Source organism: Olsenella sp. An293 (assembly GCF_002159495.1).
Classification (GTDB): Bacteria; Actinomycetota; Coriobacteriia; order Coriobacteriales; family Atopobiaceae; genus Thermophilibacter.
The window spans coordinates 1-55,398 of record NZ_NFIT01000010.1 but is presented as its reverse complement, the minus strand read 5'-3'; the positions used below and the strand labels follow the sequence as shown (position 1 = coordinate 55,398).

At 69.5% G+C, this 55,398-nt stretch carries 54 protein-coding genes, 1 tRNA gene and 1 pseudogene (1 of these 56 only partly in view); 4 read left to right on the top strand and 52 right to left on the bottom strand.

Features of this window, described 5'->3' with window-relative positions:
• From rny to B5F85_RS07540, 22 genes are all read right to left on the bottom strand, one after another.
• Positions 1 to 1,414: the 5' portion of a ribonuclease Y gene (gene rny / locus B5F85_RS07645; protein ID WP_087316004.1), read on the bottom strand. 140 nt of this gene lie to the left of the window's left edge; 1,414 of the gene's 1,554 nt are visible here — the first part of the coding sequence; the start codon lies at positions 1,412 to 1,414; the stop codon falls past the left edge of the window.
• 235 nt (positions 1,415 to 1,649) lie between these two features.
• Positions 1,650 to 2,309 (bottom strand): RecX family transcriptional regulator, encoded by a 660-nt coding sequence (locus B5F85_RS07640; protein WP_087316002.1) that lies wholly within the window; start codon positions 2,307 to 2,309, stop codon positions 1,650 to 1,652.
• Positions 2,309 to 3,412, bottom strand: coding sequence for a recombinase RecA (gene recA / locus B5F85_RS07635; protein WP_087316000.1), 1,104 nt, complete (start codon positions 3,410 to 3,412; stop codon positions 2,309 to 2,311). Before recA ends, B5F85_RS07640 begins: the two co-directional genes overlap by 1 nt.
• A gap of 216 nt (positions 3,413 to 3,628) precedes the next feature.
• Entirely contained in the window at positions 3,629 to 4,153 is a 525-nt protein-coding gene (locus B5F85_RS07630; protein ID WP_087315998.1) for a CinA family protein, read from the bottom strand.
• Between the two features lie 2 nt (positions 4,154 to 4,155).
• Complete coding sequence (gene pgsA, locus B5F85_RS07625; RefSeq protein WP_204204680.1) at positions 4,156 to 4,749, bottom strand: CDP-diacylglycerol--glycerol-3-phosphate 3-phosphatidyltransferase; 594 nt, start codon at positions 4,747 to 4,749, stop codon at positions 4,156 to 4,158.
• 1 nt (position 4,750) lies between these two features.
• Positions 4,751 to 6,013, bottom strand: a complete 1,263-nt coding sequence (rimO, locus tag B5F85_RS07620) for a 30S ribosomal protein S12 methylthiotransferase RimO (RefSeq protein ID WP_239386785.1) — start codon at positions 6,011 to 6,013, stop codon at positions 4,751 to 4,753.
• A gap of 71 nt (positions 6,014 to 6,084) precedes the next feature.
• Positions 6,085 to 6,582 carry a YajQ family cyclic di-GMP-binding protein gene (locus tag B5F85_RS07615; RefSeq protein ID WP_087315994.1) on the bottom strand — a complete coding sequence of 166 codons (498 nt, stop codon included), beginning with the start codon at positions 6,580 to 6,582 and terminating at the stop codon, positions 6,085 to 6,087.
• A gap of 23 nt (positions 6,583 to 6,605) precedes the next feature.
• The gene (locus B5F85_RS07610; protein WP_087315992.1) at positions 6,606 to 8,261 is read right to left on the bottom strand and encodes a RodZ domain-containing protein; all 1,656 of its coding nucleotides are present in this window, start codon (positions 8,259 to 8,261) and stop codon (positions 6,606 to 6,608) included.
• Between the two features lies 1 nt (position 8,262).
• Positions 8,263 to 10,785, bottom strand: a complete 2,523-nt coding sequence (locus tag B5F85_RS07605; protein WP_087315990.1) for a DNA translocase FtsK — start codon at positions 10,783 to 10,785, stop codon at positions 8,263 to 8,265.
• A 4-nt stretch (positions 10,786 to 10,789) separates the two neighbouring features.
• Complete coding sequence (locus B5F85_RS07600; RefSeq protein WP_087315988.1) at positions 10,790 to 12,454, bottom strand: ribonuclease J; 1,665 nt, start codon at positions 12,452 to 12,454, stop codon at positions 10,790 to 10,792.
• A 350-nt stretch (positions 12,455 to 12,804) separates the two neighbouring features.
• The gene (locus tag B5F85_RS07595; RefSeq protein WP_087315986.1) at positions 12,805 to 15,045 is read right to left on the bottom strand and encodes a polyribonucleotide nucleotidyltransferase; all 2,241 of its coding nucleotides are present in this window, start codon (positions 15,043 to 15,045) and stop codon (positions 12,805 to 12,807) included.
• Between the two features lie 132 nt (positions 15,046 to 15,177).
• Entirely contained in the window at positions 15,178 to 15,456 is a 279-nt protein-coding gene (gene rpsO / locus B5F85_RS07590) for a 30S ribosomal protein S15 (protein ID WP_087316075.1), read from the bottom strand.
• Positions 15,457 to 15,784: 328 nt separating this feature from the next.
• Positions 15,785 to 16,507, bottom strand: a complete 723-nt coding sequence (locus B5F85_RS07585; RefSeq protein WP_087315984.1) for a gamma-glutamyl-gamma-aminobutyrate hydrolase family protein — start codon at positions 16,505 to 16,507, stop codon at positions 15,785 to 15,787.
• 261 nt (positions 16,508 to 16,768) lie between these two features.
• On the bottom strand, positions 16,769 to 17,521 hold the full coding sequence (gene recO / locus B5F85_RS07580; RefSeq protein WP_087315982.1) for a DNA repair protein RecO: 753 nt from the start codon (positions 17,519 to 17,521) through the stop codon (positions 16,769 to 16,771).
• A 3-nt stretch (positions 17,522 to 17,524) separates the two neighbouring features.
• Positions 17,525 to 18,454, bottom strand: coding sequence for a GTPase Era (gene era, locus B5F85_RS07575; protein ID WP_087315980.1), 930 nt, complete (start codon positions 18,452 to 18,454; stop codon positions 17,525 to 17,527).
• A 32-nt stretch (positions 18,455 to 18,486) separates the two neighbouring features.
• Positions 18,487 to 18,861 (bottom strand): diacylglycerol kinase family protein, encoded by a 375-nt coding sequence (locus tag B5F85_RS07570; protein WP_087315978.1) that lies wholly within the window; start codon positions 18,859 to 18,861, stop codon positions 18,487 to 18,489.
• Complete coding sequence (gene ybeY, locus B5F85_RS07565; protein WP_087315976.1) at positions 18,858 to 19,385, bottom strand: rRNA maturation RNase YbeY; 528 nt, start codon at positions 19,383 to 19,385, stop codon at positions 18,858 to 18,860. The genes B5F85_RS07570 and ybeY overlap by 4 nt, the downstream gene beginning before the upstream one ends.
• Positions 19,375 to 20,343: a PhoH family protein gene (locus tag B5F85_RS07560; protein ID WP_087315974.1), complete on the bottom strand. Its 969-nt coding sequence runs from the start codon at positions 20,341 to 20,343 to the stop codon at positions 19,375 to 19,377. The genes ybeY and B5F85_RS07560 overlap by 11 nt, the downstream gene beginning before the upstream one ends.
• A gap of 74 nt (positions 20,344 to 20,417) precedes the next feature.
• Complete coding sequence (locus B5F85_RS07555) at positions 20,418 to 21,728, bottom strand: MiaB/RimO family radical SAM methylthiotransferase (protein WP_087315972.1); 1,311 nt, start codon at positions 21,726 to 21,728, stop codon at positions 20,418 to 20,420.
• Positions 21,725 to 22,960 carry a molecular chaperone DnaJ gene (gene dnaJ / locus B5F85_RS07550; protein ID WP_087316073.1) on the bottom strand — a complete coding sequence of 412 codons (1,236 nt, stop codon included), beginning with the start codon at positions 22,958 to 22,960 and terminating at the stop codon, positions 21,725 to 21,727. Before dnaJ ends, B5F85_RS07555 begins: the two co-directional genes overlap by 4 nt.
• Positions 22,961 to 23,459: 499 nt before the next feature.
• Positions 23,460 to 24,563 (bottom strand): DnaJ domain-containing protein, encoded by a 1,104-nt coding sequence (locus B5F85_RS07545; RefSeq protein ID WP_087315970.1) that lies wholly within the window; start codon positions 24,561 to 24,563, stop codon positions 23,460 to 23,462.
• A 152-nt stretch (positions 24,564 to 24,715) separates the two neighbouring features.
• Positions 24,716 to 25,186, bottom strand: coding sequence for a dCMP deaminase family protein (locus B5F85_RS07540; protein ID WP_087315968.1), 471 nt, complete (start codon positions 25,184 to 25,186; stop codon positions 24,716 to 24,718).
• Positions 25,187 to 25,956: 770 nt separating this feature from the next.
• On the opposite strand from B5F85_RS07540, the gene B5F85_RS07530 reads away from it, so the two are divergent.
• Positions 25,957 to 27,246, top strand: a complete 1,290-nt coding sequence (locus B5F85_RS07530) for a type II toxin-antitoxin system HipA family toxin (RefSeq protein WP_087315964.1) — start codon at positions 25,957 to 25,959, stop codon at positions 27,244 to 27,246.
• Positions 27,247 to 27,460: 214 nt separating this feature from the next.
• Here B5F85_RS07530 and B5F85_RS10930 read toward each other — a convergent pair whose 3' ends face one another.
• Positions 27,461 to 27,700 carry an S-layer homology domain-containing protein gene (locus tag B5F85_RS10930; RefSeq protein WP_143786155.1) on the bottom strand — a complete coding sequence of 80 codons (240 nt, stop codon included), beginning with the start codon at positions 27,698 to 27,700 and terminating at the stop codon, positions 27,461 to 27,463.
• A gap of 402 nt (positions 27,701 to 28,102) precedes the next feature.
• Between B5F85_RS10930 and B5F85_RS07520 the strand changes: the two genes are divergently transcribed.
• Positions 28,103 to 29,101 carry a Fic family protein gene (locus B5F85_RS07520; protein ID WP_239386777.1) on the top strand — a complete coding sequence of 333 codons (999 nt, stop codon included), beginning with the start codon at positions 28,103 to 28,105 and terminating at the stop codon, positions 29,099 to 29,101.
• 159 nt (positions 29,102 to 29,260) lie between these two features.
• Here B5F85_RS07520 and B5F85_RS10795 read toward each other — a convergent pair whose 3' ends face one another.
• The 5 genes from B5F85_RS10795 to lepA form a co-directional block, all read right to left on the bottom strand.
• The gene (locus B5F85_RS10795; protein WP_204204678.1) at positions 29,261 to 30,031 is read right to left on the bottom strand and encodes a hypothetical protein; all 771 of its coding nucleotides are present in this window, start codon (positions 30,029 to 30,031) and stop codon (positions 29,261 to 29,263) included.
• An 83-nt stretch (positions 30,032 to 30,114) separates the two neighbouring features.
• Positions 30,115 to 31,290, bottom strand: a complete 1,176-nt coding sequence (gene hemW, locus B5F85_RS07510; RefSeq protein ID WP_087315960.1) for a radical SAM family heme chaperone HemW — start codon at positions 31,288 to 31,290, stop codon at positions 30,115 to 30,117.
• Entirely contained in the window at positions 31,287 to 31,739 is a 453-nt protein-coding gene (locus tag B5F85_RS07505; RefSeq protein WP_087315958.1) for a hypothetical protein, read from the bottom strand. Before B5F85_RS07505 ends, hemW begins: the two co-directional genes overlap by 4 nt.
• Positions 31,740 to 32,125: 386 nt before the next feature.
• Positions 32,126 to 33,157, bottom strand: a complete 1,032-nt coding sequence (locus B5F85_RS07500; protein ID WP_239386775.1) for a tRNA-dihydrouridine synthase — start codon at positions 33,155 to 33,157, stop codon at positions 32,126 to 32,128.
• Positions 33,154 to 34,965 (bottom strand): translation elongation factor 4, encoded by a 1,812-nt coding sequence (gene lepA, locus B5F85_RS07495; RefSeq protein WP_087315956.1) that lies wholly within the window; start codon positions 34,963 to 34,965, stop codon positions 33,154 to 33,156. The genes B5F85_RS07500 and lepA overlap by 4 nt, the downstream gene beginning before the upstream one ends.
• Positions 34,966 to 35,074: 109 nt before the next feature.
• On the opposite strand from lepA, the gene rpsT reads away from it, so the two are divergent.
• A complete protein-coding gene (gene rpsT / locus B5F85_RS07490) occupies positions 35,075 to 35,338 on the top strand; it encodes a 30S ribosomal protein S20 (protein WP_087315954.1) in 264 nt (87 codons plus the stop codon).
• A gap of 146 nt (positions 35,339 to 35,484) precedes the next feature.
• Here rpsT and holA read toward each other — a convergent pair whose 3' ends face one another.
• The 18 genes and pseudogenes from holA to B5F85_RS07405 form a co-directional block, all read right to left on the bottom strand.
• Positions 35,485 to 36,447: a DNA polymerase III subunit delta gene (gene holA / locus B5F85_RS07485; RefSeq protein WP_087315952.1), complete on the bottom strand. Its 963-nt coding sequence runs from the start codon at positions 36,445 to 36,447 to the stop codon at positions 35,485 to 35,487.
• An 18-nt stretch (positions 36,448 to 36,465) separates the two neighbouring features.
• Positions 36,466 to 36,771 (bottom strand): type II toxin-antitoxin system RelE/ParE family toxin, encoded by a 306-nt coding sequence (locus tag B5F85_RS07480; RefSeq protein ID WP_158094582.1) that lies wholly within the window; start codon positions 36,769 to 36,771, stop codon positions 36,466 to 36,468.
• Positions 36,761 to 37,030, bottom strand: a complete 270-nt coding sequence (locus B5F85_RS07475) for a type II toxin-antitoxin system prevent-host-death family antitoxin (RefSeq protein ID WP_158094581.1) — start codon at positions 37,028 to 37,030, stop codon at positions 36,761 to 36,763. Before B5F85_RS07475 ends, B5F85_RS07480 begins: the two co-directional genes overlap by 11 nt.
• A 53-nt stretch (positions 37,031 to 37,083) precedes the next feature.
• The gene (locus B5F85_RS07470) at positions 37,084 to 39,423 is read right to left on the bottom strand and encodes a ComEC/Rec2 family competence protein (RefSeq protein WP_087315946.1); all 2,340 of its coding nucleotides are present in this window, start codon (positions 39,421 to 39,423) and stop codon (positions 37,084 to 37,086) included.
• A complete protein-coding gene (locus B5F85_RS10880) occupies positions 39,416 to 40,120 on the bottom strand; it encodes a ComEA family DNA-binding protein (protein WP_087315945.1) in 705 nt (234 codons plus the stop codon). Before B5F85_RS10880 ends, B5F85_RS07470 begins: the two co-directional genes overlap by 8 nt.
• A 231-nt stretch (positions 40,121 to 40,351) precedes the next feature.
• Positions 40,352 to 41,599: a tRNA uracil 4-sulfurtransferase ThiI gene (thiI, locus tag B5F85_RS07460; protein WP_087315943.1), complete on the bottom strand. Its 1,248-nt coding sequence runs from the start codon at positions 41,597 to 41,599 to the stop codon at positions 40,352 to 40,354.
• A 6-nt stretch (positions 41,600 to 41,605) separates the two neighbouring features.
• Positions 41,606 to 41,890 (bottom strand): DNA-directed RNA polymerase subunit omega, encoded by a 285-nt coding sequence (locus tag B5F85_RS07455; RefSeq protein ID WP_087315941.1) that lies wholly within the window; start codon positions 41,888 to 41,890, stop codon positions 41,606 to 41,608.
• 1 nt (position 41,891) lies between these two features.
• Positions 41,892 to 42,470, bottom strand: a complete 579-nt coding sequence (gene gmk, locus B5F85_RS07450; protein ID WP_087315939.1) for a guanylate kinase — start codon at positions 42,468 to 42,470, stop codon at positions 41,892 to 41,894.
• On the bottom strand, positions 42,471 to 42,779 hold the full coding sequence (gene mihF / locus B5F85_RS07445; protein WP_087315937.1) for an integration host factor, actinobacterial type: 309 nt from the start codon (positions 42,777 to 42,779) through the stop codon (positions 42,471 to 42,473). It lies immediately after the preceding gene.
• Between the two features lie 342 nt (positions 42,780 to 43,121).
• Positions 43,122 to 43,844, bottom strand: coding sequence for an orotidine-5'-phosphate decarboxylase (pyrF, locus tag B5F85_RS07440; protein WP_204204677.1), 723 nt, complete (start codon positions 43,842 to 43,844; stop codon positions 43,122 to 43,124).
• Positions 43,838 to 44,782, bottom strand: a complete 945-nt coding sequence (locus B5F85_RS07435) for a dihydroorotate dehydrogenase (protein WP_239386772.1) — start codon at positions 44,780 to 44,782, stop codon at positions 43,838 to 43,840. The genes pyrF and B5F85_RS07435 overlap by 7 nt, the downstream gene beginning before the upstream one ends.
• Positions 44,782 to 45,570 (bottom strand): dihydroorotate dehydrogenase electron transfer subunit, encoded by a 789-nt coding sequence (locus tag B5F85_RS07430; RefSeq protein WP_087315935.1) that lies wholly within the window; start codon positions 45,568 to 45,570, stop codon positions 44,782 to 44,784. The genes B5F85_RS07435 and B5F85_RS07430 overlap by 1 nt, the downstream gene beginning before the upstream one ends.
• Positions 45,567 to 46,880: a dihydroorotase gene (locus B5F85_RS07425; protein ID WP_087315933.1), complete on the bottom strand. Its 1,314-nt coding sequence runs from the start codon at positions 46,878 to 46,880 to the stop codon at positions 45,567 to 45,569. Before B5F85_RS07425 ends, B5F85_RS07430 begins: the two co-directional genes overlap by 4 nt.
• Positions 46,864 to 47,799 (bottom strand): aspartate carbamoyltransferase catalytic subunit, encoded by a 936-nt coding sequence (locus B5F85_RS07420; protein ID WP_087315931.1) that lies wholly within the window; start codon positions 47,797 to 47,799, stop codon positions 46,864 to 46,866. Before B5F85_RS07420 ends, B5F85_RS07425 begins: the two co-directional genes overlap by 17 nt.
• A 1-nt stretch (position 47,800) precedes the next feature.
• Complete coding sequence (gene pyrR / locus B5F85_RS07415) at positions 47,801 to 48,370, bottom strand: bifunctional pyr operon transcriptional regulator/uracil phosphoribosyltransferase PyrR (protein ID WP_087315929.1); 570 nt, start codon at positions 48,368 to 48,370, stop codon at positions 47,801 to 47,803.
• A gap of 164 nt (positions 48,371 to 48,534) precedes the next feature.
• Positions 48,535 to 49,125, bottom strand: a complete 591-nt coding sequence (locus tag B5F85_RS10875) for an S-layer homology domain-containing protein (protein ID WP_255373647.1) — start codon at positions 49,123 to 49,125, stop codon at positions 48,535 to 48,537.
• 429 nt (positions 49,126 to 49,554) lie between these two features.
• Positions 49,555 to 50,229 (bottom strand): annotated as a pseudogene (locus B5F85_RS10870) (ABC transporter ATP-binding protein); the annotation flags it as partial.
• A gap of 162 nt (positions 50,230 to 50,391) precedes the next feature.
• Complete coding sequence (locus B5F85_RS07405; RefSeq protein ID WP_087315925.1) at positions 50,392 to 51,207, bottom strand: ABC transporter permease; 816 nt, start codon at positions 51,205 to 51,207, stop codon at positions 50,392 to 50,394.
• 528 nt (positions 51,208 to 51,735) lie between these two features.
• On the opposite strand from B5F85_RS07405, the gene B5F85_RS07400 reads away from it, so the two are divergent.
• Positions 51,736 to 51,810: transfer RNA gene (locus B5F85_RS07400), tRNA-Asn, on the top strand.
• A 426-nt stretch (positions 51,811 to 52,236) separates the two neighbouring features.
• Here B5F85_RS07400 and B5F85_RS07395 read toward each other — a convergent pair.
• From B5F85_RS07395 to B5F85_RS07370, 6 genes are all read right to left on the bottom strand, one after another.
• A complete protein-coding gene (locus B5F85_RS07395) occupies positions 52,237 to 53,079 on the bottom strand; it encodes a hypothetical protein (RefSeq protein WP_087315924.1) in 843 nt (280 codons plus the stop codon).
• Entirely contained in the window at positions 53,072 to 53,296 is a 225-nt protein-coding gene (locus B5F85_RS07390) for a phage holin (protein WP_087315921.1), read from the bottom strand. The genes B5F85_RS07395 and B5F85_RS07390 overlap by 8 nt, the downstream gene beginning before the upstream one ends.
• Positions 53,296 to 53,712, bottom strand: a complete 417-nt coding sequence (locus B5F85_RS07385) for a hypothetical protein (RefSeq protein ID WP_087315919.1) — start codon at positions 53,710 to 53,712, stop codon at positions 53,296 to 53,298. The genes B5F85_RS07390 and B5F85_RS07385 overlap by 1 nt, the downstream gene beginning before the upstream one ends.
• A gap of 60 nt (positions 53,713 to 53,772) precedes the next feature.
• A complete protein-coding gene (locus B5F85_RS07380; protein WP_087315917.1) occupies positions 53,773 to 54,540 on the bottom strand; it encodes a hypothetical protein in 768 nt (255 codons plus the stop codon).
• A 24-nt stretch (positions 54,541 to 54,564) separates the two neighbouring features.
• Entirely contained in the window at positions 54,565 to 54,804 is a 240-nt protein-coding gene (locus B5F85_RS07375) for a hypothetical protein (protein ID WP_087315915.1), read from the bottom strand.
• 109 nt (positions 54,805 to 54,913) lie between these two features.
• The gene (locus tag B5F85_RS07370; RefSeq protein WP_087315913.1) at positions 54,914 to 55,354 is read right to left on the bottom strand and encodes a hypothetical protein; all 441 of its coding nucleotides are present in this window, start codon (positions 55,352 to 55,354) and stop codon (positions 54,914 to 54,916) included.
• Positions 55,355 to 55,398 lie beyond the last annotated feature (44 nt).

The window sequence follows — 55,398 nt, the reverse complement described above, 5'->3', positions numbered from 1 at the left end:
CGACCATGACGTGGAGCTCGCGGCCGGCCTGCATCGCGTAGGTGCGCTCGACGCCGTCGTGGGCGTTGGAGATCTCCTCGAGCTTCTCGAGGCGCTTGATGTAGTTCTCGGCCGACTCGCGACGGGCGCCGGGGCGCGCAGCGGAGATGGCGTCGGCGGCCTGGACGAGGACGTCGAGGACGGTGTCGGGGTCGACGTCGGCGTGGTGGGCCTCGATCGCGTGAACGATCTCGGGGCGCTCGCCGTAGCGGCGGGCGAGGTCGGCGCCGATCACGGCGTGCGGGCCCTCGACCTCGTGGTCGATGGCCTTGCCGAGGTCGTGGAGAAGACCGGCGCGCTTGGCGGGCACCTCGTCGAGGCCGAGCTCGGAGGCCATGATGCCGCAGAGCGCGGAGACCTGGACGGAGTGCGAGAGCACGTTCTGGCCAAATGAGGTGCGGTAGCGCAGGGCGCCGAGGGTCTTGACGAGCTCGGGGTGCAGGTCGTGGATGCCGGCGTCGAAGGCGGCCTGCTCGCCCGCCTCGCGGACGCGCTCGGCGACGAGGGCCTCGGCCTTCTTGTAGAGCTCCTCGATGCGGGCGGGGTGGATGCGGCCGTCGGCGATGAGGTTCTCGAGGGCGACGCGCGCCGTCTCGCGGCGGACCGGGTCAAAGCTGGAGAGGACGACTGTCTCGGGCGTGTCGTCGATCACGAGGGAGACACCGGAGACCTGCTCGAAGGTGCGGATGTTGCGGCCCTCGCGGCCGATGATGCGGCCCTTGAGGTCGTCGGAGGGGATGTGGACGGAGGTGACGGTGATCTCGCCGGCCTGGTCGGCGGCGCAGCGCTGGATGGCGGTGGAGATGATCTCGCGGGCGGTCTTGTCGGCCTGGGCGCGGACGGACTGCTCGGCCTCGCGCAGGATCTGCGCCTCCTCGCGGACGGATTCGGCGCGGACGCGGGCGAGCAGCTCGTCGTGGGCCTCGTCGCTCGAGAGGCCGGCGATGCGCTCGAGCTCGGCCTCCTGGCGCGATACCATCTCGTCGAGGTCGGACTTGCGGCGGTCGAGCTGGCCCTGGAGGCTCGAGAGCTGGTGCTCGCGGCGGTCGAGGGCGTCGTTTCTGTGGTCGAGGGACTCCTCGCGCTGCATGATGCGGTTCTCGAGGTTCTGGAGCTCGTGCTTGCGCTTCTTCTCCTCTGCCTCCGAGGTCTGCTTCAGGGCGAGGATCTGCTCCTTGGCCTCGAGGATGGCCTCCTTCTTGGCGTTCTCCGCCTGGCGCGCGGCCTCGGAGGCGATGCGCTCGGCCTCGCCGCGGGCGGAGGCGAGCTGAGCCTCGGCGTCCTTGAGCTTGGAGCCGCTCTTCCCGGCTAGGACGAAGTAGACGACGATGGCGCCGACCGCGAGGCCGACCACCCCTGCGATGATAAACTCCATGGCTGCTCCTCAGATATCGTGCGTGTTCTATGCGTGGGTTCAGGAGACCATGGCGCGAGCGCCATGGAACCCGCCATCGGAGGTGCAGTCGTGGCGCCTACGTAGAGAAAGATCCTATGCGAGAGCTAGCGTGAACGTTCCGAACATATGAACATCAGCTGGCCGACCAGCGTGAGAGTGCGCTCCAATAGCCCCCTCATCCTAGCGTCTGCGCGGGCGCCCTGTCAAATGCGCCTCAGGTAAGCGACCGCGCGGAGCGCCCCGCGACCTCGCGCGCGACCTCCGCCGAGACGCCGTAGGGAAAGCCCCTCCCGCACAGGAACCTCATGATCTTCTCGTAGTCGTTCTTGCCCGTGAGGCGGCGGCGCGAGGCGAGCTCGAGGGCGCGCGAGCGCTCGGAGTCGTCGTCGAAGAACTCCTCCGGCCAGCCCTCGACCTCGTCCACGCGCACGCCCCGGCGCTCGAGCTCGCGCTCGACCTTGACCCTCCCCCATCCGGCGAGGGCCTTGGAGCGTGCGAAGGCGGCTCCGTAGCGCGCGTCGTCGACCAGGCCGCAGTCGCGCGCCCACGAGAGGGTCTCACAGACGAGATCGTCCGCATAGCCGTCGGCGCGGAGCTTGTCCATGAGCTCGGAGGAGGTGTAGTCGCGCCGCCCCAGCAGGTCGGCGACGCGGGCGCGGGCGCACGAGCGACCGAGCGCCCCCACCGCCTCAAGAAGCTCCTCGCGCGTGGAGGGCTCGGGAGCGCCCTTCGCCGAGAGCCTGCGTCCCACGGCGACGGGGACCTCGAGGGCCTCCTCGCCGAGCCCGGGCGTCCTCAGCGTCACGCGTGCGCGCCGGGACCGGGAACCGCGCTCGGGCAGCCTGACCTCGAGCGAGCCGAGCGAGCCGGGCATCAGAGCGCGTCGGGCGCCGGGGCAGCGGCGTCGAGCTCGACGACCTCGCCCACGCGCTCGTCGCCGAGCTCCAACCCGCAGGCAACACGGACGCGGTGGTCGATCTCGTCCATGAGGTCGGGGTTGGAGGCCAAAAAGTCCTTGGCGGCCTCGCGACCCTGGCCGAGGCGCTCCTTCTCGTAGGTGAACCAGGCGCCGGACTTGCTCACGATGCCGTACTCCACCGCCATGTCGAGGATCGAGCCCTCCTTGGAGATGCCCTGGCCGTACATGATGTCGAACTCCGCCTGCTTGAAGGGCGGGGCCACCTTGTTCTTGACGACCTTGACGCGGACGCGGTTGCCCACGACCTCGTTGTTGACCTTGATGGAGTCCACGCGACGGATGTCCATGCGCACGGACGAGAAGAACTTGAGCGCGCGGCCGCCCGGCGTGGTCTCGGGATTGCCGAACATGACGCCGATCTTCTCGCGCAGCTGGTTGATGAAGATGCAGGTGGTGTTTGACTTGGAGAGCGAGCCGGCGAGCTTGCGCAGCGCCTGGCTCATGAGGCGGGCCTGCAGGCCGACGGTGGAGTCGCCGATCTCTCCCTCGATCTCGGCGCGCGGGGTGAGCGCGGCCACCGAGTCGACGACCACCACGTCGATCGCGCCGGAGCGCACCAGCATGTCGCAGATCTCGAGCGCCTGCTCGCCGGTGTCCGGCTGGGAGATGAGGACCTCGTCGATGTCCACGCCGATGCGGGCGGCGTAGCCCGGGTCGAGCGCGTGCTCGGCGTCGATGAACGCCACGACGCCGCCTGCGGCCTGCGCCTCGGCGAGGATCTCGAGGGAGAGCGTGGTCTTGCCCGAGGACTCGGGGCCGTAGATCTCGACGATGCGGCCGCGCGGGACGCCGCCGATGCCGAGCGCCGCGTCGAGCGCGATCGACCCCGTGGGGATGGCCTCGACCTCGAGGCTCGGGCCCTCGTCCCCGAAGCGCATGATCGCGCCCTTGCCAAACTTCTTCTCGATCTCCTCGGTGGTGGCGGCGAGGACCTTCTCGCGCTCCTCGCCGGTGGTCCTCGGGTGGATCTCCTTGGTGATGCCCTTGGCCTTGGCCATGCTCTCCCCTTTCGCGTCCTTTGTCGCCGTGATGGTATCCGAACATCCGTTCTAAGTCAAGCGGGACGCATCGAACATAGCAGGCACGACGTACCGGCGGCAGCAACCAGGCTGACGGGCGGCTCGCGGGGAGCTTTCGGGGGACTTCCCCGTTCGGAGAAGCCCCACGTACCGGGGCTCGGGAGGGGCGCCCCTCACCCAGCCCCAGGGCCGCGCCTACAAGCGCTCCTCCACAACACCTTCACGAAGCAGGGCCACGGCCTCGCGCGCGGCGGCGCGACGGACGGCCGCGCGGTCGCCCTCCAGGGCAAGAAGCGCGCTGCGCTCCCCCGCCGGGCCCGAGAGTCCCAGCCACACCGTGCCCACGGGCTTGCCGGGCTCCTCCCCTCCCGGGCCGGCGATGCCGGTCACCGAGACGGCGAGGTCGCAGCCGAGCACGAAGCGGGCGCCGCGCGCCATCTGCTCGGCGCACTCGGGCGAGACCGCGCCGCGCGCGGGGTCCTCGAACACCTCGTCGGCCACGCCCAGGACGGCGCGCTTGACGTCGATCGCGTAGCTCACCACGCCGCCGCGCACCACGTCCGAGGAGCCGGGCACGGCCGTCAGGCAGCCGCACACGAGGCCTCCCGTGCACGACTCGGCGGTACCGAGCGTAAGCCCCCGCCCGCGGGCGAGCTCGAGCAGCTCGGCGCAGGCGTCATAGAGCTCGGGGTCGTCCGAGAAGATCTCGCGCTCGGCCACGGCTACCTCCCAAAGACGACGTGACGGGCGTTCCAGAAGTACTGCACGCCGGAGACCACGGTGAGCACCACGGCGGCGATCATGAGCGCCCAGGAGACAAAGCCGATCTGGGTCCCAAAGTCGACGAGGCCGACCGCGTACAGCGCAAAGGCGAGGTAGTAGCCGCACAGCGACACCATCGTGACGGCGGTCTTGGCCTTGCCGAGGCTGTCGGCGGCGATGACCTCGCCGGTGGACGCCGCGACCATGCGCAGCGCGCTCACGAGAAACTCGCGCACGAGGATCACGAAGACCACCCACACGGCCACCTCGCCGCGGTCGAGCAGCATGAGCAGGGCCGAGAAGACCAGGAGCTTGTCGGCGATGGGATCGAGGAACTTGCCGAAGTCGGTGATCTCGTCGCGGGAGCGGGCGAGGTAGCCGTCGACCTTGTCCGTGAGGGACAGGGTCACGTAGATGACGAAGGCGGCCACGGAAAGCGGGGCGTCGACCGGGCCGTCGGCGAGGGCCGCCACGACCATGAAGACCGGGATGAACGCGATCCTCACGCAGGTCACGATGTTAGCAGGGGTCCAGACGCTCTTCTCGCCCGCCATGTCAGTCGTCCTCCTTCACGAGCTCGCCGGTCATCTCGTAGCAAAACGAGTCGACGAGGTCGACGGTCACGATGTCTCCCACCGAGGCCTCGCCCTCGGCGATGTGGACGGCGCCGTCGGAGTCGGGCGCCTGGAACCAGGCGTGCCCGATGAGCTCGGGGCCGTCCGGGCCCTCCTCCACGCCGTCGACGATCACGCGGACGCGCTCGCCCACGTGGGCGGCCGTCGCGGCAAAGCCGAGCTGCTCGGTGAGGTCGATGAGGCGCTGGGTGCGCTCGAGCTTGACCTCCTCGGGCACCTGGCCGTCCATGCGGGCGGCGGCGGTGCCGTCCTCCTGGGAGTAGGCGAAGACGGAGCAGTAGTCGAACTCCTGCTCGGCGATGAAGTCGTAGAGCTCGTCCGCCTCCTCGTCCGTCTCGCCGGGAAATCCCGCCATGCCCGTGGTGCGCAGCACCATGCCGGGGATCTCGGCGCGCAGGCGCGCGAAGAGGGCGCGGAGCTCCTCGGCCGAGCCGGGGCGGCCCATGGCCTTGAGCACGCGCGCGGAGCAGTGCTGGATGGGGATGTCGATGTAGGGCAGCACCTCGGGGACATCGCGGATCGTGGCGATGAGCTCGTCGGTCATGCCCTCGGGCTGCAGGTAGAGCACGCGCACCCAGCCGCCGTAGGGCCGCACGGCCTCGGCGACGCGGCGCAGCAGCGCGGCGAGCGTCTCGCCCTCGCCGAGGTCGCAGCCCCACACGCCGGTGTCCTGGCCGATGAGCACGACCTCACGGACGCCGCCCTCCATGAGCGCGCGCACCTCGGAGACGACCTCGTCGGCCGGGCGCGAGTGGTAGCGCCCGCGGATGTAAGGGATCGCGCAGAAGGTGCAGAAGCGGTCGCACCCCTCGGAGATCTTCACGAAGGCGCTCGCGCCCTCGATGGTGCGCAGCGTCCCCTCGGCGGCCGCCCGCGGAGCCTCGGCGCCGAGGACCTCGCACACCACGCCGACGATGCCGTCCTCGTCCTCGGCGCGCACGAAGGCGGCGACCTCGGGGAGCTCGGAGGCGAGCTCGTCGCCGTAGCGCGAGGGCACGCAGCCGCACATCACGATGGGGCAGGCGCGCACGCCCTCGCTGCGCTCCTCGGCAATCTGGAGCGTGGCCTCGACGGACTCCTCCGTCGCGGAGGCGAGAAACGAGCAGGTGTTGACGATCGCGACGTCCGCCTCGGCGGCGTCGGCGACCTCCTCGAAGCCCGCGGAGAGCAGAAGCGCCCTCATGCGGTCGGAGTCGACCTCGTTCTTGGCGCAGCCAAGCGTGACGAGCAGAAAGCGCACGGCATCCCCCTTTGCTAGCGATAGTTGACGAACTGCAGGGGCTGGCCGTAGTCGCGGTCCCTGAGCGCGGAGATGACGGACTGCAGGACGTCCTTGGAGGCCGAGCTCACGCGGAGCTTGTCGCCCTCGACGGTGGCCTTGGCCTTGAGCTTGAGGTCGCGGATGTCCTTGGCGATCTTCTTGGCCGTGTCCTGGTCGATGCCCTGGACCACGGTGCCGCTCTGACGCACGCTCATGCCCGAGGCGGCGATGGGGTCGGACCAGCGCACCGCCGTGAGGTCGACGCCGCGCTTCACGAGCTTGGACCCCAGGATGTCGCGCACCTGGGAGGCCACGAACTCGGAGGGCGCAGAGATCTTGAGGACGCCCTCCTTCTTGGAGAGCTCAAGGGTGGCGCCGGTGCCCTTGAGGTCGTAGCGCTGGGTGAGCTCGCGCGCCGCCTGCTGGCAGGCGTTGTCGACCTCCTGCATGTCGACGACGGACACCACGTCGAAGCTGGATTCCTTGGCCATGTGAAACTCCTTTCGCGGGCGGCCTAGAGGCCGTCCGTCCCTGTCTGCCCGGCGGGGTCGGCCGACGCGTCGGCGCCGGTGCCGGCGCCCTCCCCGTCCTCCGCGCCCTCGGGACGCGGGGTCCCCTTGATCGTCACGCTCTCGACGCCGCCGGCGGAGGACGTGAAGTCGACGCGCTCGCCGTTCTTGGTGACCTTGACCACGGAGGGGTCGCCCACCTGGACCGTGATCGAGTCATAGACCGTGAACTCCTGGGACCACGGCCCGGTCATGCCGTCGGCGACGACGCTCTCGCCGTCGCAGACGATCTCGAGCCAGGAGTAGCCGCCGCTCGCGAGCTCCACGCTCACGACCGTCTCCTCGGGCTCCGCGTCCGCGGAGGGGTCGGCGGGGTCCTCGCCGTCGGTCTCGCCGTCCGTCGCCTCGCCTTCGGTCTCGCCGTCCGTCGCCTCGCCGTCGGGCGTCTCGTCGCCCGCGGCGTCGTCACCGGAGGCGTCGTCGGCGCCGTCGCCTGCCGTCGCATCGCCCGCAGGCGTGGTCGCGTCGTCTGCGGCGTCACCCTGCGTGGCGTTGCTCACCTCGACGGTCTGGCCGCCCGTCGTCTCCTGGCCGCCGCGCACGCACGAGCCCACGGAGAAGATCAAGATGGCGGTGATCAGCGCGGTGGCAACGATCACGATCGCGAACAGCGCGCGGCGCGGGTCCGAGAAGAACCCCTCGACGGCGCCGAGGGCGCCCCCGCGCGTGGGCGGGCGGACGCCGCGGACCTGGCGCTGGGGACCCGCGGAGCGCCTGCGGACGTTGGGGCGCTCCACCTGGGCGATGTTTCGAGAGGAGCGGCGGCCCGAGATGGTCGAGGCCGGCGCGTAGGGGTTGGCGCGGTCGTCGTAGCGCAGGTCGTCGACGTACTCGCTCGGGCTCACGCGGCGCGTGCTCACGTCGTCGCGGCGGTAGAGCCGGTTCGAGCGCACCTGGGAGCGCCCGTCGTAGGCGCGCTCCGGGGAGCGCTGGCCCTCGCTGATCAGGCGGCCGGCCTGGTCGTCGGGGCGGCGCCTGCGCTCGACGGCGCGGCGGCGCGAGGGGCCCTGCGGCCCGCGGTCCCGCTCGCCGGCGCTGTTGTAGGGACGACGGCGCTCGCCCTCGCGCGTCCACGCGAGCTCGCTTTCGCGGGAGGACGAGTACGACGAGCGGGTGCCCGGCGCCGCGGCCCCCATGCCCACGAGCGGCACCGAGGAGCGCGAGCGCACCGGCGCCGTGGTGGCGAAGTAGCCCATGTCGCCCGCGGGGCCGCCCGAGGTCGGGAGCAGCGGGCGGTACTCGACGTAGGCCTTGGGCCGCGAGCCCACCTCGTTGACGAGGTCGTAGCCCGAGACGCCGCGCCCGGCCTGCGTGTCGCGCGTGCGGCGCCTGAGCTCGTGCGACGCCGTGCCGGTGCGGTGGACGTAGAGGTCCTCCTGGAAGAGGTCCACGATCTCGCGGGCGTTGAGGCCGAGGTAGCGGGCGTAGCTCGAGAGCATGCCCTGGGCGTAGCCGCTCTGGGGCAGGTGGTCGTAGTCGCCCTCCTCGAAGGCGATGAGCACGTCCTCGCGCAGCTTCAAGATCTTGGACGCCTGGGAGATGGAGAGGCCGAGCTCGTGCCTGCGCGTCACGAGCGCCTCGCTGAAACGCGGACGTGCCATGTCACTCAACCTCCCGATACGCGGCTTCCTGCACCTTCAGGTCCTCCAGACCGTCCTTGTCGAGAAGGACCTCGCGCGGCTTGGAGCCGTTGGCCGGCCCCACGACGCCCTTGGCCTCGAGCATGTCCATGATCCTGCCCGCGCGGGCGTAGCCCACGGAGAGCGCGCGCTGCAGGCTCGAGGTGGAGCCGAGCTGCGACTCCACGACGATGCGCGCCGCTTCCCACACGAGCGGGTCGTCGTCCTTGGCCGCGCCCGGATCGCCGGGGGCGCCCGGGGCGTTGGGGACCACCGCGGTCAGGATGTCCTCATGGTAGTCGGCCGTGACCTGGGTGCGCACGAACTCGACGGTCTGCTCGATCTCCTCGTCGGAGACCCAGCAGCCCTGGGCGCGCCGCGGCTTCTTGCCGCGGAGCTTGACGAGCATGTCTCCCCTGCCGAGGAGCTGCTCGGCGCCCTTCTGGTCGAGGATGATGCGCGAGTTGATGGAGTTGTCGACGGAGAGCGCCACGCGGTTGTCGATGTTGGCGCGGATAAGGCCGGTCACGACGTCTGCCGAGGGACGCTGGGTGGCCACGATCAGGTGGATTCCGGCGGCGCGGCCCAGCTGCGCGATGCGCACGATCGAGGACTCCACGTCCTTGCCGGCGACCATCATGAGGTCGGCGAGCTCGTCGATCACGATGACGAAGTAGGGCATGTGCTTCGGGGGGTTCTCCATCTCGTCATACTTGCCCCCGTCGACGTTGCCGTTGTAGGTCTTGATGTCGCGGACCTTGTAGTGCTCGAAGACCTTGAGGCGCCGCTCCATCTCGGTCACGCCCCACTGAAGCGCGCTCGCCGCCTGGCGCGGCTCGGTGACCACGGGAACGTAGAGGTGCGGCAGGCCCGCGTAGCCCGTGAACTCGACGCGCTTGGGGTCGACCATGATCAGGCGCACCTGCTCGGGGGTGGCGCGCATGAGCATGGACATGATGATGGCGTTGAGCAGGACCGACTTGCCCGAGCCCGTGGTGCCGGCGACGAGCAGGTGCGGCAGCCCCGCGAGGTCGACCACGATCGGCTTGCCCTCGGAGTCGCGGCCAAAGGCGCAGTCGAGCGGGCCGCCCTTGGCGAAAGGAAGCACGTCGGAGAGATAGACCGGCTGGGGCTTGTCGTTGGGGATCTCGATGCCCACCAGGGAGGTCCCCGGGATGGGCGCGAAGATGCGCACGGACTTGGCCGCGAGCGACAGCGCGATGTCGTCCTCGAGGTTGACGATCTTGTTGACGCGCTCGCCCTCGCCCATCGAGATCTTGAACGTGGTGACCGAGGGGCCGGCGATCCAGCCCTCGACGCGCGAGCTCAGGCCAAACTCCTCGAGGGTGCCCTGGAGCTTGGCCGCCGTGGCTGCGAGCTCCTCGTCGTTGGCGAAGGTGCCGTCGAACTGGTCGTTCTTGCGCAGGATGGAGAGCGGCGGGAGCTTGTAGGACTCGTCACCGTCGCCGGGCCGGGTGATGGTCTGCGGGGCGGGCGCGGCCTTGGCGGCCTTCTCGCCCTTCTCGGCCTTGGCGGCCTTGGCGTTCTTCTCGGCCTTGGCGCCCTTGGCGCGCTTGCCGGCGCGCCTCTCGGGGCGCAGGAACGAGGGGACCTCGCCGTGGGCCTCGGAGGGCGCCGGGGCATCGTCGGCAAAGAGCGGCGCGGGGCGCGGGGCGCGGTCGAGCAGCGTGGTCGCAGGCTCCTGAACGTCGTCGGAGAGCAGCTTGGCGCGACTGCGCTTGAGCACGGTGGTCTTACGGTCGCCGATGAACGACGTGGTGCCCTCGCCCGTCTCGTCGAACAGCGACGCCTGCGGCCCCTGGGCGGCGCCGGGGACGAACGACTCGTCCGCGGCGGCGTCGATGATCGCCTGGGCGCGGCGCTCCTCGACGCGGGCGCGGTGGTCGTCGGCCAGGGCGCGGGCGCGCTCGCGCGCCGAGGTGACGAGCCCCGAGATGGAAAAGCCGCACACCACGACGCCCGCGAGGACGCACCCCACGAGCACGACGTTGCCCACCACGGGGCCGAGCAGGGCGAGCAGGGCGTAGGCGATCGCGCCGCCCACGTAGCCGCCCGCGAGCTCGGCCGGCTCGGGCTGCAGGACCGTGCCCGGGTCCTCGGCGGCGCCGGGGCAGTTGAGCGAGAGCATGGCGAGGACGGCGAGAAGGACGAGCGCGAGCCCCGCCGCGATGCGGCCGGAGACCGGGCGGTCGCCGCCCACGAAGAAGGTCATCGCGAAGGCGAAGAGCGCCACCGGCACGAGCAGCGCGCCCGCGCCGAAGGAGAGCGCGAGGAAGTCGTGGACCGCGCTCGTGACCACGGCCGAGGACGGCACGACCACGGCGACGAGCATCGCCACGGCCACCACCGCCAGGACCACGCCGAGGATGTCGGACTGGGCGTTGCCGAGAGCCACGGCGCCGCCGGACGCGCGGGACTGCGCGCGGGCGGGCCGCTTGGCGCCGGAGCGCCCCTTGGCTGCGTTTGTGCTGCGTTTTGCGGGCATCTGCCTAGACCTCCATCACGACCGGGATGATCATCGGCCGCGTGTGCGTCCTGTTCCAGAGCTGGTTGGAGAGCGCGTTGCGCACGCCGCGGCGCAGCGCGTCGATGTTGACGCCGCCGGAGGAGGTGAGCTTGGCCACCTGCGTGCGCACGAGCTCCTGCGCCTCGCTCAGGAGCACGTCGTCGGTGGAGGTGGCCACGCCGCGCGTGGAGACCTCGACGGCCTCGACCGCGCCGCGGCGCTTGGAGATGATGACGGTGCAGGTGACCACGCCGTCCTGGGCGAGCTTCTGGCGGTCGCGCAGGACCACGGGGTTGGCCTCGGTGACGGTGCCGCCGTCGACGTAGACCACGCCGGACTCGACGGCGCGCCCGCGGCGGACCTTGTGCTTGACCATCTCGAGCGAGTCGCCGTTGTCCAGGACAAAGACGTGGCTCGCGGGCACGCCCATCTGCACGCCGAGCTCGGCGTGGGCGCGCAGGTGCTGGGCCTCGCCGTGCACGGGCATGAAGTAGCGCGGCTTGGCCATGGCGAGCATGAGCTTGAGCTCCTCGGCGCTCGCGTGGCCGGAGACGTGGACGAGACCCTTGCTCTTGTCGTAGATCTCGCAGCCGACCTTGGAGAGCGAGTTGACGATCGCCTGGACGCTCTTCTCGTTGCCGGGGATGGGCGTGGCCGAGATGATCACCGTGTCGGTGTTGTGGATGGAGAGCGACTTGTGCTCGCCGTTGGCCATGCGCGCAAGCGCCGAGAGCGGCTCGCCCTGGCTGCCGGTGCACAGCACCACGATCTTCTCGTCCGGGATGCGGTCGACGTCGTAGGCGTCGATGATGTTCTCCTCGTCGATCTTGAGGTAGCCGAGCTCGCGGGCGACCTTGGTGTTGGTCACCATGGAGCGGCCGGTCACGACGACCTTGCGGCCCACGGCCACGGAGGCGTCGCAGATCTGCTGGAGGCGGTGGATGTGGCTCGAGAACGCCGCCACGAAGACGCGGCCCGGGGCGTTCTTGATGACGTGGCGCAGGTCGCGGCCCACCGCGGCCTCGGACGGCGTGAAGCCCGGGCGGCAGGCGTTGGTGGAGTCGGAGAGCAGAAGGTCCACGCCCGAGGCGCCGAACTTGTTGATGGCCTGGTAGTTGGGGCGCTGGCCGTCGATGGGCGTCTGGTCGAACTTGAAGTCGCCGGTGTGCATGACGGTGCCCGCCGGCGTGGACATGAACACGCCAAAAGCCGCCGGGATGGAGTGCGTCATCGAGAAGAACGTGATGGTGAAGGCGCCGAGCGTGATCGTGGAGCCGTCGCTCACCTCGCGGAACTTGGGCGAGCGGATGTTGTGCTCGGCAAGCTTGCCCTGGATGAAGCCAAGCGTGAGCTTGCTCGAGTAGATGGGCACCTTGCGGGTGAGGTCGGCCAGCAGGTACGGCAGGGCGCCGGTGTGGTCCTCGTGGCCGTGCGTGATGATGATGCCGCGGAGCTTCTCCTCGTTCTCCAGGACGTAGGTGTAGTCGGGCAGGATGAGGTCGATGCCGGGCTGTCCCTCGTCGGGGAACATCAGGCCCGCGTCAACGAGGACCATGTCGTCGCCGTACTCGAAGGCGGTCATGTTCTTGCCGATGCCGTCGAGGCCTCCGAGGGGGATGATCTTGAGCGCTATGTCCTTCTTTGGCATTCCCGAGTGGTTCCTTTCGCGCGCGTTTGGTCAGGTATATCAGACGACCCCGAGGGTCGCTCCAATTCGCATACGGATTGATTCTACCCGAGAAGAACGCGCCGTCCGGATGTTCCACGATGGCTTCACGGGACGCGGGCGGGACGGGGGCGCGGTGGTGGCGCGGCGGCGGACCCAAATCCGGATTTGGGTCCGCGCCCAGAAGAGCCGCCAAGCAAAACAACCAGTTCGAAGGCCTCGCCGACAGACGGGGCCGCCCCCGGCGCTCCGAAAGGAAGTTCCCCGAAGTGCACTTCCTGGGGGAGCGCCGGGGGCGGCCCGAGCTGCGTCAGAGTATGGAGCCTGAAGCCCTACGCCCCGTGGTGACGGCGCGGACGCGGACGGTCGTCGCCGCCCTCGCCCTTGTCGCCGGGACGACGGCGCGGGCCGCGGTGCTCGCGGCGCGGACGCCCGGCATCCCCGTCCTTCTCGCCGTGCGGGCGGCCGGAGCCGGCCGGGGCCTCGGGCTTGTCGATGCGGTCGAGGCTGATCTTGCCCTTCTCGTCGACCTCGAGGACGCGGACCTTGACCTCGTCGCCGATGTTGAGGACGTCCTCGACCTTGTCCACGCGACCCTGCGCCACGCGGGAGATGTGGAGCAGGCCGTCCTTGCCGGGCAGCAGCTCGACGAAGGCGCCGAAGGGCTGGATGCCCACGACGCGGCCGGTGTACTCCTCGCCGACCTCGGGGACCTTGACGATGGCCTTGATGCGCTCGGCCGCCGCGTCGCCCGCGCCGCCGACGCCCGCGATGAAGACGGTGCCGTCCTCCTGGATGTCGATGGTGGCGCCGGTGTCCTCCTGGATGCCGCGAATGACCTTGCCGCCGGAGCCGATGACGTCGCGGATCTTGTCCGTGGGGATGGTGAGGGAGATGATCTGGGGCGCGGAGTCCTTGGTGTTCTCGCGCACGCCGGGCACCGCGTCGAGCATGGCGTCGAGGATGAACATGCGGCCCTCGTGCGCCTGCATGAGCGCGGAGCGCAGGATCTCGGGCGTGAGGCCGGTGGCCTTGTTGTCCATCTGCATGGCGGTGATGCCCTTGGTGGTGCCGGTCACCTTGAAGTCCATGTCGCCGAGGAAGTCCTCGAGGCCCTGGATGTCGGTGAGGACGACGGTCTTGCCCTCCTCCTGGATCAGTCCCATGGCCACGCCGGAGACCGGGCGCTTGATGGGCACGCCGGCGTCCATGAGCGCGAGCGTAGAGCCGCAGGTGGAGCCCATCGAGGACGAGCCGTTGGACTCCATGACCTCGGAGACCACGCGGATGGTGTAGGGGAACTCCTCCTCGGAGGGGATCACCGGGAGCAGGGCGCGCTCGGCGAGGTTGCCGTGGCCGATCTCGCGGCGCTTGGGGCTGCCCATGCGGCCGGTCTCGCCGGTGCAGAACGGCGGGAAGTTGTAGTGGTGCATGTAGCGCTTGCCATCGACGGGCTCGATGGTGTCGAGGCGCTGCCACTCGTTGAGCATGCCGAGGGTGCAGATGGAGAGCACCTGCGTCTGGCCGCGCTGGAAGAGGCCGGAGCCGTGGACGCGGGGCAGGTAGTCGCCCTTGACCATGAGCGGGCGCACCTCGGTGGGCGTGCGGCCGTCGACGCGCTCGCCGGTCTCGACGACCATCAGGCGCATCGCGTGCTTCTCGAGGGCCTTGAGCTCCACGGGGATGGCGCGGCTCCACTCGGCGCGCTCCTCGTCGGTGAACTCGGCCTTGATGGACTCCTTGAGGGCCTCGACCTTGCCGATGCGGGAGAGCTTGTCGGCGTCCTTGAGGGCGGCCTCCATCTCGTCGTAGTGGGCGAAGACGCGGTCGTGGACCTCGGGGATGGGCTCGTCGAGGATGTACTCGCGCGGGACGATGGGGCCGTTGGCCTCCTCGACCTTGGCGAAGAACTTCTTCTGCTCCTCGCAGAAGGCGGCGATGGCCTCCTGGCCAAAGGCCATGGCGGCGAGCATGTCCTCCTCGGAGATCTCCTCGGCGCCGGCCTCGAGCATGGAGATGAAGTCGCAGGAGCCGCCGAGCTCGAGGTCGAGGTCGGAGTTGTCGCGCTCCTCGTAGGTGGGGTTCACGATGAACTCGTGGGTGTCGCGGTCGCGGCCGATGCGCACGCAGGCGAGCGGGCCCTCGAAGGGCACGCCGCCGACGGTGAGGGCGGCGGAGGCGGCCATCACGCAGATGGTGTCGACGGGGTTGATCTGGTCGGCCACGAGGGTGGTGGCCACGACCTGGACCTCGTTGCGGAACCCGGCCGGGAAGCTCGGGCGCAGCGGGCGGTCGATCATGCGGGCCGTGAGGGTGGCCTTCTCGGACGGGCGCGCCTCGCGCTTGAGGTAGCCGCCGGGGATGCGGCCCACGGCGTACATCTTCTCGATGAAGTCGACCGTGAGCGGGAAGAAGTCGTAGTCCTTGCGCTCCTTGGAGACCACCGCGGTGAGAAGGACCGTGGAGTCGCCCGCCTTCACGAGGCAGGCGCCGGTGGCCTGCTTGGCAAGCTCGCCGGTCTCGAGGACGTAGTGCTTGCCGTAGAGGTCGAACTCGTGCGTAACCTTTGCCATTTCTTTTCCCTTATCTCCGCCTGCCCCATTGCAGGCGGGCCGTCTTGGCGGCCGCGCCTGCGACCGCCGCCCGCTCCGTGCGGGCTAAACCAAAAGAGGGGGCACCCGCGGGCGCCCCCTCGAAGAACCGCTTTACTGGATGTTGTCGCGGATGCCGAGGCTCTTGATGAGGGTACGGTAGGCCTCGATGTCGTTGCCCTTGATGTAGGAGAGCAGGCGACGACGCTTGCCGACGAGCATCAGAAGGCCGCGACGGGTGTGGAAGTCCTTCTTGTGGGTCTTCATGTGCTCGGTCAGGCCCTTGATGCGCTCGGTGAGCAGGGCGACCTGCACGGCCGCGGAACCGGAGTCCTTCTCGTCCTTGCCGTACTGGGCGACGAGCTCGGCCTTGCGCTCCTTGGTGACTGCCATGTTCAAAACCACCTTTCACATAGATTCGCCCCGAACCGGGATGGCCGTCAGGTGTGGGCGGGCCGCCAGGTACGGGGTACTGACCTGTGGCAGTGTAGCACAAGCGCGCGCTCCGGTCCTTCTCGGCAGAAAATCCACGAGACACGCGCGGCACGGCGGCGTTTGCGGGGACGAAGCGGCCCCCTTATGAGGGTGTGTACACCGCCCCTATGGGGTATGTACGCCAGGCCCTGTGGCACTTCTCGCAAAGGCGCAGGTCAGAGCGCTGCCGAGAAGAACGGGCGGGTCGGATGACTGTACATACCCTACAGGGGCGGTGTACACACCCTCACGAGAGGGAGGCCGCGTCCACCAGCGCCGAGAAGATCTTGCGGCTGGGCTCGTCGACGGCGTGCGAGAACTCGGGGTGCCACTGGACCGCCCAGCAGAAGCGCGAGGAGGGGCGCCACACGGCCTCGACCACGCCGTCCGGCGCCGTGGCCATGACCTCCAGGCCCGGTGCCACGTCTCGCAGCGCCTGGTGGTGGAAGCTGTTGACGGGCAGCGCGCCGGCGCCCACGCAGGCCGAAAGCGGCGTTCCGGGGAGCACGTCCACCTCGTGGACCGGGTTCTCGTAGGGGGCCTTCCCATGGTGTTCGACCTCGGAGGACAGCTGCGCAGGCAGGTCCTGCCAGAGCGTGCCGCCCAGGACGACGTTGAGGGCCTGGAGGCCGCGGCAGATGCCAAGCAGCGGCAGGTCCCGCTCCAGCGCCGCCGGGACGAGCAGCGCCTCCATGGCGTCGCGCTCGCGGCAGAACTCGCCGCAGAGGGCGGCCTGGTCGGGGGCGCCCGCGCCGTAGCGGGCGGGGTCGACGTCCTGCCCGCCGGTCACGACGAGCCCGTCGAGGGCGTCGAGCAGGCAGGCCACGGCGTCGGCGTCGGAGGTGAGCGGCAGCATCACGGGCACGCCGCCGGCCTCGGCGACGGCGTCGAAGTAGCCCGGGAGCATCCACAGGCTCTCGCGACCGTAGTCGACGAGCGGCACGCAGCCGATCAGCGGCTTGTGGGACATGGGACGCACTCCCTTCTCGCGGGCGGCAGGGCACGGCCGCCCATTATGCCGCAACTCCGCGCGGAGGATCGCCCGGGCGGCGCAGGCCCCGGCATTAATCCCCGAGAAATGTACGACCATTCTCAGTGAGGCCATTCCGTTAATTTAACTCCATAGCTCAATGGTTTACTGTCAAGGGAAACGGTCGTACATTTCTCCCCTTGGGGTGCGGGGCGCGCGAGACACTGGGCCCGCGGCCCGCGGCGCGCGGCCCCGCCGCACTCACAGGGCGCCGAGGTAGAACTCCCAGGCGCGCAGGCGGGAGTCGAGGTGGGTGGCGGCCCAGGCGTGCGCGAGGCCCAAGAGCGCGAGGGCGCCCTCGGCGTCAATCTCCGCCGCGAGCAGCTCGTCGAAGGTGAGGCCCAGAAGCGCGCGCAGCCACGCGAGCGTCCCGGGCGCGACCGGCTGCGCCCCGGCGACCTCGCGGGCGCAGCTCTCGCAGAGCGCCCCTCCCGCAGCGGGCGAGAAGAACGTCACGTCCGCGTCCCCGCAGGCGCAGCACGCGTCGAGCTCGGGGCGCCAGCCGCCGTGCGCGAGCACCTTCCACGCGTGCGCGGCCACCACGAGGTCGAGGTGCGCGCGGTCCGCCGCCTGCTCGCAGGCGGTGAGCGCGCGCGAGCAGATGGGGTGCAGAAAGCCGTCCGGCGCGTCCTCGAAGCAGGTGAGGCGCGCGACCTCGGCCACGGCGCTCGCGGCGGCCACGCGGTCGAAGTCGCCGCGCAGGCGCGGGTGGGCGTTTACGAGCGCGGCCTCGCTCACCACGTCGAGGCTGCGCCCCTCGGCGAGCAGGAAGTCGGTCTCGCAGAAGAGCTCGACGCGCGCGGCGAGCCTGCCGCCCGGCTTGCGCGCCCCCTTCGCGACGGCGCGGCGCTGGGAGCCGTCCTCGGCGAGCAGCGTCAGGATGAGGTCCGTCTCGCCGAGCTTGGTGCGGTCGAGCACGATCGCGCGCGTTCGGTAGGTGCGCCTCCCCGCCATGGCCTAGCCCTCGTCGAGCCCGTAGCCCAGGCGGCGGATCTCGCGCTCGTCGCGCCTCCACTGCGGCGCCACGCGCACCGTGAGGTCGAGAAAGACCCTGCAGCCGAGCAGGCGCTCGATGTCGCGGCGGGCCTCCACGCCCACGCGCTTGATCATCTGCCCGCCGCGGCCGAGCACGATGCCCTTCTGGCCGTCGCGCTCCACGAGGATCGTGGCCGCGATCGAGGCGTGGCCGTCGTCGGCGTACTCGAGGCTCTCGCACAGCACCCCCACCGAGTGCGGCAGCTCCTGGCGCAGGTGCAAGAAGAGCTTCTCGCGCACGAACTCGGCCACGAGGTCCTCGGGCGTGGCGTCCACGTCCATCCCCTCCGGGAACCACCGCGGACCTTCGGGCAGGTGCTCGGAGACCAGGGCGAGAAACGCGTCGACGTTGAAGCCCTCGGTCGCGGAGACCACGAGCTCGTCGTCGAAGCGGCACAGGGCCCGGGCGGCCTCGAGCTGCGCGGAGACCTGCTCGGGGCCGGCGATGTCGGCCTTGGTGAGCACGAGCAGCTTGTAGTCGGCCTCGGCCGAGTCGACGTGGCGCGCCACCCACTCGTCGCCGCGGCCCACGGGCTTGGTGGCGTCCACGAGGAAGGCCACGACGTCGGCGTCGGCGAGCTCGGCGAGCGCCGCCTTGTTGAGCTCGGAGCCCAGGGCGTCCTTGGGCTTGTGCAGGCCCGGCGTGTCGATGATCACGAGCTGGGACCCCGGCGTGTTGATGACCGCGCGCATGCGGCGGCGCGTGGTCTGGGCCACGGGGCTCGTGATGGCGACCTTCTCGCCCATGCAGGCGTTGAGCAGCGTGGACTTGCCGGCGTTGGGGCGGCCCACCAGGGCGACGAAGCCGCTGGTGAACGGCGCGTCCTTCTCGCCCGCGTTCTTGTTGGCCATGAAACCTCCTTGGGGCAGTCGGGGCCGCGCCCCTAGCTGAAGATGGCGTTGGCGTAGACGAGCACGCCCACGATCGCGACGACAAACGAGAGGAACCACACCGCCGCGGCCGCGATGTCCTTGGCGCGCCCGGCGAGGGGGTGGAACTCCGGCGAGACGAGGTCCACGACGGTCTCGATCGCCGTGTTGAAGAGCTCCGCCATGATGACCACGGCGCAGCACAGCAAGATGATCGCCCAGCTCAAGAGGTCAATCTGCAGCACGATGCCGGCCACGACCGCGAGCGCGCCCACGCAGAGCATGACCTTGATGTTGCGCTCGGTGACGACGGCGGTCCTAAACCCCTGGATCGCAAAGAGGAAGCTCTTGCGGAACCCGGGGTGGTCGCTCTTGGAGCCGGGGATCATGCGTCGCCGTCCTCGCGGTGACGGGTGAGGATGACGTGGTCGATCGGCCGGTCGCACGGCATGAGGGCGAGAAGCTCCTCCTCGCGCGCCTCCATGGCGCTCGCCTCCTCGTCGTCCAGGTGGTCGTAGCCCAGCAGGTGCAGCAGGCCGTGCGTGAGCAGCAGGCGGAACTCGTCGGCCTCGGTGGTACCGAAGGAGGCCGCCTGGCGCGCGATGTAGGCCGGCGCGAGCACGATGTCGCCGAGCTCGCAGGGCTCGCCGGGCGCGAGGTCCGGGTCGTCGGGCCGCTCGCACTCGAGCGAGATGACGTCGGTGGCGCGGTCGACGTCGCGCCAGGCGTCGTTGAGCGCGCGGATGCGCTCCTCGCTCACCACCGAGATGGAAACCATGCACGGGCGCTCGACGCCCTCCCGCTCGAGCACCAGGGAGCAGTCGGCGCACATCTCGTCCTCCGTGACGGGTGCGACGACGCCCTCCTCGAACGAGAGGTCGAACTCGTGCTCCAGGGCCCGCTCACTTCCCATGTCCTGCCTCCTTTGCCGCGGCGTCCGCCGCGTAGGCGTCGACGATGCGCGCCACGAGGGTGTGGCGGACGATGTCGTTGCGGTCGAGGTCGACGAAGGAGACGTCGTCGATGCCCTCGAGCACTCGACGGGCCGACTCCAGGCCGCCCACCCCGGGGACGTCGCGCTGCGAGGCGTCGCCGGTGACCACGAACTTGGACGAGAAGCCCAGGCGGGTGAGGAACATCTTCATCTGCTCGGGCGTGGTGTTCTGCGCCTCGTCGAGGATGACGAAGGCGTTGTTGAAGGTGCGCCCGCGCATGAACGCGAGCGGCGCGATCTCGATGACGCCCTGCTCGATGAGGGCGTTGCCCTTGCCCATGTCCGTCATGTCGAAGAGGGCGTCGTAGAGCGGGCGCACGTAGGGGTCGAGCTTCTCCTCGAGCGTGCCGGGCAGGTATCCCAGCGACTCCCCCGCCTCCACGACCGGGCGCGTGAGCACGATCCGGCCCACCTCGCGGCGCTTGAGGGCCGCCACCGCCATGGCCATCGCGAGGTAGGTCTTGCCCGTGCCCGCCGGGCCGATGCCAAAGGTGACGGTGCTCCTGCGGATGGACTCGACGTAGCGCTTCTGGCCGGCCGTCTTGGGCCGGATCGCGCGGCCGTGGTAGGTGAGCAGGATGTCGTCGCCCGCCAGGTCGATGCGCTCGGCACCGTGGCGGACCTGGTCGACCACGAGGTCCACGTCGTCGGGCGTGGGGGCCTCCCCCGCCTCCACCAGGCGGATCAGGCGCGAGAAGACCGAGGTGAGCTGGTCGACCACGTCGACGGGCCCCGAGAGGGCGACCTGGTTGCCGCGGACCGAGATCATGGCGTCGAAGCTGGACTCGATGCGGCGCAAGAGGGAGTCGGCCGGCCCCATGAGGGTGGTCGGGTCGACCGAGTCGGGAATGGTGAGACGAACCTGGGTGGGCTCCATGCTCCTCCTGTGACGGCGATTGCTACCCTGATGATACCCCAGGCACGCCGGGGCCGGGCGCGCAACGTGCCGAGCTACAGGAGCTCGGCGGCGAGGGTGGCGTCGGGCGAGACGGAGGCGAGGCGCACCGGCACGAGCGAGTCCACAGGCACCGACGGGTCGAGCGTCACGTCGAAGAGGCCGCCCGAGACGCCTCGGCCGGGGTACTGCACCACCACGAGGTCCTTCTCGCCCACCAGGCGGCGCGCCTCGACGAGGCGCAGCTCGTCGGCGAGCTCGCGGGCCCGGGCGCCGCGCTCGGCCATCACGTGCGGGTCAAGCTGGCCGGGCATCGTGGCGGCCGGGGTGCCGGGGCGGCGGGAGTAGCGGAAGACGTGCATCTTGGCGAAGCGCATCTCGCGGCAGAAGGCGAGGCTCTCCTCGAACTCCTCGTCCGTCTCGCCGGGAAAGCCCACGATGAGGTCCGTGCCCAGCGCGATCCCGGGCACGCGCGAGCGCGCGGTCTCGACCACGCGGCGGAAGAGGTCGGTGCGGTAGACGCGCGCCATGCGCCTCAGCGTCTCGTCGCAGCCCGACTGCAGGCACACGTGCAGGAAGGGCGCCACGCGCTCCCCCGCCGCGGCCATCACGTCGCAGAGCTCGGGCGTGACGTCGGGCGGCTCGATCGACGAGAGGCGGATGCGCTCCACGCTTGTGCGCTCGAGCAGCTCGTCCAGAAGCCCCGGCAGGCCGAGCTCGCGGCCGTCCGGGCCGGCGGCCCGGTAGCAGCCCAGGTTGATGCCCGTGAGCACGACCTCGCGCGCGCCGCGGTCCTGGGCCTGCCGCACGGCGAGAAGGACCTCGTCGAGCGCGACCGAGCGGGCGGCGCCGCGGGCCTTCCACACGATGCAGTAGGTGCAGCGGTTGTCGCAGCCGTCCTGGACCTTGATGCCGGGGCGGGTGCGGCCGGTGGGCGTGGGCGTGGCGGCGCAGGCGGCCTCGGGCCCGGCGGCGGCCTCGGGGCCGGCGTCGCCCGCAGCCCCGGCGACGCCCGCGAGCCCCAGGCGCTCGAGCGCGAGACCGGCCACGCGCGACTTGTCGCGCTCGACCACCACGTTGGGCGCGAGCGCAGCGAGCTCGTCGGCAAACAGGCTCGCCACGCAGCCGGTGGCCACCACGAGCGGCGCCCCCGGCAGCGACGCCGCGCGGCGGACGGCCTTTCTCGCCTTGGCCTCCGCCTCGCCGGTGACGGCGCAGGTGTTCACGACCACGACGTCCGCCTCGCGCTCGCCGGTGAGGCGGGCGCCGGCGCGCTCGAGCTCGGAGGCCATGAGGTCGAGCTCGACGCGGTTGACGCGACACCCCAGGTTGACAAGGGCCACCGCGGGCGCGGCCGGCGTCGTCACTTGCGGCTCCTGAAGGGGTTCTTGGGCGCGTGCCAGCGCTCCTTGGCAAAGTGCTCGGCGGCGTTCTCGGCGGCGGCCGAGAAGCCCTCGGCCTCCTCCTCGCTGGTGGGCTCGGGCCGCGCGTCCCTCTCGGCCGCCGCGCCCTCGTCGAGCGCGCGCTCGGCGACGATCGCCGCGACGTCGAGGAGCTGCTTCTTGGTGAGGTCGCGCGGGGTCTCCACCTGCACGACGGCCACGAGGTTGCCGCGGGCGATCATGCCCATGCGCGGCATGCCCTTGCGCTCCACCACGACCTGCTGGCCAAACTGGCAGCCGGCCGGCACCTCGACGGTGACGCGCTCGCCCTCCATGATGCCGTCGAGCACGACGGTGGTGCCCACGATCGCCTGGAGCGCGTCGACGCGCACGGTGCAGTAGAGGTCGTCCCCGCGGCGCTCGAAGCGGTCGCTCTCGGCCACCTCGATGCTCACCACGAGGTCTCCCGAGGCGTCGCCGCGCACGCCCGCCTCGCCCTTGCCGGAGACGGTGATGGTCTGGCCGCTGTGGACGCCGGCGGGCACCTGCACCTCGACCTTCTCGCGCGAGGGGGCGCGGCCCTGGCCCTCGCAGGTCTCGCAGGGGTGGTCGATGACCTGGCCCTGGCCGTGGCAGACGGGGCAGGTGGCCTGGGTCTGCATCTGGCCGAAGATCGTGCGCTGGACCTCCACCACGCGCCCGGTGCCGTGGCAGCGCTCGCAGGCGTGCGCGCGGCCGCCCTCGGCGGCGCCGGTGCCGCCGCAGTCCTCGCAGGGGGCGAGGCGCGTGTAGGCGACGGTCTTCTTGCAGCCGGCCGCGGCCTCCTCGAGCGTCACCGTGAGGCGGATGCCCATGTCGCGGCCGCGGGTGCGGGCCTGCGCGCCGGCGCGCCCGGCCCCGCCGCCAAAGAAGGAGTCGAAGATGTCGCCAAAGCCAAAGCCGCCCCCGCCAAAGATGTCGGAGACGTCGACGTAGTCCGAGCCAAAGCCCGCGGGGCCGTTAGGGTCGCCGTAGCGGTCGTAGTTGGCGCGCTTCTGGTCGTCCGAGAGGACGGCGTAGGCCTCGTTGACCTCCTTGAAGCGCTCCTCGGCGTCCGGCTCCTTGTTGACGTCCGGGTGCAGGGTGCGGGCCTTCTTGAGGAAGGCCCGCTTGATCGTCTTGGCATCGGCGTCACGAGGTACCTCGAGCACCTCGTAGTAGTCCCTCTTCGGTTCCACGTGCATACTCCAGAAACTCGTTCGTTTTCGTCCGTGGGTGTTATACCCCGAAACGGGCGCGGGCGCAGCCCGGCAGGGCACAAAGCTATCACTTTTCTGAAAAGGGCGGCGACGGGCCGCGCGGGGCCTGGGACGGGGGCGACACGCTCGCCCTCGCGGGGCCGGGGCCGCGGGCGTTTTGACTTTGGGGGCCAGGGCGCGACGGGGCCTTCGGCGCGTTGCGACTTTGGGGGCGAGGGCACTCACCGGGGCGTCGGTGGCGAGAAGAACGGCGACGTCGGAGACAGGCCCCGGCAAAAGCCCAGCTGGCGTCCGCGCACCGAGGCGCGCACCGCGGCCCGCGCCTGCCCTGACCGCAAGAAGCGCAACGTTCTTCTCGGCCTGTCGTGCCCTGACCCTCAAAGGCGCAACGCACTTCTCGGCACACGCGCCCCAGCCGCGAAAAACGCGACCCTTTGGGGCTGCGCCCGGCTCAGCGGCACGCTCGCCCTCGCGGGGCCTACCAGTAGTAGTACCCCATGTAGCCGCCGCGGCCGAGGCCCGAGGTGCAGGAGAACATCATTGCGAAGACGAGCGCGATCATGAAGCCGTTGGAGATTCCGTTGGCCACGGCGACGCCCGCGTTTCTCCACCAGCGCGGCGCGGGCCGCACGCCGTCGCGCACGACGAGCACCACGCCCACGACCACCGGGATGATCACCATGAGCGAGAGCGACGCCAGCGTGGAGGTGGCGAGCCCCAGCACCAAAAACGGGATCGCGAACCCGATGAAGTTGAAGCCGCTCGCCTGGGAGCGGGTGAGGCGCTCCTCGGGGACGCAGACCCGGCAGACGAAGTCGCCGGTGGACGAGCCGTTAGTGCCCGCGTTGCCCATGCCGGCCACGCGCACCTCGTCGCCGTCGTGGCTGCCCGCGGGCACGTCGACGACGACCTCGCTCGCCGTGAGCGTGCGGCCCGAGCCGCCGCAGGCCGAGCACGGGTCGGCCACGACCTTGCCGGCGCCCTCGCACTCGGGGCAGGTCATCATCATGACGCCAAAGAGGCCGGTGTCCACAGTGATGTGGCCGGCGCCGCCGCAAGTGGGGCAGGTCTCGGGGCGCTCCGCCTGGACGGAGCCGGAGCCGTGGCAGACGTCGCAGGTGGCGTAGCGCTGGTAGGTCACGCCGCGGCGCACGCCCTCCTTGGCCTTCTCGGCGTCGACGGTGAGCTCGTAGATGACGTCGGCGCCGGCGCGGGGCCGGTACGCGCGCGAGCTGCGCTGACGGGACGTCCCGCCGAAGCCGGCGCCGAAGGGGCCCCAGCCAAAGGGGCCGCCGCCGAAGGGGTCGCCGTAGCCGCCGGTGCCGGCGGGGGCGCCGTAGCCGCCGCCCGCGAAGGGGCTGCCGGAGCGCATGGCGTCGTAGCGCTTGCGCTTGTCGGGGTCGGAGAGGACGGCATAGGCCTCGGAGACCTCCTTGAAGCGCTCCTCGGCGTCGGGTTCCTTGTTGACGTCGGGGTGGAGCTTGCGGGCCTTGGTCTGGAAGGCCTTGCGGATCTCATCGGCGGAGGCGTCCTTCTCGACGCCGAGGATGGCGTAGTAGTCCTTGTCGTTCATCGATGCCATGTGGCATGTCTCCCTGCTGGCGATACGTCACAGATGGGGAGAAGTATACCCGCCATTCAGGGGGTTGAGAGAAACGCCACGGTATCCGCGCAGTTGGCGTGCCCGGGCGAGTGGCCTCCGGGGCGGCGGCAGCGTCCCGGACGGAGGGCCGGCTACTCCTCGAGCGACATCTGGCGGTAGCTCACGCCGCAGCGCTCGAGGATGTTCTTGGAGATGCGGTTGTCCTCCGTGCCGTCGTACTTGTCGTCGAGGTAGACGACCTCGCCGATGCCCGCCTGGACGAGCGTCTTAGCGCACTCGTGGCAGGGGAAGAGGGTCACGTAGACGGTGGCGCCCGTCATGTCCTTGAGGGTGCCGCGGTAGTTGAGGATGGCGTTGGCCTCGGCGTGGATGACGTAGTTGTGCTTGTCGTAGAGCGGGTCGTCCGCGGTGCCCCAGGGGAACTCGTCGTCGTTGAGGCCGTGGGGCGTGCCGTTGTAGCCCACCGAGAGGATGCGGTTGTTGGTGTCGGCGATGCAGGCGCCCACCTGCGTGTTGGGGTCCTTGCTGCGCAGGCTCGCCGCGACGGCAGCCCTCATGAAGAACTCGTCCCAGCTGATGACGTCGGTGCGCTTGCCCGGCATGGCGCTCCCCTCTCGACCGTTTACGCTGCTAGCATGGCGCATTTGCCGCGCCCGCGCAAGGGGCCGGAAGCGCGGGCCACCGGACGTCCGCCTGTTCTGTTCGTTGGGGACAGTCCCCAATTTGCAGCACGTTGGGGACTGTCCCCAACTTGCAGACGCGAGAAGAACCCTGAGGCTGAGGATGAAGCTTGGCGCCGAGAGACGCTCAAGCGACCCTCAAGTTTGCAGGTAGCAACTGCTACAGACTCGAAGGATATGCAATATTTTGCATTATCTGGAATCTGTAGAATATTGCATGTATACTCATAGGCAGGAGGTTGCATGATTGGGGGACCATGACAGAAGCCGTCATCACCATTCCACGCCAAGCGGGAATCAGCGTCCGGCGCGCGAGAGAGCGGCAGGGTCTCACGCGAGCGCAGCTCGCACGTGCCTCGGGAGTCTCCGAGCGCACCCTCGCATCCCTCGAGCTCGGTGACGCCACGGGGATGAGACTCGACAAGCTGCTTGCGAGCCTCTCCGCGCTTGGGCTCGAGCTCGTGGTTCGAGACGGCTCCGCGCCTGTCGACGAGGTGCGGACCTCTGATGTCACGCCCCCGCAAGGCCAAGCCGTACCCTCTCCCACGTGCATCGCGCCCTCCGCTGTCGGAAACGATGGCTCCCCCTCGCCCGAGGCACGCAACGTTGGGGTTCCGAGCCTGGAAGACCACCTCGCCCTTCTGCGAGAGGTCACCGACGAGCAGCTCCGACGAACGCTGAGGTAACAGGCCATGCGCGAGCAGACCCTCCACGTCCTCATAGCCGGCACGCTTGCCGGATACCTCCACCAAGACGGCCATGGCGTCGTGAGCTTTGCCTATGACGACGCCTATCAGGGACCACCCCTCTCCCTGTCCATGCCCGTCACCAACCGCATCTATCGCGATGCCGTGGTTCTGCCCTACCTCCTTGGTCTGCTGCCCGACAGCGAGCGCCAGCGCAGGGCCATCGCCCGCCAGTACGATGTGTCTGCCGGCAACCCCGTGGCACTTCTCGCCCGCATCGGGCTCGACTGCCCTGGGGCGGTGCAGGTCTGTCCGCCCGAGCTCACTGACGGTGCGCTCGCGCGGGCGGCAGATTACCGTGAGCTCGACGAGCACGAGGTGGCGGTTCGGCTGAAGTCCATCCGCGACGAGGAAGACTCCTCTTGGATGGGCCTTGAGGAACGTTGGTCACTTGGTGGCAACCAAGGAAAGTTCGCGCTCGCCCGCAAGGACGGTCGCTGGTATGAATGCCATGGATCAGCGCCTACGACCCATATCTTCAAGAACGGCATCGCCGGGCTGAGACTCGAGGCCCTCAACGAGTTCATGTGTCTGCGCTGCGCCGAGCTGTGCGGCATCGCCGCGGCCCGCGTCGAGCACCTCTCCTTTGAAGACGAGCCGGCCCTCGTGGTCGAGCGCTTCGACCGTCTGCGTGCTGCAAACGGAGTCGTGGCACGCCTTCACCAGGAAGACCTCTGCCAGGCGCTCTCCTGCCCGCCCGAGCGAAAGTACACCGCGGACGGCGGCCCGGCAGCCCGCGACATCCTCGAGCTTCTTGCCACGACCCGTCACGCCTCGAGCAACCTGCTCCTCTTTACCCAGCAGCTCTTCTTCAACTGTCTGATCGGAGCGCCTGACGCGCACGCGAAAAACTATTCGCTGCTCCTCGGCGCGGACAACAACGCCATCCTGGCCCCGATGTACGACGTAGCCTCCGGCCTTGCCTACGAGCGGTTCCGACGCCGCGGCAGGCTTGCCATGTCCATCGGAGGAGAGAACCGCGTGGGACGCGTGGGCTCGGGCGCCGTCGAGCGGTACGCGGGCGCGCATGACCTCACCTTATCCAAGAGGCTCGATGCCTGCGGCATCACGGCCAAGGCCTGCGTCGACCTTATGGCAGACCTGGCGCAGCGGATTCCCCCCGCTTTGGAGCTTGCCTTCTCGCAGCGCCAGGGCGCCCCGGGCTCGGACGAGCTGCGTGAGCGTCTGCTCCCGGCGATTGCCGAGAACTGCCGGATCACCCTGGCGCTTCTCTAAGGTGCGGGACGCCGGCGTGAGGCCGCCCTCCGGCGAACTTGGGGTTTTCTGTACACTGCGAGGGCACTTAACGGGGCGAGAAGAACGGGCGACTCGCTGACCTGCGCGAACGCGTGGGGCTCTCGTTGAGTGCCCGCTCAGTATACAGAAAAGCCAGAGTTCGCCGGGGGCGGGCACGGGGAGAGCCCGGGCGCGGCCGCCCGGGCGCTCGGAACTACTCCCTGGCCTCCCAGTTCATGAGGACGGCGCAGAGCTCGGAGCGGGCGATGGCGCGCCCGGGCTCCAGCAGCCCCTGGCCGTTTCCGTTGAAGACGCCCTCCGCGACGGCCCAGGACATCGCGTCGGCGGCCCAGCCGGAGACGGAGGCGGCGTCGCCGAACCTCGAGAGGTCCGCGCGGGCGGAGACGTCCTCTCGGTCCCGTTGACCGTATAGGTCTTCGTTTCCGCGTTCCAGCCCGAACTAGCAGCTCGCGCAACGCGAGGAACGAGCAGCAGTGCGCAGCACGCCACCAGAGCGATCGCGCACACGAGGGCGCCGCGAAGGCCCCTACCCCCTAACCTTCGGCGACCCCCCGATGGTTCTTCTCGACTGCGGCATGAGGGCCTCCCTCTCGATCGACCGCCCCTCTGGCGGGGCATTCCCATACTGAGAAAAACTTTATCCGAGCGCCCCGCCGCTCACAACACACCTTGTCCGAACGGTAGCCCACCATGTCCGAAATAGCCCTCTTTGATACACATGTTCGGTATCAGTGGGTGCTACTATGATACCGAAAGCAAATCTCGTGATACCAAAGGTGCCCTATGCGGACGTTTGACTACCTCACCGTACCCCCCCTCGCTCCAGGCAACTCCGGTGACCAACCTGCTCCTTGCGATCCGCGAGTACAAAGGACGTCAGGCGCTTTGGACCGAGACGCGACCAGACCTGCTCGAGGACCTTCTCGAGACGGCTCAGGCTCAGAGCGTCGGCGCTTCCAACCGCATCGAGGGCATCGTTACCACCGAGCGGCGACTCGAAGACCTTGTCACCCGTTCGGATTCCCCAAGGACGCGCGCCGAGGAAGAGATTGCCGGCTATCGCGACGTGCTCGCGCTCATTCACGAACAACACGACTACATCCCCGTCACTCCAGGAGTCATACTGCAGCTCCATCGTGATCTTCTCGCCCATACGCCGTTGTCGTTTGGAGGGTCCTGGAAAGACGCGGACAGCCAAATCGTCACGCGCAACGCAGACGGCAGCACGTCGTTGCGCTTTCGACCCACTCCGGCCCACCTCACGCCCGACGCCGTGGCGAGGCTCTGCGAGACATACGACGATGCCTTTCGCTCCGAATCGTGTGACCCGGCCCTTCTCGCCGCACGGTTCACGTTTGACTTCGTGAGCATCCACCCGTTCAATGACGGCAACGGTCGCATGAGCCGTCTGATCACGGTTCTTCTTCTTGAGCGGGCAGGCTACCTGGTGCCGCAGTTCATCAGTATCGAGCACCTCATAGAGCGGAGTCGCGACCAGTACTATGAGGCGCTCGCGCAGAGCTCGACGGGCTGGGCGGAGGGGACAAACGACGAGGCTCCCTTCGTGCGCTATCTGCTCGGCATCATCCTCGCAGCTTACCGGGAGCTTGAGGGTCGCATGGGCGCCGCCCGCCCCGGAAGGGAGCGAGCGGTTGACCGAGTCCGAGACGTTTTTAATCGACACGTTGGAAAAGTCACCAAGGCGATGGTCCTCGATGAGTGTCCCGACCTCAGCGAGGTGACCGTCAAGCGATCGCTCTCTGCGCTGCTGGCAGACGGCGTCATCAGGAAGGTCGGCGCCGGCAGGCAGACCGGATACGTGCGCGCGGAATGAGCGTCGCGGCACCGACGGGCGCGACGGCCCGAGAATCGTAAGCAGAAACCCCGCCCGTCGCGCGACGGGCGGGGTTTTGTAAGCAAGTGGCGGTCACCAGGCGCGACGTGCGGGGTTTTGCAAGCAGGAAAAACCCAACGCCCGCCCGCGCGCGGTGCGCTACGAGCAGTTCCTGCAAACGCGGCCCTTGCCGGCGGCGATGGCCTGCTGGATGGAGCCGGACTTGATGTTGTGCGAGCGCTTGAGCGACGGGCAGTCGGGCGTGGTGTGGTACACGCTGCCGCCGGACACCCAGTAGACCACGGCGGGGGTGGGGTTGGTCGCCCCGCCGCCGGAGCCGGACCCGCCGGGGTTCGAGGGCTGCGCGGGCGGCTTGGGCAGCGACGCGAGCTCGTCGGCCGTCGGGCCGCGGCCGGCGCCCTCGGCGTACCAGCCCACGCCCTCGGCCCTCCAGCCGGCGGCCACGAGCTGGTCGTTCTCGGCCGCGGAGGTGGTGTAGTTGTGGCTGCCGGAGTTGTTGGTGGGCGCCGCGGGGTTCACGTTGGGATTGAACTGGCGGTAGACCGGGACGTCGCCGCCCGAGTACCAGCCCACGCCCTCGTACTTCCAGCCGGCGGCCACGAGCTGGTCGCGCTCCTCGGCGGAGGCGGTGTAGTGGTGGTCGGTCCCGGAGTAGAGGCGGTAGACCGGGACGTCGGACGACTCGGGCGCGACCCAGCCCACGCCCTCGTACTTCCAGCCGGCGGCGGCCAGCGAGTTGCGCTCGGCGGCCTCGGCGGTGTAGAAGTGCTCGCCCGAGTTGGGGTTGTACATGCGGTACATGTCCCGCGTGCCGGCGGCGAGCGCCGTGACGGGGAAGAGCGCCCCAGCGAGAAGGACCGTCGCGACAAAGGCGAGCAGCCCTCCCCTACGTGCAGAGAACCTCTTCATGCAAAGCTCCTCTCTCCTTGTGCTGGCCCCATCATAGCCGCGGGCCGACGCGCAGGCGCCAGGGAGCTGGCGGACGGCCGCTATTAATCCGCGGCGAGGTCCCACATGAGGCCGTAGAGCTCGTTGCCGAGCAGCCACCCGCGCTCCGTCGGCGCGAGGCGCCCCTCGGAGGTCCAGGCGGCAAGTCCTCGCGAGAGCGCCCGTCCCACCGCGGCGTCCACGTTCTTCTCGCCCGCCAGGGACCGCGCCCGGCCGAGAAGCGCCGGGGGGACGCCGCGCGTCATGCGCATGCCGAGCATGAGGTCCTCTGCCACGGCCTCGCGCGCGGTGAGGCGCTCCACGTCAAAGCGGGTGGCGGCGTCGTCTGCCTGCACGTAGCGCACGCGCGCCGTGCCCGCGCCCGCCGGCTCGCCGCCCAGGAGCTCCGCGAGGGCGTCCCACTCCCCCGCCGCGAGCATGCCCGCGGCGGACCGGCCGATCCCGAGGTAGCTCTCGCCCGTCCAGTACGCGATGTTGTGACGGCACTCGTGGCCGGGCCGCGCGTAGCTCGCGACCTCGTAGGGCCCGTAGCCCGCCGCCGCGAGCGTGCGGCGCGCCTCCTCCATGCACCAGGCCTGGAGGTCGGGGTTCGGATCGAGCGCGGGGTCCTCCTCGGCCTGGCGCGCGAGCGGCGTCCCCTCCTCGAGCGTGAGCGGGTAGACCGAGACGTGGTCCGGCGCGGCGGCGGCGATGCCGGCGAGCGTGCGCCGCCAGCTATCCTCGGTCTGGCCCGGCAAGCCGCACATGAGGTCGCAGGACGTGTCGAGCCCCGCGGCACGGGCACGCGCCACCGCGGCGAGCGCCTGCCCCGCCGTGTGGATGCGCCCGATGGCGGCGAGCTCGGCGGGCTCGAGCGTCTGCACCCCAAGCGAGACGCGCGTGACGCCGGCGTGGGCCAGCGCATCCGCCATGACGTCGTCGAAGGACTCCGGGTTGGCCTCGCACGTGAGCTCGATGGGATCGCAGGCGGCGCGAACGCTGGCCACCAGCTCAGCCAGCCGCGGCCCCAGCGCCGTGGGCGTGCCGCCGCCCACGTAGACCGTGCGCACGCCCGCGAGCGCCCCGGCCTCGCCAAAGGCGTCCAGCCGTACGACGAGCGCGTCCACGTAGCGCGCGGCCGCCACGTCGAGCGCCTCGCCGCAGAGCGCCCGCGAGTCGAAGTCGCAGTACGCGCACTTGGCGTGACAAAACGGTATGTGCAGGTAGAGTGCAGAGATCATCGGTGCGTGCCCATCAGCTCAATCGCCCGATCGATGTCCACCGCAAAACGCGGGCGCCCCTCAGCCTCGTATTTCTCCAGATATGCCTGGCACGCACTCACGATGTCGCGAGTATGCATATCTATGTGAGCCCGAAGCATCTCGTAATAGGGGTTTCCTTCGGTTCGAAACCGCCTCAATGAACTCTTGGGAACGGGAAACATCTTTATGTAGTGGATGCCATGCCGGTGGCGCGGCTTCGTCGAGGGGCGCGGCGGCAGTGGGAAATACTGATCACGCGGCACGTTCGGCGCGATGTTCGACCTCAGGGGAACGGCAAAGTTGACCTTTCCCCCTCGGAAGCGAAGTCTCAGCACGAGAACACAGGGACGACCGTGCTTGCGCATGAACTCACGGTCATGGGAGGACAGCAAGTCGAGGTAGTCTGGGTCAATTGAAACGAGCCTCATCAAGCCTCCCTGCGAAACGGCGGAACCCGCCTCAGCGAGTCCCGCCAACAAGTGGGCGATATTCTACGCTTGCGCGCCCCGTCGCCCGCGGAGGCTATACGTACACGTGAGCCAGTTCTATGCCGTGGCTCTCGGCACCTCTATTGTACCCGGCGTGGAGAACTTCTATCAAGCGGGTTAAGGCGAGGGGCCTTTCAGACACGCAACCCTTGAGGGTATGTACACCGCCCCTCAGGGTATGTACACCGCACGAACTTGGACGATTTGCGTTTCCGCTGGTAGAAGGGCTGCCGAGAAGAACGGACGGCTCGGGAACGTGTACATACCCTCAGGGGGCGGTGTACATACCCTCAAGGAGCTGCCGGGCCGAGCCGGCGACCGGCCCCTCACGCGCCCAGCGCGGCGCGCACCTCAGCCGCCACCGCCAGGAACTCCTCGGCCGTCACACAGCTCATCGCCGCGTTTCTCCAGCGCGCCGCGTCGGGCATCCCCTTGAAGTACCAGCCCGCGAGGCTGCGCGCCCGCTTGAGGTGGGCGCCGGTGGCCTCGAGCAGCCGCACGTGGCACTCGAAGGCCGCGATCTTCTCGCCCGCGCTCGGCTCGTGGCCCGAGAAGACCCACGGGTTGCCGTAGGTCCCGCGCGCCACCATCACGGCCGTCGCGCCGGTCTGGGCCAGCGCGCGCTCCGCGGCCTCGTGCGAGAGCACGTCCCCGGAGGCGATCACGGGCACGCCCACGGCGTCCGCCACGCGGTCGATGACGCCCCAGTCGGCCTCGCCGTGGTACATCTGCGTGGCAAAGCGCCCGTGCACGGCCACCGCGGCCGCCCCGGCGGCCTCCATCGCGCGCGCGAACTCCGGCGCCACCTCCTGCCTGGCGTAGCGGCCGCGGCGAATCTTCACCGTCACGGGCACGCCCGGCGCGCCCTCGCGGCAGGCGCGCACGATCTGCGCCGCGAGCGCCGGGTCCTCCAGCAGCGCCGAGCCCTCGCCCTTGCGGGTGACCTTGGGCACGGGGCAGGCCATGTTGATGTCGAGAAGCGCCAGGCGCTCTCCCAGCCGCGCCGCCACGCGCTCGGCGGACTCGCGGAAGAGCTCGGGCTTGGAGCCAAAGAGCTGCACGGCGATCTCCGGCTCGGCCGGATTGGGGTCCACGAGCTCCCAGCTCTTCTCGCCGTAGTGGAGCCCGGCGCAGGAGACCATCTCGGAGTAGGCCAGCGCCGCGCCGCCCGCGCGCGCCATGACGCGGTACGCGGCGTCGGAGACCCCGGCCATCGGCGCCATGAGCAGCGCTCCAGCGAGGCGCTCCGCGAGCGGACGGTCCTTCTCGCCCGCCGCGAACGGCTCCACGCGCGGCGCGAGGCCCGCGACCGGCCCAAACGAGGCCAGGACCTCGCCGGCCGTCATGCGCGGGCTCACTGGTCGTCCACCTTGAGGACGGCGAGAAACGCCTCCTGCGGCACCTCCACGGAGCCGATCTGCTTCATGCGCTTCTTGCCCTCCTTCTGCTTCTCCAGGAGCTTGCGCTTGCGCGAGATGTCGCCGCCGTAGCACTTGGCCAGCACGTCCTTGCGCACCGCCTTGACGGTGGAGCGCGCGATGATCTTGTTGCCGATGGCGCCCTGGATGGGGACCTCGAACTGCTGGCGCGGGATGATCTCCTTGAGCTTGTCGCAGAGCCCTCGGGCGAGCGCGTAGGCCTTGTCCTTGTGGACGATGAAGCTGAGGGCGTCGACCTCGTCGCCGGAGAGCAGGATGTCGAGCTTCACGAGGTCGCTCGCGCGGTAGTCGGAGAACTCGTAGTCCAGGCTCGCGTAGCCCTTGGTGCGGCTCTTGAGCTGGTCGAAGAAGTCGAGGATGAGCTCGGCCAGCGGGATGTCAAAGTGCATCTCCACGGACTTCTCGGTGAGGTAGATCATGTCCTGGGTGATGCCGCGGTGCTCGATGGCGAGCTGCATGACGGCGCCCGTGTACTCCGGCGGCACGATGACCTTGGCCTTGAGATAAGGCTCCTCGATGTGGTCGATGCGCGTGACGTCGGGCAGGTCCTGGGGGCTGCGGACCTCGATCATCTCGCCGTCAGTCTTGTAGACGTGGTAGTCCACCGAGGGAGACGTCGCGATGAGCGAGAGCGAGAACTCGCGCTCCAGGCGCTCCTTGACGACCTCCATGTGCAGGAGCCCCAGAAAGCCCACGCGAAAGCCAAAGCCCAGCGCCACGGAGGTCTCGGGCGTCCACGTGAGCGAGGGGTCGTTCACGCGCAGCTTCTCGAGGGCGTCGCGCAGGTTCTCGTAGTCCTTGTTGTCCACGGGGAAGATGCCGGTGTAGACCATGGGCTTGGCCTCGCGGTAGCCGGGAAGCGCCTCGGTGCAGCGGCGGTCGCGCCCGGTGAGGGTGTCGCCCACGCGCACGGCGTCGGGGTCCTTGAGACCCGTGACCACAAAGCCCACCTCGCCCACGCCCAGCTCGTCCACGAGCTGCTCGGCCGGGCGCTTGACGCCCACGCCGTCGGCGAGGAAGTCCACGCCCGAGCGCATCATCGTGAGCTGGTCGCCCTTGCGCACGTGGCCGTCGAAGACGCGCACCGTGGCGATGACGCCGCGGTACTCGTCGAAGTAGGAGTCCAGGATGAGGGCCTTGAGCGGCGCGGCGGCGTCGCCGGCGGGCGGCGAGACGAGAAACACGATGGCCTCGAGCAGGTCGTGGATGCCCTCGCCCGTCTTGCCGGAGACGCACACGGCGTCCTCCGCCGGGATGGCGAGGTCCTCCTCGATCTCCTCCTTGACCTCGTCGGGGTGGGCGCTCGGCAGGTCGATCTTGTTGATCGCCGGCACGATGTCGAGGTTGGCGTTCATGGCCAGGTTGGCGTTGGAGACGGTCTGGGCCTCCACGCCCTGGGTGGCGTCGACCACGAGCACCGCGCCCTCGCACGCCGCGAGGCTGCGGGAGACCTCGTAGGTGAAGTCCACGTGGCCCGGGGTGTCGATGAGGTTGAACTGGTAGGTCTGTCCGTCGTCGGCGTCGTAGGTCACGCGGACGGCGTTGGACTTGATGGTGATGCCGCGCTCTCGCTCGATGTCCATCGTGTCGAGCAGCTGGGCCTCCATGTCGCGTTCCTCCACCGTGTGGGTGAGCTCGAGGATGCGGTCCGAGATGGTCGACTTGCCGTGGTCGATGTGCGCAACGATCGAGAAGTTGCGGATATGTGAGGTATCATTGGTAGCCATGTGGTGAATAATAGCGAAGTCGCGACCGATATGCTATATTCGTCGGGTTGACCTCGCCGTGTCTCAGCACAGAGGCCTCACATGTATTGGGAACCGAAAGGAACTGCACGTGGCTAACATCAAGTCTCAGAAGAAGCGCATCATCACCGCTGAGAAGGCGCGTCAGCGCAACCGCGCGGTCCGCTCCGAGCTCAAGACCGCCGTCAAGAAGGTCCGCCTTGCCGTCGAGGCCAAGGACGTCGACGCCGCCCAGGACGCCGCCAACAAGGCCAACCGCCTGCTCGACAAGGCCGCTTCCAAGGGCATCATCCACAAGAACCAGGCCGCTCAGCGCAAGAGCGGCGTCCAGAAGCTCGTGAACACCATCAAGTAGCTTCTCCCTCAGAGCGCGTTGGAACGGACCCGGGGTGCTGCCCGGGTCCGTTTTTTTGCGCGCGGCGGGTGCGGGTGCGGGGCGCGGGGCGAGAAGGACGCGGGGTCGAGAAGGACGGGTGCGGGCGCAAGAAGAACCCGCGGCCCTTACGCCACGCCGCAGACGTGGGCGACGAGGCGCACCATCTCGGCGTCCTCGTCGGCGCCGCTCTTGAGGGCGCGCTCGACGGCGGCGCACTCCCCGAGCAGCCGCTCGAGCTCGCCGTCATCGAAGGCGCGCGACCAGCGCACGTAGTTTCTGACCTGCCAGTCCTGCTTCTTGAGCTCCGCGGCTACGGCGTGGCCCTGGCCGCGGGCCGCGAGCGACCGGGCGCACACGAGCTCGCGCAGCCGCCCCGTCACCAGCAACAGCAGTCCCAGCGCCGACCCGTCGAGCAGCCGGTAGAGCGCGAGCGCGCGATGGGCGTCGCGCTCCGAGAGCCGGTCGAGGAACTCCCAGGGCTTGACCTCGGCCACGCGCGCGACGTTGGCCTCGACGAAGGGCACGGTGATGGTGCCCTGCCCGCCCATCAGGGCGGCGAGCGTGGCGATCTGGGTGTCGAGCATCGTCGTGGACTCGCCGACGCGCGCCACGAGCTCGCGGGCGGCATCGGCCGCGATGGAGACCCCGTGCGCGGCGGCGAGCTTCTGCACGTAGGGCGGCAGGTCGCGGCCCTTCTTGGCGGCGCACTCGATGACCGAGCGCGGCCCGACCTTGGCGACGGCCTTGTAGAGGCGCGTGGTCTTGGCGAGCGTCGCCGCGGCGAGCGCGAGCGTGCAGCTCTCGTTGGGGTTCCCGAGATACTCGACGATGGCCTCGGAGACGGCCTTGGGCAGCTTCTCGGCGTTCTCGATCACCACGACGCGGCGGTCGCCGCCCATGGGCAGCGTGTTGAGCGAGGCGAGCACCGGCACCACGTCGGTGTCCCCGCCCGCCACGATCTCCTCGAGGTTGAAGGCCGAGAAGGGCCCGTCCACGCGGGCGCGCAGGCGCGCGAGGGCCTGCTTGCGCTTGAGCTCGTCCGGCCCCACGATGAGGTAGGCCGGCAGCAGCGCGGGCTTGTCTGCCATGAAACTCCCCTCCCGCGGCTAGAGCAGCCGCGCGTAGTCCTGCTTGGCGTGGAAGACGCGGTCGATCTCCACCACGTCACCCACGATGCGATAGAGCGCGACGTAGCTCCGGAAGCCGGCCTTGCGATAGCCGGCCTCCGCCGCGCGCCCGTCCGCCGCGCGCGGGTACATCTCCGGCATGCGCGAGAGGTTCTCGACCAGGCGGTCGAGCTCCGCGAGGAAGCGCTGCGCGTCGCGGGGGCTCTCCCGCTCGTAGAGCAGGTAGGCGACTATACGCTCCTTGTCTCGCTCCGCCGCCTTGGTGTAGGTGACGTCACAGGCCATAGCGCTCACGCGTCCTTCTGTTCGACTCGCGGGCGTCGACCACGCGCCCCGCCCGAGAGTCTTCCTCCGCCTCATCGATGAGCCGGTAGAGCTCGGCGCGGGCGCGCTCCATGCGCAGCGAGTCGAGCAGCTCGATCGACATCGCGGCGAAGGCCTCGCGGCCGTTGCGCGTCACGATGACGGGCTCGGGCGACTCCTCGACGATGCGCGCGAACTCGGTCGTGTTCTTGATGTCCTTGATGGGGACGCATCTTGGCATTTCACACCCCCTTTGGGCCACAATCATGGCCTCTAGGGTAGCATACGGGACGCTCATGGCTCCCCTCCTTTCTGACAGCTGACCACAGGCCCCTCGACGCCGGGCTCCACGGTGACGTCGCCGGCGTCGATCGTGCAGAGAAAGACTGACCCGGCGCCCTCGAGGACCTCCACGCAGGCGGGGTCGGGGTGCCCGTAGGAGTTTCCCTCCCCCGCGCTCGCGACGCTCACTTCCGGGTCCAGCGCCGCCGCCGTCTCCGCGTCGAGCGAGGCGGCAGAGCCGTGATGGCCCACCTTGAGGAAGTCGACGTCACCCACGTCCCCGCGCCCCACGGCGGCAGACGTCTCCTCGACCTCGGCGTCCGCGGCGAGAAGCCCCGTGAGCGATCGCTCGCCGTCGTCGAAGGCAAGCAGGAGCTCGAGCGAGCCCTCGTTGCCCTCCCCTCCCGCCGGCTCGACCGGCGAGACCACCTCGAGCGAGAAGCGCCCGACCCTCAGGCGGTCCCCGTAGCCAATCTCCTCGACCGCGCACCCTCCCGGGAGCGCCGCGGCGTCCGTGTCCTCCGGCACGACGACGCGACCCACCGAAACCGCGCCGAGGACGTCCTCGAGCCCGCCGGCGTGGTCGGCGTGCAGGTGCGTGAGGATAACGGCGTCCAGGCGCAGGACGTTCGCGCGCGCCAGTGCGCCGACCACCGCGTCCCCCGGTCCCGTGTCCACCAGGGCCGCGGCGGCGCCGTCCGTGACCAGGATCGCGTCGCCCTGGCCCACGTCCAGCACGACGACGCGCGCCGGGGCAAAAAGCCCCCAGCGCGCCGCCCAGGCGAGCCCCAGGCAGAGCAGGGCGGCAAGCGCGCCTGCCGCCGCGACCCGCGAGACCCGCGGCCACCAGGCAAGGAGCAGGGAGAGAAGGACGGCGAGCACGGCCAGCGCCGGCCCCTCCTCGACGCTCACGGGCACGCACGCGAGAGGGAGCGCCGCGAGCAGGCGCAACAGCGCCATGAGCGCACCTCCCACGGCGTCGCACCCCGCGAACGCGACCGCCTGCAGCGGCGGCGCCCACACGAGCGCCGCGGACGGGAGCCCCAGGGCGAGAAGCACCGAGAAGAGCGGGCCGAGCACCACGTTGGCAAGCGGCGCCACGAGCGAGAGCTGCGAGAACGTGGCGCAGGTGACGGGCGCCGTGACGGCCTGCGAGACGAGCGTGAGCGAGAGGGCCTCCTCGGCGTCGGCCCGGGCGCGCCCGAGCGCGGAGCCAAGCCGCGAGCGCGGCCGAGGTGCCGCCCGCCGGGGCAGCAGGGCGCGCACCGCGTAGCGCGCGTAGGAGCCCAGCGCGCAGATGCCGCACACGCACAGCACCGAGAGGAGGTAGCCGAGCTGGCCCGTCACGCCCGGGTCGAGCAGGGCCATGGCAATCGCCACCGCGCACGCCGAGGTGAGCGGGTGCGAGCGTCGCCCCGCGAGCCGGGAGAGCTCCGCCACGGCGGACATCGCCCACGCGCGCACCGCCGAGGGAGGCGCCGCGCAGAAGGCGACGAAGCCCCCGGTGACCGCGAGGAGCAGCGCCGCGCGCAGGCCCGCGGGAAGCCGCGAGCGCCCGAGCAGCCGCGAGAGCATGCCGGCCACGAGCACGAGGTGCCCTCCCGAGACGGCCACCAGGTGCGAGACGCCGCAGGCAGCGAAGACCTCGTCGAGCCCGCGAGCGGACATCGCGCCGGTCCATCCGCAGATGGTCCCGGCGAGCAGCGCCCGGGCGTCGGAGGAGGAGGCGTCGATGCTCTCGAGCACGGCGTCGCGCAGCCGCACGACCGCGCCGCGCAGGCCCTCGGGCGGGCGGCTCTCGAGCACGCGGACCGCCCGCACCGTCCCGGCGAGGCCCTGTGCCCGGGAGCTCGCGCCCCAATCGTCCTGGCCGTTGGGCTCGAAGCGGCCCACGCAGCGCAGCGTGACCCCCATCCCAAGGGGCTCGTCCGCGAGCAGCCAGACGCCGCTCGCGCGCACGCCGTCGCGCACGGCGGTCGCGCGCCCCCGCCAGCCGGAGGCGCCCTCCCTGAGGTCGCCCTCGACCACGAGCTCCCAGCTTGAGACCGGGCTCGACGCGAGGGCGTCGGCGAGCGCCTCCTGGGCGCGGAGCTCCCCCGCGCATGCGAGCCCCGCGCAGGAAGCCGAGACCGCCACCACGAGCAGGGACGCCGCGACGGGCCGCGCGCGGGTCCGCAGCAGGGCGAGAAGAACCGCGACGGCAGGCACCGCGACGACGGCCGTAACCAGCGCGACCTCTCCCGCCCCGGGCCCGGCGAGAAGCACGGCCCGCGAGAGCGCGAGCGTCGCAACGAGCGCCCATAGCGCCGGCGGCAGCAGCGGGCGGTCCGGCCGCTCGGGCGCCTCAGACACAGATGAGCCCCTCGAGCCGGGCGAACTTCTTCTCGCCGATCCCCGAGACCCGCATGAGGTCCTCCGGTGACGTGAAAGGACCGTTCTCCTCGCGGTCCTCGATGATCGCGCGGGCCGTCGCCTCGCCCACGCCGGGCAGCTCGTCGAGCTCCTCGACGCCGGCGGTGTTGAGGTTCACCGGTGCGGGATCGCCCTCGTCGCCCTCCCCCGCCGTCACCTCCCCGACCGCCGGCGCGACGTCCTCGCCCTCGAGGGGCACCCTGACCTTCTCGCCGTCCGACACGGGTGCGGCGAGGTTCACCCCAGAGGTGTCGGCCCCGGCGGCGAGCCCGCCCGCGGCGAGCACCGCGTCGTTCACGCGCGACCCCGCGGGCAGCTCGTAGACGCCCGGCGCCGCCACCGCCCCGTCGACGTGCACGAGCACCGTCTCCGGGGGCTCGTCGGCAGCGATGTCCTTCTCGCCCGCGTCCTTCTCGCCCGCGTCCTTCTCGCCCGCGTCCTGCTCGCCCGCCTCGTCCGGCTCCGCGGGGGCCTCCGCCGGATCCGCCCGCTCGATCACAACGGCATCCCTGCCGGCGACGCCGAGCAGCGTCACGCCCGCGAGCACGGCGCAGAGCGCGACCGCCGCCGCGACGCCCCACGCGACGCCGTATCGGCCCGCCAGACGTCGGGCCCCTCCCCTTCGCTCCTGTGCCATGAGACCACCCCCTGCCCGGCGAAGGGGCCGGCCCCCTTCGCCCCCCGCGGTTTTGGAGCACCCTCTAGCATGGGGGCGGATGGGTCGCAGGGCGGCGAGAACCTGAGAAACCTCGACACGCAGCTCCCGGGGAGCTTTCCACCAGCTGACACAGCAAACGGCACCCCCGGTGACCGAGGGTGCCGTTCATAAGATCTTTAATTGGGTGCTCGCCGCTCGCGGCTCGTTGCGCTACCGCTCGGCCGGATTTGCCCCACGGAGCTCGCGATGGTGCTCACGGAAGGGCCCCTTGGGCGCGTGATACGACGGGCACTGGGAAAAGTCGCGCCACTCCACGCTCTCCACCAGGTCGCGGACCATCCCCTCGTGGTCGAAGCTCTCCCAGGCCTCGAGCACGTCGCGCAGGCGGGCGTGGGTCTCGGGCCGACGGGGCATGAAGAGGGTGCAGCAGTCGGGCGCGGTCTCGCAGCAGATGTCGTAGGTGCCGATCTGGTGCGCCCGCGCGATGATCTCCTGCTTGTCCGACCCGATGAGCGGGCGCAGGACGGGCATGGTGACGGCCTCGTTGACCGCGGCGATGTTGTCGAGGGTCTGGGAGGCCACCTGGCCGAGCGACTCGCCCGTGACGAGGGCCTTGGCGCCCTCGATCTGCGCGATGCGCTCGGCGACCTGCAGCATGACGCGACGGTACATGATGATGCGCAGGCCCTGGGGGACGGCGAGCGAGATCTCGCGCTGGCGCTCGCCGAAGGGCACCACGTAGAGGCGGCCGACCACGCCAGAGGGCGCGAGGGCCTCGACGATGTCCTGGCAGAGCCACTCGCTCGTGTCCGCCGTCATGGGGCGGCCCGAGAAGTGCACGGGGACGCAGGTCGCGCCGCGGCGACCCACCATCCAGGTGGAGACCGGCGAGTCGAAGCCGCTCGAGAGCAGCGTCACGACCTTGCCGGCGGTGCCCACGGGAAGCCCGCCCACGCCCGGTGCGGAGGCGGCGTAGACAAAGACGCTGCCCTGGACCACGTGGACGATGACGGTGACGTCGGGGGTGTGGACATCGACCTTCTTGTCAGGGAAGGCCTCGCACAGCGCCGCCCCCACGAGGCGGTTCATCTCGAGGCTGTGGAGCTCGTAGGTGGTCGAGGAGCGGCGGGCGTGGACCTTGAAGGTGGCGAAGTCGCCCGCCTCGCCGAGCGCGCGGATGGCCGCGGCGCAGTACTCGCCCTCGTCGAGCCCGCACTTGTAGGCGAGGCTGACGCGCGCCACGCCCGGCACGCACCGGATCGCGGCGGCGAGCTCCTCGCTCGCGCGGCGGTCGCTCGTCTCCACGGCGATGTGGCCCGAGATGCGGGCGATGCTCGAGACCGGGAAGGCCTGGAGCGCGCGATGCAGGTTAGTCACGAGCTGGTTCTCAAAGGTCGAGCGGTTCTTGCCCTTGAGGCCGATCTCGTGGTAGTGGACGAGGCAGAGTCTCTCGGTCATGCGCGCCTACAGGACGATCGTGTTGGCGCCGCGGATGTCCTCGTCGAAGTCCTCCTTGACGAAGCCGAGCGTGTCGTCCTCGATCTCCTGCATGGCGATGGACACGGGGTCCTTCCCGGAGACGACGGTGGTGATGTCGTCGAAGTCCTGGATCGCCGCCACGCGCAGGTGCTGGCCGCGAACCATGTTGTTGATGTCGCAGGCGCGCTTGGAGGCGATGGAGCAGAGCAGGAAGGGGTTGTGCTCGGTCTTGTCGAGCAGGGTGTCGATCTCAGGCTTGATCACAGACATCTTATGAGAGACCTCCGTTGTTCTCGTAGCTCTCGATGACGCGCGCCAGCTCGTCGCAGGCGCGCTCGAGGTCGTCGTTGACTATGCGAACGTCGTAGCGGGGCGCGCACGCCAGCTCCTCGCGGGCGTTGGAGAGGCGGCGCTCGATCGACGCCTCGTCCTCGGTGCCGCGTCCGCGCAGGCGACGCTCGAGCTCATCGGCGCTGGGCGGCTCGATGAAGACGAGCACGGCGTCCGGAAGCGCCTCCCGGACGTTCAGGCCGCCCTGGACGTCGATCTCGAGCACGACGGAGCGACCCTCGCCCGTGACGCGCTCGACCTCCTGGCGGAGGGTGCCATAGCGGTTGCCGTGGACCCAGGCCCACTCGAGGAACTCGCCGGCCTCGACGCGGCGGTCGAACTCCTCGTTGGAGAGGAAGTAGTAGGCGACGCCGTCCCGCTCACCGGGACGGGGCTCCCTCGTAGTCGCAGAAACCGTCAGGCCCAGGCGCGGAAGACGCTGTCGCAGCAGCGCGACGAGCGTCCCCTTGCCCACGCCTGACGGTCCAGAGACGACGAAGAGCCGGGCTCTGCGCGTCACTTACTTGGTCAGAGCCTCGACCAGCTGCTCGCGCTGACGAGCGCCGAGGCCCTTGACGCGACGGGTGGCGGAGATGCCGAGCTCGTCCATGATCTTGGCGGCCTTGGCCTTGCCGTAGCCCGGGAGGGACTCGATGAGGGTGGAGACCTTCATACGGCTGGCGATGGGGTCGTCGGAGTCGAGGACGTCCTCGAGGGCGACCTTGCCGCTCTTGATCTTCTCGCGCAGCTCGGCGCGCTCGTGACGGGCCTGGGCGGCCTTCTCGAGAGCGGCCTTGCGCTGCTCGTCGGTAAGCTGAGGTAGAGCCATGTGATCCTCCAATTCGCGTTACTTTCTGCCGCCGAGCCGGACCGGCGGCATCGCAAGAATAAAGTTTGCCCATTCACCTTGAGATTTGCAACCCCTCTTCACCAAAGGTGCAGCTCAGGGGCAATCCTCCACAAAACGGCCCGTGAGAGGTGCGGCAACCGGACGCTTTGACGAGAAGAACCGTCCGGACGCCGCACCTTGTTGGAGAGGGTGCGGCAACCGGACGCTTTGACGAGAAGAACCGTCCGGACGCCGCACCTTGTTGGGGTGGGTGCGGCAACCGGACGCTTTTCGGGCCCAAACCGTCCGGACGCCGCGCCTTCCCCGGGAAGACGACCCGCCCTAGGCCATGAGCTCGGCGCAGATGGCGTCGAAGGCGGCCACCGGGTCCTCGGCGCCCGTGATCGGACGGCCGATGACCAGCTTGGACGCGCCGGCGGCGACGGCGGCCGCGGGCGTGGCGATGCGCTTCTGGTCGCCCACCTCGGCGCCCGCGGGGCGCACGCCGGGCGTGACGATCAGGGCGTCCGGACCGAGAAGGGCGCGCATCTCGGCGGCCTCCTGCGGGGAGCACACGATGCCGTCGGCGCCGGCGCCGTAGGAGAGGCTCGCCAGCCGCGCGACCTCCTCGGCGACGGGTGACTCCACGCCGATCTCGGAGAGCGCCGCCTGGTCCATGCTCGTGAGGACGGAGATGGCCACGAGGCGGGTGCGGTCCCCGCCGCGCTGCTCGGCCGCCTCCTCGGCGCCCTTGCGGGCGGCGGCGATCATGGCGGAGGAGCCCAGGCCGTGGATGGAGAGGATGTCCGCTCCGGTGAGCGAGGCGGCGCGCACGGCACCCTGGACCTGGAACGGGATGTCGTGGACCTTGAGGTCGAGGAAGACGCGCAGGCCGCGCTCGCGCATGGCGTCCACGATCGAGGGGCCCTCGGCGTAGAAGAGCGTCATGCCCACCTTGACCCACGTGGCCTTGCCGCCGAGAAGGTCGGCGAGCTCGAAGGCGCGCTCCTTCGAGCAGTCCAGCGCGATGATGACCTTGTCGCTCGCCTGTTCGTACGTCAGCATTCGAAGGCTCCAATCAGCTCGTTGATGTCGGAGACGCCCTGCTCGGCCGCCCAGGCGGCAAGGCCGTCGACCACGTCGGCGGCGCAGCGGGGGTCGTAGAAGCTCGCGGTGCCCACCGTGACCGAGGTGGCGCCCGCGAGGATCATCTCGGCGGCGTCTTGCCAGCTCGCGACGCCGCCCATGCCGTTGACCGGGATCTTGACGGCCTGTGCGGCCTCCCAGACCATGCGCACGGCGATCGCGTGAATGGCCGGGCCCGAGACGCCGCCCGTGGGCTTGGAGAGGCGGCTCCTGCGGGTGCGCACGTCGATGGACATGCCGTTGATGGTGTTGATGAGCGAGAGGGCGTCGGCGCCCTCGGCCTCGCAGGCACGCGCGATCTCGGGCACGCGCACGGGGGCCATCTTCACGAGCAGCGGCCGGCGCACACGCGGGCGCACCGCGCGCACGACCTCGGCGGCGCTCTCGGGCGTGCCGCCCACCAGGGCCCCGCCGCGGGCGATGTTGGGGCAGGAGATGTTCATCTCGACGCCGCTCGCCCAAGGGCAATGCTGCTCGATGAGCTCGACGGCGGCCACGTACTCCTCGACGGAGTGGCCCGCGGCCTGCACGATGACGCGGCAGCCGCGCTCCTCGAGGCCAGCGAGGTACTCCCCGTACTGCTCTGCCATGCCGCGCACGCCGGGGTTGGCCAGGCCCACGGTGTTCATCATGCCGCTCGGCACCTCGCACATGCGCGGCGCGGGGTTTCCGGCCCAGGGCTCGGCCGAGCAGCCCTTGAGCGTGATCGCGCCGAGGCGTCCCACGTCGAAGAAGCCCTCGAAGACCGAGCCAAAGCCGAAGGTGCCCGAGGCGGTGTTCACGGGGTTTTGCATGCGGATGCCGCCGAGGTCGACGGCCATGCTCACGCCCGTCGCGCCCACGTTCTCCTGAGCCATCACCACGCCACCTCCTCGGCGTCGAAGACCGGGCCGTCCTTGCAGCAGGACTTGTAGGTGCCGTCGGCCATGGCCACGTTGCACGTGGCGCACGCGCCAAAGCCGCAGCTCATCATCCGCTCCATGGAGACGCGGCAGGCCACGCCGGCCTCGCGGCACAGGCGCGCGACGCCGGCCATCATGACCTCTGGGCCGCAGGCGTAGACCACGTCGTAGCCTCCGGAGGCGAGCAGCTCAGACAGGGCGTCGGTGGTGAAGCCGCGCCGCCCGGCGGTGCCGTCGTCGGTGGTGACGGCGACGGTGCGCGCGCCGAGGCCCTCGAGGACGTCGACGCCCCAGAGCCTGCCGGCGGTCTGCGCGCCCACGACGGCGTCGAAGGAGACGCCGCGCTCGGCGAGCATGCGCGCGCAGGCCACCACGGGGGTGATGCCCACGCCGCCGGCCACCACGCAGGCGCGGCGGGCGCCCTCGACGGCCGGCCAGGGGTTGCCGCAGGGGCCCACGGCCGTGGAGGCCTGCCCCGGCGCCATCGCGGCGAGCCGGCGCGTGCCGTCGCCCACGACGGCATAGACGATCTCGACGGTGCCGGCCGCGGCGTCCGCGTGGCTGAAGGACAGCGGGACGCGCAGGATCTGGCTCGCGTCCCCGGGCACGCGGACGTTCACGAACTGCCCCGGCGCGAGCGCGGCGGCGAGCTCGGGCGCGGAGAACACGATGCGCATGAGCCCGTCTGCCGCCGGCTCGTTGGAGACGACGGCGAAGTCGTGGACGTCAAGCCCGGCGCTCATCGAAGCACCCGCTTGACCGGCGTCACCACGCCGTCCGTGAGCGTGTGGCGGCCGGCGACGAAGACGTCGCACGCGGCGCCCGTGAGCGTGGCGCCGAGCCACGCGGAGTTCTTGGAGCGGCTCTGGAGCCAGTCCGGGGTGACCGTGACCTCGGCGGCCGGGTCGATGAGCGTGAGGTCGGCGGTGGAGCCGGCCTCCACACAGATCTTTGGCAGGCGCAGGCAGCGACGCGGGTTCACGGCCATGACCTCGACGAGGCGAGACCAGCTCATCTTGCCCGGCAGCACGAGGTTGGTGAGCATGAGCGGCAGCGACGTCTCGAGGCCCACGATGCCAAAGAAGGCGATCTCCCACTCGCAGTCCTTCTCGTGCGGCGCGTGCGGGGCGTGGTCGGTCACGACACAGTCGATCGAGCCGTCGAGGATGCCCTCGCGCAGCGCCGCGGCGTCGGCGGCCGTGCGCAGGGGCGGGTTCATCTTGAGGTTGGTGTCGTAGGCGTCGGTGATGTCCTCCTCGCTGAGGAACAGGTGGTGCGGGGTGACCTCGCAGGTCACGGGCAGGCCCTCGGCCTTGGCGGCGCGCACGAGCTCGAGGCCCTTCTCGGTGGAGATGTGGGCGATGTGCAGCGAGCAGCCCGTCATGCGGCAGAGCTCGATGTCGCGGTAGATCTCGAGCTCCTCGCCCAGCGCCGGCCAGCCGAACATGCCCAGGCGCGTGGAGGCGCGGCCCTCGTTGATCACGCCGTGCGTGGTGAGCGACTCGACCTCGCAGTGCGCGGAGACGACCTTGTCGAACTGGCTCACGTACTCCATGCAGGTGCGCATCATGCCCGCGCTCTGGACGCCGTGGCCGTCGTCGGAGAACGCCACGGCGCCCTCCATGACCATGTCGCCGATCTCCGCGAGCGTCTCGCCCTTCTCGCCCACCGTGAGCGCGCCGATGGGGCGCACGTGACACAGGCCGGCATGGCGCGAGCGGTCGATCTGGTAGCGGACCTCGGCGCCGTTGTCGGTCACCGGGTCGGTGTTGGGCATCGTGGCCACGTCGGTGAACCCGCCGTGGGTCGCGGCGCGCGCGCCGGTCTCGATGGTCTCCTTGTACTCGAAGCCCGGGTCGCGGAAGTGAACGTGCATGTCGACGAGGCCGGGCACGAGGTACTTGCCGGAGGCGTCGATGACCTCCGCGCCCTCGGGGGCCTCGAGGGACTCCCCCACCTCGGCGATCTTGTCGCCGTCGATAAGAACGTCGCGGACGTCGTCGAGGCCCACCTGCGGGTCGACGACGTGGGCGCCCCTAAGCAGATACGCCATTGTTCTCTCCTCCCAGAAGCAGGTACATCTCGGCCATGCGGGTGAGCACGCCGGCGTTCACCTGGTCGAGGATGCGCGAGCGCGCGCAGTCCGCGACGTCGGCGTTGATCTCCATGCCGCGGTTCATGGGGCCGGGATGGCAGATGATGGCCTCGGGCTTCATCCTGTTCACGCGGGCCATGTCCAGGCCCCAGAGGCGGTTGTACTCGCGGCGGGACGGGATGGCCGCGCCCTCCATGCGCTCGAGCTGGACGCGCAGCATGTAGACGACGTCCATCTCGGGGATGACCGCGTCGAGGTCGGCCGTCTGCGGGACGCCGTAGTAGTCGGGGTCGTCCACCTGGAAGGTGGGCGGGCCCACGAGCGTGACGTCGGCGCCCATGGTCTTGAGCGCGGGCACGAGCGAGCCGCACACGCGGCTGTGGGAGAGGTCGCCCACGATGGCGACCTTGAGGCCGTCGAGGTGGCCGAAGTTCTCGCGGATGGTGTAGAGGTCCAGCATCGCCTGGGTGGGGTGCTGGTGCTTGCCGTCGCCGGCGTTGATGACGATGGCGTCGGTGTGCTCGGTGATCTTCTGCGGCGTGCCGGCGAGCTTGGCGCGGCAGATGAACATGTCGACGTTCATGGCGTCGATGGTCTCGATGGTGTCGGCGAGGCTCTCGCCCTTCACCACCGAGGACGTGGCGCCGCCCATCGAGAGGCTGTCCGCGGAGAGGCGCTTCTCGGCGAGCTCGAAGGAGCTCTTGGTGCGGGTGGACGGCTCGAGGAAGAGGTTGACGATCGTGCGGCCGCGAAGCGCGGGGACCTTCTTGATCGCGCGCTTGTTGACCTCGGAGAACGAGCGCGCCGTGTCGAGGATCTGCGTGATGTCGTCGGCGGTCAGGCTCGTCGTGTCGATGAGGTGCTTGACTGACAGCATGTTAGCGGTCGCCTCCGTTCTTCTCGGCGGGCTTGGTCCAGATCTCGACCGCGTTGGCCTCGTCGTAGGGGACGATGGTCACGCGGACGTCCTCCTCGTGCGAGGAGGGGACGTTCTTGCCCACGTAGTCGGCTCTGATGGGCAGCTCGCGGTGCCCGCGGTCGATCATGACGGCGAGCTGGACGGTCCTGGGGCGCCCGAGGTCGATGAGGGCGTCGAGTGCGGCGCGGATCGTGCGGCCGGTGTAGAGGACGTCGTCCACGAGCACGATGTCGCGGTCGTCGACGGCGAAGGGGATGTCGGTACCAAACTCGACCGGCGCGATCTTGCGGCTCACGTCGTCGCGGTAGAAGCTCACGTCGAGCGTGCCCACGGGCGGTCGGGTGCCCTCGATCTTGGCGATCTCGTCGGCGAGCAGCGGGGCGAGCGCGGCGCCGCGGCGCACGACGCCCACCAGCGCGATGCTTCCCGCGCCCTCGTTTCTCTCGATGATCTCGTGGGCGATGCGGGTGAGCGCGCGGCTCATGGCCTGCCCATCCATGATCTGGGCCTTGAGCTGTGGCTGTTCCATGGGACTCCCTTCTCACAAAAAGACGTCCTGCCGGGATGCCGGCGAGGACGTCGAGATAAGGCTATGAGAAGCGTCCCGAGGGACCGACCTTGCTGGCGTCTCGCACCGGCTTAAAAATCCTCCCCAGTGTACACCATGTGGGGGCCGGCGTGGGCGCGGAGCCGCTAGCGGGGGTTGGTGAGGCGGTTGTGGCCGTCGAGGGCCTGCGGCTGGTAGTTCACCGCCATCGACGCCGCCTCGGCGCGGCTGACGAGCGCGCCGCTGCTGACGGTGCCGCCGTTGCCCATGACCTTGCCGGCGACCGCCCAGGCCACCGACTCCAGGGCCCAGCCGGAGATGGCGTCGGCGTCGGAGATGCTCGCGAGCGCGTCGAGCGAGGGGGCCACGTAGGCGCCGCGCGAGCGGGCGAGGCGCGCGAGCATGCAGGCGAAGGCCTCGCGGGTGACGGGGTCGTCCGGCCGGAAGGGGCCGGGCTTCTCCGGGGCGAGGACGACGCCCGCGCGCAGGGCCCAGGCGAGCGCCTCGGCGAAGGGCTCGCCGCCGGAGACGTCCGTGAAGGCGCGCTCCGGGGAGACGGAGCAGGCCGGGCCTCCCACGGGCTCGGGCGCGCCGAAGGACATGCGCCACATGAGCTCCACCACGTCCGCGCGGCTGACCGGCTCGTCGGGGCGCAGGCGGTTGTCCGGGGTGTCGTCGAGGAAGTAGAGGTCGTAGGCGCGCTCCACGGCGATCGAGTACCACGCCGCCGAGTCCACGTCGTCGTAGTGGCCAAAGTCGCGCACCGTGAAGGAGAAGGACGTCGAGACGAGCTGGTAGCGCGTCCGGGCGGCGTCGGCGAGGTCGATCTCGACGGTGTAGGTGCCCTCGTCGACGGCCTCGCGCACGATCTTGCCCTCCTCGTTTCTGATGTAGACGACGGAGTACAGGGACGGGTCGAGCACCGGGTAGAGGTAGGCGTTGCCGCGCTTGACCTGGTAGCGCACGGCCGGGACGGCGATGGGCGCGCCGGTGTGGGCCACGAAGAAGCGGTTGGCGTTGCCGGCCTCGTCGCGCTCCGGGATGAGACCGGTCGTACGGTCGGTATCGAGAAGGGCGTCGGGCGCGTCGGCGACGAGCCGCTCGACCACGACCTTCTCGCCCCCCTGCCCCGCCGCCGGGTCGAACTGGGCGCTGTACTCGCCGAGGACCTCCTTGGCCGGGCCGTCGCGGCGCATGACGCCCTTCTCGATCCAGATGACGCGGTCGCAGATGCGCGCCACCTGCGACATGGAGTGGGAGACAAAGAGCACGGTCACGTTGCCGGAGTCAATGAAGCTCCTGATGCGGTCCTCGCACTTCTGCTGGAAGAAGACGTCGCCCACCGAGAGGGTCTCGTCGACGATGAGGACGTCGGGCTCGGTCACCGTGGCGATGGCAAAGGCGATGCGGGCCACCATGCCCGAGGAGTAGTTCTTGAGGGGCATGTCCATGAAGTCCTCGAGTTCGGCGAAGTCGATGATCTCCTGGAGGTGCTCGTCGATGAACTCGCGGGTGTAGCCGAGAAGGGCGCCGTTGAGGTAGATGTTCTCGCGCGCGGTGAGCTCGAGGTCGAAGCCGGCGCCGAGCTCGATGAGCGGCGCGATGTTGCCGCGGACCACGATCGAGCCCTCGGAGGGCTCGAGCACGCCGGCGATGCACTTGAGCATCGTGGACTTGCCGGAGCCGTTGGTGCCGACGAGGCCCACGACCTCGCCGCGGCCCACCTTGAAGCTCACGTGGTCAAGGGCACGGAACTCCTTGAAGAACAGCTCGTGCCTCATGATCTTGATGAAGTACTCCTTGAGGTTGTTGAGCTGCTCGCTGGCGATGTTGAAGATCATCGAGACGTCATTGACCTCGATGGCGTAGTCGGCGGCCTCGGTGGCGGCGTCCGCGGCGGCGGCGTCTGCGGCGACGGCGTCCGTGACGTCCTCGGTGACGGGGGCGTCCTCGGCTGCGATGGGCTCTGCGATGGTGTCAGACATGGGTCCCGTCCTAGCGTCCTAGATGAAGAGGATGAACTTGTGCTCGGTCTTGCGGAAGACGAGAAGGCCGAGCGCCAGGGCGAGCAGCGCCCAGAAGACGGCGAGCAGCAGCACCGTGGCGCCGGGGCTTGCCTGGTACACGATCGCGCAGCGCATCATGTCGAGGTAGTTGTACATGGGGTTGAGCTTCACGACCCAGATGACAAACTGCGGCGCGCCGGCATTGGTGAGCAGCGAGAGGTCCCAGAAGATGGGCGTGAGGTAGGTCCAGGCGGTGATGGCGACGCTCCAGAGGTGGATCATGTCGCGGAAGAAGACCGCCGCCGCGCCGATGAGCAGGCTGATGCCGATGCAAAACACCATGAGCAAGAGCAGCGCGGGGATCATCCAGACGATGTGCCAGGTGGGGACCACCTGGAAGAAGAGCATGACCACCACGACGGCGATGAGCGAGAACCCAAAGTTCATCATCGCGGAGAGCACCTTCTGCACCGGGAAGACCCAGCGGTCCACCTTGACCTTCTTGAGCAGCGGCGCCGCGCCGATGATCGAGCCCAGGCCGCCGGTGGTGGCCTCGTTCATGAGGCCAAAGGTGATGTTGCCCACGATGAGGTACAGCGGGTAGTTCTCGACCGAGGAGCCGCGCAGGAAGTACGAGAAGACGAAGCTCATGATGATCATCATGAGCAGCGGGTTGAGCACGCTCCAGACGACGCCCAGCACGGAGCGGCGGTATCTCAGCTTGAAGTCCTTGGTGACGAGCTGCTGGAGGATGAAGCGATCCTTTGCCACGTTGTCGGAGACGTGCGTGACCTTCTCTGCTGTTGAGGACATATGGCTGGACGTACCTCCCAGGTAGCCTCGGTGCATTTGCCTGTCCAGAAATCCTATCACAGCACGTAGGCGGTCATAGAAACGGCAGAGGCTGCGGAAGGGCGGGGACCGGCCTCGAGCGCCTCGATGATGCGCGTTGCACCTTTTGCGGTCAGGGCACGGACGGCGAGAAGAGCGTGGCGAATATTTGGGTCGTGGCAGAGGCGCGGCGTCTGTGGCCTTCCCCCGCGGGAAGGCCGAGGTCGAACGGGGTTCAAATGTTGCCTGATTGGGGCCTATGTCAGGACTTTGGGCCCCTTCCGGCTCCATATCGCCAACATAGACGTGAGCCCATTTGCCACAGCCCTCAATTTGGAAACGATCAGAGCTCCCCGGCGCGCCCTGGCCCCCATTCCCGCAACGCTCTCCTAGTCCCATTGACCCCATACCCACGCACCGCGCCACCCGGAGAGAAGAAATCCAAAATCTCGCTTGCAACTCGTCGCGGCATCTGTATACTCTTCTCTTGTGCAAACGCACCTCACCAATTCCCCGGTGGCGCAGTGGTAGCGCAGCTGACTGTTAATCAGCGTGTCGTAGGTTCGAATCCTACCCGGGGAGCCAGTAAACGCGCAGGCCATCGGGCATTTCCCGGTGGCCTGATTTGTTATGCGCCGCCGCAGGAGATAAGGTCGCCCCCCACCGTCGGCGCTGCGCACATCCCCCGCCGTTGGGCGCGCACCATCCGGGCGGGCGGGTTCGCGCCCTTCTCGCCTACCCGTGGCAAAATGCGGCCCCGGTCGAAGCCGGGGCCGTAAGCCGCTCAGTCTTCCATGTACTGTTGATTAAGCTGCACGTTAATCCACATCGCCGTCAACATGCGTTTTTCACGCCACATGTCCCGCAACGTGCGCGATGATTCGCCCATTGGGACAATATTGGGACGCGGATTCCACATCAAAAACGAAAAAAGCCCCCACCCCGCCGAAGCGGGATGGGGGCGCATGCCGGGCGGGTGAAAGGAGGAAAGCCCGCCCGGCGCGGAGGGGGCTACTCTGTGCCGTCGTTGCCGTCGGCGCGGTGCTCGGACCGAGACGGCAGGATGGCGATGGACGGGATGAGGTCGGCGGACGGGATGCCGCCCTCGATGGCCTGAACGAGCCGCTGGAACTCGGGCTTGTCCTTGCTCGCGCTCAGCTTGACAACGGGCATGTCCTTGCCGAAGCACGCCTTGTAGCACTCGTTGACGTACTTGACGTCGTCCGGGTGGCTCAGGTCGTGGATGCGGTCGTTGCAGAGCCAGACGGTCAGGGCGGACCTCACGTCGCCCTCTGCGGGAATCTCGATGAAGCAGTTCATGTCATCCTCCGTAAATGTCGGTTCGGGCTCGGGCTCGGGGCCGACGTAGGCGAGGATGCCGTCCCAGCCCTTGCTGTAGGTGTAGACGTCGCTGATGCGGGACTCGCGCCCCGTCTGGTCGCCCTCGGCGCCGTCGATGGTGCCTCGCTCGGAGCCTCGGAACCCCGCGAGCTTGCCGCCGCCGAGATACATCTCGGTGTGGTGCGTCTCGTTGAGGTAGACGTCGCCGCGCTTGGGCTGGTAGCCGTCACCCCACGGGTGCCACGCGAAGCATCCGCTCTCGGTGAAGCCGCGGCGCATGTTGCCGGTGTAGGTGGCCCCGCCCGTCGAGCCGGGAAGCGCGTGCTCCCACGCGTCGATGACGCTGGAGGAGCAGTCGCGGTCACCGGTCGCGATCGTGACTGTGGAGCCGTCGGCGAGCGTCACCGTCTCGGTGCCGCCGTCGCCCTGACGGCTGTACTGGCTGTAGCCGTGGCTCGGACAGGTCACGAGGTGCTCCATCACCTGCGCCGCGCGCTCGGGGTAGCTAAGCATCGGCCTCGCCCGGCTTGGCCGTGGCCTGAGAGATGCCGAGAAGCGCGCCCACGAGGACGCCCAGTGCGTTCAGCGTCGTGACGATGGCGTTGGAGAGACCGGGGTCCATGCCCCACGCCTGGCCGACGGTGCTCACGAAGACCGCGACCGCGGGCAGGGCGATGAGGCCCGCCCACTTGAGAATCGCGTAGATTGAATCGGGCACGATGTACTGCATTAGTCCGTCCCTTCTCGAAAGAGGCGCCGGTGGATGTCCTCCACCTGCTCTGCCGTGTGGTCTGTGGTCGCGCGGATGCGGCTCACGTCGTCGCCCATGCCGCGCGAGCGCGCCTTGCTCTCCTCGATGCCCGCGGCGAGCGCGGCGCTCTGCTGGGCGAGCTGGTCGTTTGACTCGCGCAGACCGCGCATGTTCTCCGCGAGCGCCGCGTTGGCCTTGATGCGCTCCGAGTCGTTGTCGGCCTCGCGCTGGCGGATGTCCAGCTCGCGCATCTTCAGCTCCTTGTGGCCAGGGTAGATGTACTTCGCGACCACGAAGAGGATGCCCACCACGAGGAGCGCCCCGATGACCATCCACCCGGGGGACGTGCCGACGCTCGCGCCGACGCCCTCCCAGAACCCCTCGCTTGGCTGCATGCGGCCCCCTAAAGAAAAAGGCCCCGGAGGGCCGTCTGCGAATCGTCTCTGTGCTCTGGGCTACTCGGCCAGCACCCACCACTGGTCGGTGCCCGGCTCCGAGGTGTTGCCGTCGCGCTTGGAGACGTACACCGGTCCGTCCTCGCCGGGGTGGTGCGCCTTCTCGCCGAGCGCGAAGCTGTTCGTCGCGTCGGTCGGCGCGTGCCACACGCGGATGCCGTCGGCGGCAAGGTCGATGAGGGTGTAGAGGCTCTCGGTGCCGGTCCCGGGCAGGTAGGTCTGCGAGGTGGTCGAGGTGATCTTCTGGGCCATGCGCCAGAACTTGCCGTCGTACTTGCGGATGGCGCCCTTCTCGTACTCCGCCCCCTGCACGAAGTCCTCGATGAGGTCGCGCACGTCGCCGAGCTGGGAGTTCGTGAGCGTCGTGGACGCGTTGACGTAGAGCACGGACGCGGCGCGCACCGACGGGCTGGCCGACGCGGCGGCGCCCTCTGCGGTCTCCTTGGCCTCGGTGGCCGTGGCCTCGGTGGTGGTCACGCGCGTGGTGAGCGCCGAGAGGTTGGCCTCGACGGCCTCGATGGCCTCCTTGCTCTCCGTGGGCAGCTCGCGCGCGGCGCGCATGCGGACGCTGCCCTCCTCGGTGCCGAGGTAGACCGCCGTCTGGACGTAGCCCGCGAAGCTCGCGACGGTGTCCTCGCCCTCCGTGAGCACGTAGGGCGCCTCGAGCTGCGCGGTCGCCGCGATGGTGGTGCCCGTGAGCGAGAACTCGACCGTGTCTTTGAGCGGGAGGACGTAGCCCCCGCACTCGATGGTCCCATTGAGAAGCATCGGCTCCCCTTTCTGTTGGCCTTCTTAGAATCTGTAGCCGCGGATTAAGGTTGGGTTGTTGCTGAGCATGATCCCGGAAATGGTCGCGCTCGTCGCGCTGAACGAGCACTTGATGTTAGAAGTCCCAACCGCTGAGTAGCTCGTATTGAGCTTCGGCGAGACAATCGGGAAGTAGCGCAGGTAGCTCTGCGTCTCGTTGACAATGACCTCGACCATGTCGAACGTGGACGGGTCAGCCGACAGCGGGATGGTGGCGGACGTCATCTCCCCGCTGAAGAGGACAACCCCCCCCCCATCGCCCCGCTGTCCATCAGCGACTTGAGGTTCTCAGCGCTGATGGGCTCCGTGCCAGTGAGTGCCATGTGCTGCCTCCTTATGCGATTCTCGTCACGAGGACGACGTACGTCTTGTAGCCGTTCGAGGGGATGGAGAGTCTCTTCTTGTAGCTCCCGGCCCCGTTGAAGCGACCGTCCTCCGTCCCGTCGATGCTCACGACGTAGACGCCGGTCTTGGACGCTTTGAACGTGCAGTCCACGTAGTTGCCTCTGTTGTAGCTGTACTCGTATGACGCCGTGACGCCTCCCGAGCTGGTCTCGTTCTGCCTATCGACCGTGAGGTAGTGGTCGATGCCGTGGCCCGCGACCACGAGCGTCACGGAGTAGTAGCTGTTCGGAATCTCGTTAATCTCGTTGCGCAGCTTCTGCACGGCTTGGTCGGCGTAGGCGTTGGCGCTCGCGAGCACGTTCGCCTTGGCCCCGGCGATGGCCGCAGACAGGTTCGTCGCACTGATGGGCTCGTCCCCGGTCACAGCCATGCGACCACCCCGCAGGGCCTACCCGCTAGGGAGGCGCCCCCCCC

Coding starts and splice junctions, on each gene's coding strand:
- B5F85_RS07640 (WP_087316002.1), bottom strand. CDS start 2,309: ATGCCCGGCTCGCTCGGCTCGCTCGAGGTCAGGCTGCCCGAGCGCGGT.
- recA (WP_087316000.1), bottom strand. CDS start 3,412: ATGGCCAAGGCCAAGGGCATCACCAAGGAGATCCACCCGAGGACCACC.
- pgsA (WP_204204680.1), bottom strand. CDS start 4,749: ATGGCGGGCGAGAAGAGCGTCTGGACCCCTGCTAACATCGTGACCTGC.
- rimO (WP_239386785.1), bottom strand. CDS start 6,013: ATGAGGGCGCTTCTGCTCTCCGCGGGCTTCGAGGAGGTCGCCGACGCC.
- B5F85_RS07615 (WP_087315994.1), bottom strand. CDS start 6,582: ATGGCCAAGGAATCCAGCTTCGACGTGGTGTCCGTCGTCGACATGCAG.
- B5F85_RS07610 (WP_087315992.1), bottom strand. CDS start 8,261: ATGGCACGTCCGCGTTTCAGCGAGGCGCTCGTGACGCGCAGGCACGAG.
- B5F85_RS07605 (WP_087315990.1), bottom strand. CDS start 10,785: ATGCCCGCAAAACGCAGCACAAACGCAGCCAAGGGGCGCTCCGGCGCC.
- B5F85_RS07600 (WP_087315988.1), bottom strand. CDS start 12,454: ATGCCAAAGAAGGACATAGCGCTCAAGATCATCCCCCTCGGAGGCCTC.
- B5F85_RS07595 (WP_087315986.1), bottom strand. CDS start 15,045: ATGGCAAAGGTTACGCACGAGTTCGACCTCTACGGCAAGCACTACGTC.
- rpsO (WP_087316075.1), bottom strand. CDS start 15,456: ATGGCAGTCACCAAGGAGCGCAAGGCCGAGCTCGTCGCCCAGTACGGC.
- B5F85_RS07585 (WP_087315984.1), bottom strand. CDS start 16,507: ATGTCCCACAAGCCGCTGATCGGCTGCGTGCCGCTCGTCGACTACGGT.
- recO (WP_087315982.1), bottom strand. CDS start 17,521: ATGGCGGGGAGGCGCACCTACCGAACGCGCGCGATCGTGCTCGACCGC.
- era (WP_087315980.1), bottom strand. CDS start 18,454: ATGGCCAACAAGAACGCGGGCGAGAAGGACGCGCCGTTCACCAGCGGC.
- B5F85_RS07570 (WP_087315978.1), bottom strand. CDS start 18,861: ATGATCCCCGGCTCCAAGAGCGACCACCCCGGGTTCCGCAAGAGCTTC.
- ybeY (WP_087315976.1), bottom strand. CDS start 19,385: ATGGGAAGTGAGCGGGCCCTGGAGCACGAGTTCGACCTCTCGTTCGAG.
- B5F85_RS07560 (WP_087315974.1), bottom strand. CDS start 20,343: ATGGAGCCCACCCAGGTTCGTCTCACCATTCCCGACTCGGTCGACCCG.
- B5F85_RS07545 (WP_087315970.1), bottom strand. CDS start 24,563: ATGGCATCGATGAACGACAAGGACTACTACGCCATCCTCGGCGTCGAG.
- B5F85_RS07540 (WP_087315968.1), bottom strand. CDS start 25,186: ATGCCGGGCAAGCGCACCGACGTCATCAGCTGGGACGAGTTCTTCATG.
- B5F85_RS07530 (WP_087315964.1), top strand. CDS start 25,957: ATGCGCGAGCAGACCCTCCACGTCCTCATAGCCGGCACGCTTGCCGGA.
- B5F85_RS10795 (WP_204204678.1), bottom strand. CDS start 30,031: ATGAAGAGGTTCTCTGCACGTAGGGGAGGGCTGCTCGCCTTTGTCGCG.
- hemW (WP_087315960.1), bottom strand. CDS start 31,290: ATGATCTCTGCACTCTACCTGCACATACCGTTTTGTCACGCCAAGTGC.
- B5F85_RS07505 (WP_087315958.1), bottom strand. CDS start 31,739: ATGAGGCTCGTTTCAATTGACCCAGACTACCTCGACTTGCTGTCCTCC.
- lepA (WP_087315956.1), bottom strand. CDS start 34,965: ATGGCTACCAATGATACCTCACATATCCGCAACTTCTCGATCGTTGCG.
- holA (WP_087315952.1), bottom strand. CDS start 36,447: ATGGCAGACAAGCCCGCGCTGCTGCCGGCCTACCTCATCGTGGGGCCG.
- B5F85_RS07480 (WP_158094582.1), bottom strand. CDS start 36,771: ATGGCCTGTGACGTCACCTACACCAAGGCGGCGGAGCGAGACAAGGAG.
- B5F85_RS07475 (WP_158094581.1), bottom strand. CDS start 37,030: ATGCCAAGATGCGTCCCCATCAAGGACATCAAGAACACGACCGAGTTC.
- B5F85_RS10880 (WP_087315945.1), bottom strand. CDS start 40,120: ATGGCACAGGAGCGAAGGGGAGGGGCCCGACGTCTGGCGGGCCGATAC.
- thiI (WP_087315943.1), bottom strand. CDS start 41,599: ATGACCGAGAGACTCTGCCTCGTCCACTACCACGAGATCGGCCTCAAG.
- B5F85_RS07455 (WP_087315941.1), bottom strand. CDS start 41,890: ATGTCTGTGATCAAGCCTGAGATCGACACCCTGCTCGACAAGACCGAG.
- mihF (WP_087315937.1), bottom strand. CDS start 42,779: ATGGCTCTACCTCAGCTTACCGACGAGCAGCGCAAGGCCGCTCTCGAG.
- pyrF (WP_204204677.1), bottom strand. CDS start 43,844: ATGCTGACGTACGAACAGGCGAGCGACAAGGTCATCATCGCGCTGGAC.
- B5F85_RS07435 (WP_239386772.1), bottom strand. CDS start 44,782: ATGGCTCAGGAGAACGTGGGCGCGACGGGCGTGAGCATGGCCGTCGAC.
- B5F85_RS07430 (WP_087315935.1), bottom strand. CDS start 45,570: ATGAGCGCCGGGCTTGACGTCCACGACTTCGCCGTCGTCTCCAACGAG.
- B5F85_RS07425 (WP_087315933.1), bottom strand. CDS start 46,880: ATGGCGTATCTGCTTAGGGGCGCCCACGTCGTCGACCCGCAGGTGGGC.
- B5F85_RS07420 (WP_087315931.1), bottom strand. CDS start 47,799: ATGCTGTCAGTCAAGCACCTCATCGACACGACGAGCCTGACCGCCGAC.
- pyrR (WP_087315929.1), bottom strand. CDS start 48,370: ATGGAACAGCCACAGCTCAAGGCCCAGATCATGGATGGGCAGGCCATG.
- B5F85_RS07405 (WP_087315925.1), bottom strand. CDS start 51,207: ATGTCCTCAACAGCAGAGAAGGTCACGCACGTCTCCGACAACGTGGCA.
- B5F85_RS07395 (WP_087315924.1), bottom strand. CDS start 53,079: ATGCTTAGCTACCCCGAGCGCGCGGCGCAGGTGATGGAGCACCTCGTG.
- B5F85_RS07390 (WP_087315921.1), bottom strand. CDS start 53,296: ATGCAGTACATCGTGCCCGATTCAATCTACGCGATTCTCAAGTGGGCG.
- B5F85_RS07385 (WP_087315919.1), bottom strand. CDS start 53,712: ATGCAGCCAAGCGAGGGGTTCTGGGAGGGCGTCGGCGCGAGCGTCGGC.
- B5F85_RS07380 (WP_087315917.1), bottom strand. CDS start 54,540: ATGCTTCTCAATGGGACCATCGAGTGCGGGGGCTACGTCCTCCCGCTC.
- B5F85_RS07375 (WP_087315915.1), bottom strand. CDS start 54,804: ATGACGTCCGCCACCATCCCGCTGTCGGCTGACCCGTCCACGTTCGAC.
- B5F85_RS07370 (WP_087315913.1), bottom strand. CDS start 55,354: ATGGCTGTGACCGGGGACGAGCCCATCAGTGCGACGAACCTGTCTGCG.